The 56,389-nt window shown below is 56.3% G+C and carries 56 protein-coding genes (2 of these 56 cut by a window edge); 29 read left to right on the forward strand and 27 right to left on the reverse strand.

Annotated elements, in window-relative coordinates; translation table 11 throughout:
* Positions 1-521: the 5' portion of a Fe-S biogenesis protein NfuA gene (nfuA, locus tag ACN1CO_RS19885; protein ID WP_419140396.1), read on the reverse strand. The gene continues 55 nt to the left of window position 1, outside the view; 521 of the gene's 576 nt are visible here — the first part of the coding sequence; its start codon is at positions 519-521; the stop codon falls past the left edge of the window.
* A 58-nt stretch (positions 522-579) separates the two neighbouring features.
* Entirely contained in the window at positions 580-1,260 is a 681-nt protein-coding gene (gntX, locus tag ACN1CO_RS19890) for a DNA utilization protein GntX (RefSeq protein WP_419140397.1), read from the reverse strand.
* A gap of 34 nt (positions 1,261-1,294) precedes the next feature.
* On the opposite strand from gntX, the gene bioH reads away from it, so the two are divergent.
* On the forward strand, positions 1,295-2,071 hold the full coding sequence (bioH, locus tag ACN1CO_RS19895) for a pimeloyl-ACP methyl ester esterase BioH (RefSeq protein WP_419140398.1): 777 nt from the start codon (positions 1,295-1,297) through the stop codon (positions 2,069-2,071).
* Between the two features lie 170 nt (positions 2,072-2,241).
* Entirely contained in the window at positions 2,242-2,511 is a 270-nt protein-coding gene (locus ACN1CO_RS19900; RefSeq protein WP_419140399.1) for a YdgH/BhsA/McbA-like domain containing protein, read from the forward strand.
* On the opposite strand, the gene ACN1CO_RS19905 is transcribed toward ACN1CO_RS19900, so the two are convergent.
* The 4 genes from ACN1CO_RS19905 to yjbE form a co-directional block, all read right to left on the reverse strand.
* On the reverse strand, positions 2,512-4,197 hold the full coding sequence (locus ACN1CO_RS19905) for an alpha-amylase family glycosyl hydrolase (protein WP_419140400.1): 1,686 nt from the start codon (positions 4,195-4,197) through the stop codon (positions 2,512-2,514).
* A gap of 127 nt (positions 4,198-4,324) precedes the next feature.
* Positions 4,325-6,652, reverse strand: coding sequence for a Tex family protein (locus ACN1CO_RS19910; protein ID WP_419140401.1), 2,328 nt, complete (start codon positions 6,650-6,652; stop codon positions 4,325-4,327).
* Between the two features lie 103 nt (positions 6,653-6,755).
* Entirely contained in the window at positions 6,756-7,229 is a 474-nt protein-coding gene (greB, locus tag ACN1CO_RS19915) for a transcription elongation factor GreB (protein WP_090966786.1), read from the reverse strand.
* Between the two features lie 184 nt (positions 7,230-7,413).
* A complete protein-coding gene (gene yjbE, locus ACN1CO_RS19920) occupies positions 7,414-7,662 on the reverse strand; it encodes an exopolysaccharide production protein YjbE (protein ID WP_136198563.1) in 249 nt (82 codons plus the stop codon).
* 537 nt (positions 7,663-8,199) lie between these two features.
* Between yjbE and ompR the strand changes: the two genes are divergently transcribed.
* A complete protein-coding gene (gene ompR / locus ACN1CO_RS19925) occupies positions 8,200-8,919 on the forward strand; it encodes a two-component system response regulator OmpR (protein ID WP_003853014.1) in 720 nt (239 codons plus the stop codon).
* The gene (envZ, locus tag ACN1CO_RS19930; protein WP_419140402.1) at positions 8,916-10,283 is read left to right on the forward strand and encodes a two-component system sensor histidine kinase EnvZ; all 1,368 of its coding nucleotides are present in this window, start codon (positions 8,916-8,918) and stop codon (positions 10,281-10,283) included. Before ompR ends, envZ begins: the two co-directional genes overlap by 4 nt.
* Positions 10,284-10,324: 41 nt before the next feature.
* On the opposite strand, the gene pckA is transcribed toward envZ, so the two are convergent.
* From pckA to ACN1CO_RS19955, 5 genes are all read right to left on the reverse strand, one after another.
* Positions 10,325-11,944, reverse strand: a complete 1,620-nt coding sequence (pckA, locus tag ACN1CO_RS19935; RefSeq protein ID WP_419140403.1) for a phosphoenolpyruvate carboxykinase (ATP) — start codon at positions 11,942-11,944, stop codon at positions 10,325-10,327.
* Positions 11,945-12,313: 369 nt separating this feature from the next.
* Positions 12,314-13,180: an Hsp33 family molecular chaperone HslO gene (hslO, locus tag ACN1CO_RS19940; RefSeq protein ID WP_419140404.1), complete on the reverse strand. Its 867-nt coding sequence runs from the start codon at positions 13,178-13,180 to the stop codon at positions 12,314-12,316.
* Between the two features lie 50 nt (positions 13,181-13,230).
* Positions 13,231-13,632 (reverse strand): ribosome-associated heat shock protein Hsp15, encoded by a 402-nt coding sequence (gene hslR, locus ACN1CO_RS19945; protein ID WP_419140405.1) that lies wholly within the window; start codon positions 13,630-13,632, stop codon positions 13,231-13,233.
* A 13-nt stretch (positions 13,633-13,645) separates the two neighbouring features.
* Positions 13,646-14,293, reverse strand: a complete 648-nt coding sequence (yrfG, locus tag ACN1CO_RS19950; RefSeq protein WP_419140406.1) for a GMP/IMP nucleotidase — start codon at positions 14,291-14,293, stop codon at positions 13,646-13,648.
* A gap of 54 nt (positions 14,294-14,347) precedes the next feature.
* The gene (locus ACN1CO_RS19955; protein ID WP_419140407.1) at positions 14,348-16,483 is read right to left on the reverse strand and encodes an intracellular growth attenuator family protein; all 2,136 of its coding nucleotides are present in this window, start codon (positions 16,481-16,483) and stop codon (positions 14,348-14,350) included.
* Between the two features lie 391 nt (positions 16,484-16,874).
* Between ACN1CO_RS19955 and nudE the strand changes: the two genes are divergently transcribed.
* Positions 16,875-17,438 (forward strand): ADP compounds hydrolase NudE, encoded by a 564-nt coding sequence (gene nudE / locus ACN1CO_RS19960; protein WP_419140408.1) that lies wholly within the window; start codon positions 16,875-16,877, stop codon positions 17,436-17,438.
* Positions 17,439-17,490: 52 nt separating this feature from the next.
* On the opposite strand, the gene ACN1CO_RS19965 is transcribed toward nudE, so the two are convergent.
* The 4 genes from ACN1CO_RS19965 to mrcA form a co-directional block, all read right to left on the reverse strand.
* Positions 17,491-18,789 carry a cytosine permease gene (locus ACN1CO_RS19965; RefSeq protein WP_419140409.1) on the reverse strand — a complete coding sequence of 433 codons (1,299 nt, stop codon included), beginning with the start codon at positions 18,787-18,789 and terminating at the stop codon, positions 17,491-17,493.
* Between the two features lie 19 nt (positions 18,790-18,808).
* Positions 18,809-19,498 carry a helix-turn-helix transcriptional regulator gene (locus tag ACN1CO_RS19970; RefSeq protein WP_419140410.1) on the reverse strand — a complete coding sequence of 230 codons (690 nt, stop codon included), beginning with the start codon at positions 19,496-19,498 and terminating at the stop codon, positions 18,809-18,811.
* A 24-nt stretch (positions 19,499-19,522) separates the two neighbouring features.
* A complete protein-coding gene (locus ACN1CO_RS19975) occupies positions 19,523-19,933 on the reverse strand; it encodes a GNAT family N-acetyltransferase (protein ID WP_419140411.1) in 411 nt (136 codons plus the stop codon).
* A gap of 482 nt (positions 19,934-20,415) precedes the next feature.
* Positions 20,416-22,965 carry a peptidoglycan glycosyltransferase/peptidoglycan DD-transpeptidase MrcA gene (gene mrcA / locus ACN1CO_RS19980; RefSeq protein ID WP_419140412.1) on the reverse strand — a complete coding sequence of 850 codons (2,550 nt, stop codon included), beginning with the start codon at positions 22,963-22,965 and terminating at the stop codon, positions 20,416-20,418.
* A gap of 117 nt (positions 22,966-23,082) precedes the next feature.
* On the opposite strand from mrcA, the gene pilM reads away from it, so the two are divergent.
* From pilM to hofQ, 5 genes are read left to right on the forward strand one after another with little or no spacing between them, the layout of a single operon-like run.
* On the forward strand, positions 23,083-23,889 hold the full coding sequence (gene pilM, locus ACN1CO_RS19985; protein ID WP_419140413.1) for a type IV pilus biogenesis protein PilM: 807 nt from the start codon (positions 23,083-23,085) through the stop codon (positions 23,887-23,889).
* The gene (locus ACN1CO_RS19990) at positions 23,889-24,431 is read left to right on the forward strand and encodes a PilN domain-containing protein (protein WP_419140414.1); all 543 of its coding nucleotides are present in this window, start codon (positions 23,889-23,891) and stop codon (positions 24,429-24,431) included. The genes pilM and ACN1CO_RS19990 overlap by 1 nt, the downstream gene beginning before the upstream one ends.
* Positions 24,424-24,921, forward strand: coding sequence for a hypothetical protein (locus tag ACN1CO_RS19995; RefSeq protein ID WP_419140415.1), 498 nt, complete (start codon positions 24,424-24,426; stop codon positions 24,919-24,921). Before ACN1CO_RS19990 ends, ACN1CO_RS19995 begins: the two co-directional genes overlap by 8 nt.
* Positions 24,911-25,294, forward strand: coding sequence for a DUF2531 domain-containing protein (locus tag ACN1CO_RS20000; RefSeq protein WP_419140416.1), 384 nt, complete (start codon positions 24,911-24,913; stop codon positions 25,292-25,294). The genes ACN1CO_RS19995 and ACN1CO_RS20000 overlap by 11 nt, the downstream gene beginning before the upstream one ends.
* A complete protein-coding gene (gene hofQ / locus ACN1CO_RS20005) occupies positions 25,233-26,504 on the forward strand; it encodes a DNA uptake porin HofQ (protein ID WP_419140417.1) in 1,272 nt (423 codons plus the stop codon). The genes ACN1CO_RS20000 and hofQ overlap by 62 nt, the downstream gene beginning before the upstream one ends.
* 91 nt (positions 26,505-26,595) lie before the next feature.
* On the opposite strand, the gene ACN1CO_RS20010 is transcribed toward hofQ, so the two are convergent.
* On the reverse strand, positions 26,596-26,769 hold the full coding sequence (locus ACN1CO_RS20010; protein WP_255434305.1) for a hypothetical protein: 174 nt from the start codon (positions 26,767-26,769) through the stop codon (positions 26,596-26,598).
* 97 nt (positions 26,770-26,866) lie between these two features.
* Between ACN1CO_RS20010 and aroK the strand changes: the two genes are divergently transcribed.
* The 7 genes from aroK (at position 26,867) to trpS (ending at position 32,976) form a co-directional block, all read left to right on the forward strand.
* Positions 26,867-27,388, forward strand: a complete 522-nt coding sequence (gene aroK, locus ACN1CO_RS20015) for a shikimate kinase AroK (protein ID WP_003852989.1) — start codon at positions 26,867-26,869, stop codon at positions 27,386-27,388.
* Positions 27,389-27,426: 38 nt separating this feature from the next.
* Positions 27,427-28,515 carry a 3-dehydroquinate synthase gene (gene aroB / locus ACN1CO_RS20020; RefSeq protein ID WP_419140418.1) on the forward strand — a complete coding sequence of 363 codons (1,089 nt, stop codon included), beginning with the start codon at positions 27,427-27,429 and terminating at the stop codon, positions 28,513-28,515.
* A 72-nt stretch (positions 28,516-28,587) separates the two neighbouring features.
* On the forward strand, positions 28,588-29,637 hold the full coding sequence (locus tag ACN1CO_RS20025; protein WP_419140419.1) for an SPOR domain-containing protein: 1,050 nt from the start codon (positions 28,588-28,590) through the stop codon (positions 29,635-29,637).
* Positions 29,638-29,730: 93 nt separating this feature from the next.
* The gene (dam, locus tag ACN1CO_RS20030) at positions 29,731-30,546 is read left to right on the forward strand and encodes an adenine-specific DNA-methyltransferase (protein ID WP_419140420.1); all 816 of its coding nucleotides are present in this window, start codon (positions 29,731-29,733) and stop codon (positions 30,544-30,546) included.
* A gap of 67 nt (positions 30,547-30,613) precedes the next feature.
* Positions 30,614-31,297 (forward strand): ribulose-phosphate 3-epimerase, encoded by a 684-nt coding sequence (gene rpe / locus ACN1CO_RS20035; RefSeq protein WP_419140421.1) that lies wholly within the window; start codon positions 30,614-30,616, stop codon positions 31,295-31,297.
* Positions 31,281-31,958 carry a phosphoglycolate phosphatase gene (locus ACN1CO_RS20040; RefSeq protein WP_419140422.1) on the forward strand — a complete coding sequence of 226 codons (678 nt, stop codon included), beginning with the start codon at positions 31,281-31,283 and terminating at the stop codon, positions 31,956-31,958. Before rpe ends, ACN1CO_RS20040 begins: the two co-directional genes overlap by 17 nt.
* 16 nt (positions 31,959-31,974) lie before the next feature.
* Positions 31,975-32,976: a tryptophan--tRNA ligase gene (trpS, locus tag ACN1CO_RS20045; RefSeq protein ID WP_013359276.1), complete on the forward strand. Its 1,002-nt coding sequence runs from the start codon at positions 31,975-31,977 to the stop codon at positions 32,974-32,976.
* 58 nt (positions 32,977-33,034) lie between these two features.
* Here trpS and cysG read toward each other — a convergent pair whose 3' ends face one another.
* From cysG to nirB, 3 genes are read right to left on the reverse strand one after another with little or no spacing between them, the layout of a single operon-like run.
* Positions 33,035-34,399, reverse strand: a complete 1,365-nt coding sequence (gene cysG / locus ACN1CO_RS20050) for a siroheme synthase CysG (RefSeq protein WP_419140423.1) — start codon at positions 34,397-34,399, stop codon at positions 33,035-33,037.
* Between the two features lie 45 nt (positions 34,400-34,444).
* A complete protein-coding gene (nirD, locus tag ACN1CO_RS20055) occupies positions 34,445-34,771 on the reverse strand; it encodes a nitrite reductase small subunit NirD (protein ID WP_419140424.1) in 327 nt (108 codons plus the stop codon).
* Entirely contained in the window at positions 34,768-37,308 is a 2,541-nt protein-coding gene (nirB, locus tag ACN1CO_RS20060; RefSeq protein ID WP_419140425.1) for a nitrite reductase large subunit NirB, read from the reverse strand. Before nirB ends, nirD begins: the two co-directional genes overlap by 4 nt.
* Positions 37,309-37,529: 221 nt before the next feature.
* Here nirB and ACN1CO_RS20065 point away from each other — a divergent pair, with 221 nt between their 5' ends.
* Entirely contained in the window at positions 37,530-38,807 is a 1,278-nt protein-coding gene (locus ACN1CO_RS20065; RefSeq protein WP_283546918.1) for a cytosine deaminase, read from the forward strand.
* Positions 38,808-38,842: 35 nt separating this feature from the next.
* Here ACN1CO_RS20065 and tsgA read toward each other — a convergent pair whose 3' ends face one another.
* Positions 38,843-40,021 carry an MFS transporter TsgA gene (tsgA, locus tag ACN1CO_RS20070; protein WP_419140426.1) on the reverse strand — a complete coding sequence of 393 codons (1,179 nt, stop codon included), beginning with the start codon at positions 40,019-40,021 and terminating at the stop codon, positions 38,843-38,845.
* A gap of 261 nt (positions 40,022-40,282) precedes the next feature.
* On the opposite strand from tsgA, the gene ppiA reads away from it, so the two are divergent.
* From ppiA to argD, 5 genes are all read left to right on the forward strand, one after another.
* Entirely contained in the window at positions 40,283-40,855 is a 573-nt protein-coding gene (gene ppiA, locus ACN1CO_RS20075; RefSeq protein WP_003852970.1) for a peptidylprolyl isomerase A, read from the forward strand.
* Between the two features lie 99 nt (positions 40,856-40,954).
* Complete coding sequence (locus ACN1CO_RS20080; protein WP_419140427.1) at positions 40,955-41,125, forward strand: YhfG family protein; 171 nt, start codon at positions 40,955-40,957, stop codon at positions 41,123-41,125.
* Positions 41,115-41,708 carry a putative adenosine monophosphate-protein transferase Fic gene (locus ACN1CO_RS20085; protein ID WP_419140428.1) on the forward strand — a complete coding sequence of 198 codons (594 nt, stop codon included), beginning with the start codon at positions 41,115-41,117 and terminating at the stop codon, positions 41,706-41,708. The genes ACN1CO_RS20080 and ACN1CO_RS20085 overlap by 11 nt, the downstream gene beginning before the upstream one ends.
* Before the next feature lie 41 nt (positions 41,709-41,749).
* Positions 41,750-42,325: an aminodeoxychorismate/anthranilate synthase component II gene (locus tag ACN1CO_RS20090; protein WP_419140429.1), complete on the forward strand. Its 576-nt coding sequence runs from the start codon at positions 41,750-41,752 to the stop codon at positions 42,323-42,325.
* Positions 42,326-42,406: 81 nt separating this feature from the next.
* On the forward strand, positions 42,407-43,627 hold the full coding sequence (argD, locus tag ACN1CO_RS20095; RefSeq protein WP_419140430.1) for a bifunctional acetylornithine/succinyldiaminopimelate transaminase: 1,221 nt from the start codon (positions 42,407-42,409) through the stop codon (positions 43,625-43,627).
* 1 nt (position 43,628) lies between these two features.
* On the opposite strand, the gene ACN1CO_RS20100 is transcribed toward argD, so the two are convergent.
* The gene (locus ACN1CO_RS20100; protein WP_419140431.1) at positions 43,629-45,704 is read right to left on the reverse strand and encodes a YccS/YhfK family putative transporter; all 2,076 of its coding nucleotides are present in this window, start codon (positions 45,702-45,704) and stop codon (positions 43,629-43,631) included.
* A 57-nt stretch (positions 45,705-45,761) separates the two neighbouring features.
* A complete protein-coding gene (gene crp / locus ACN1CO_RS20105) occupies positions 45,762-46,394 on the reverse strand; it encodes a cAMP-activated global transcriptional regulator CRP (RefSeq protein WP_023489059.1) in 633 nt (210 codons plus the stop codon).
* Between the two features lie 303 nt (positions 46,395-46,697).
* Here crp and ACN1CO_RS20110 point away from each other — a divergent pair, with 303 nt between their 5' ends.
* Entirely contained in the window at positions 46,698-47,102 is a 405-nt protein-coding gene (locus ACN1CO_RS20110; protein WP_283546924.1) for an OsmC family protein, read from the forward strand.
* Positions 47,103-47,441: 339 nt separating this feature from the next.
* On the opposite strand, the gene ACN1CO_RS20115 is transcribed toward ACN1CO_RS20110, so the two are convergent.
* The 3 genes from ACN1CO_RS20115 to ACN1CO_RS20125 all read right to left on the reverse strand — a co-directional run bounded on the left by ACN1CO_RS20115 (position 47,442) and on the right by ACN1CO_RS20125 (position 49,612).
* Positions 47,442-48,311 carry a phosphoribulokinase gene (locus ACN1CO_RS20115; protein ID WP_179898862.1) on the reverse strand — a complete coding sequence of 290 codons (870 nt, stop codon included), beginning with the start codon at positions 48,309-48,311 and terminating at the stop codon, positions 47,442-47,444.
* A gap of 61 nt (positions 48,312-48,372) precedes the next feature.
* Positions 48,373-48,591: a YheU family protein gene (locus tag ACN1CO_RS20120; protein ID WP_003852945.1), complete on the reverse strand. Its 219-nt coding sequence runs from the start codon at positions 48,589-48,591 to the stop codon at positions 48,373-48,375.
* Between the two features lie 4 nt (positions 48,592-48,595).
* On the reverse strand, positions 48,596-49,612 hold the full coding sequence (locus ACN1CO_RS20125) for a hydrolase (RefSeq protein ID WP_419140432.1): 1,017 nt from the start codon (positions 49,610-49,612) through the stop codon (positions 48,596-48,598).
* A gap of 57 nt (positions 49,613-49,669) precedes the next feature.
* Between ACN1CO_RS20125 and ACN1CO_RS20130 the strand changes: the two genes are divergently transcribed.
* Positions 49,670-50,272, forward strand: a complete 603-nt coding sequence (locus ACN1CO_RS20130) for a LysE family translocator (protein WP_090966717.1) — start codon at positions 49,670-49,672, stop codon at positions 50,270-50,272.
* 1 nt (position 50,273) lies between these two features.
* On the opposite strand, the gene ACN1CO_RS20135 is transcribed toward ACN1CO_RS20130, so the two are convergent.
* Positions 50,274-51,254, reverse strand: a complete 981-nt coding sequence (locus ACN1CO_RS20135) for a LacI family DNA-binding transcriptional regulator (RefSeq protein ID WP_419140433.1) — start codon at positions 51,252-51,254, stop codon at positions 50,274-50,276.
* Between the two features lie 236 nt (positions 51,255-51,490).
* Here ACN1CO_RS20135 and tauA point away from each other — a divergent pair, with 236 nt between their 5' ends.
* Genes tauA through tauD form a run of 4 tightly spaced genes read left to right on the forward strand, consistent with a single transcriptional unit; the run spans position 51,491 to position 54,905 of the window.
* Positions 51,491-52,468, forward strand: coding sequence for a taurine ABC transporter substrate-binding protein (tauA, locus tag ACN1CO_RS20140; RefSeq protein WP_419140434.1), 978 nt, complete (start codon positions 51,491-51,493; stop codon positions 52,466-52,468).
* A gap of 9 nt (positions 52,469-52,477) precedes the next feature.
* Entirely contained in the window at positions 52,478-53,245 is a 768-nt protein-coding gene (gene tauB / locus ACN1CO_RS20145) for a taurine ABC transporter ATP-binding subunit (RefSeq protein ID WP_419140435.1), read from the forward strand.
* Complete coding sequence (gene tauC / locus ACN1CO_RS20150; RefSeq protein WP_419140436.1) at positions 53,242-54,069, forward strand: taurine ABC transporter permease TauC; 828 nt, start codon at positions 53,242-53,244, stop codon at positions 54,067-54,069. The genes tauB and tauC overlap by 4 nt, the downstream gene beginning before the upstream one ends.
* Positions 54,066-54,905 (forward strand): taurine dioxygenase, encoded by an 840-nt coding sequence (gene tauD / locus ACN1CO_RS20155; protein ID WP_419140437.1) that lies wholly within the window; start codon positions 54,066-54,068, stop codon positions 54,903-54,905. The genes tauC and tauD overlap by 4 nt, the downstream gene beginning before the upstream one ends.
* A 32-nt stretch (positions 54,906-54,937) precedes the next feature.
* Here the strand turns inward: tauD and ACN1CO_RS20160 are convergent, their stop codons facing one another.
* Positions 54,938-56,389 carry the 3' portion of an ABC transporter ATP-binding protein gene (locus ACN1CO_RS20160; protein WP_419140438.1) on the reverse strand. The gene runs 453 nt beyond the window's last position, so only the last 1,452 of its 1,905 coding nucleotides appear in the window; its start codon lies beyond the right edge, outside the window — the gene reads right to left on this strand; the stop codon is at positions 54,938-54,940.

The following is a 56,389-nucleotide window of genomic DNA, read 5'->3' on the forward strand; positions in this document are numbered from 1 at the left end:
AGTTCAGGGAAGGCAGCCAGCAGCTCTTTCTCAATACCATCTTTCAGGGTCACGTCGATCATCGAACAGCCGTTACAGCCGCCGCCAAACTGCAGAATGGCGTAGCCATCTTCAGTGATCTCCATCAGCGACACGCGACCGCCGTGGCCAGCCAGCTGTGGGTTGATCTGCGCCTGCAGCAGGTACTCAACGCGCTCAACCATTGGCGCATCATCAGAGACTTTACGCATCTTGGCATTCGGCGCTTTCAGCGTCAGCTGAGAACCCAGATTGTCGGTAACAAAGTCGATTTCCGCCTCTTCCAGATAAGGTTTGCTCAGTTCATCAACATACGCTGAGAGCTTCTCGAACTTCAGTTCAGTATCGGTGGCTTCAACGGCATCGGGCGGACAGTAAGAGACGCCACACTCAGCTGTTGGCGTACCCGGGTTAATCACGAATACGCGAATCTGGGTGCCATCTTCTTGTTTGGATAGCAGTTTAGAAAAATGTTCCTGGGCAGAGTCAGTAATTCGGATCATGTCGATTGCTCAATAGTTGACTAATTTAGTTGGTTATAATACGCCCATCAATGACGCTCTACAAGGTACGGCACAGGCACCAGACCTGCACGCTGGCGGCACCCTGCGCCAGTAACAGACGACTGATTTCATCTACGGTACTGCCGGTCGTAATCACGTCATCCAGCAGGGCGATATGGCGTCCTTTAACCGTCATTTCAAGGCGGAAGGCACCACGTAAATTGGTGCGACGCTGCCGGGCGCTGAGTTGATGCTGTAGTGCGCCCCTTCGCTGGCGCGCAAGCCCTTCACGCCACTCACATCCCAGCCAGTGCGCCAGCGGTGCGGCCAGCAATACCGTCTGATTGAAGCCGCGCTGCCAGCGTCGTCGTTGATGCAGCGGAACCGGCAGCAGCAGATCAGGGCGCGGCACCGTGCCACGCCGGTAAACATTCAGCCAGCTTAGCAAAAGCAGCCGCGCCAGCATCACCCTGAGTGCGGTTATGTGAGAAAACTTAAGCTGATTAACCCACTGGCTGAACGGCGCACAATAGTCATTCACGCAGACCAGCGCCTGCCAGGCGGGCGGTTTAAGCTGGCAGCGGCCACAGGCGACCTTTACTGAGCCTGCGGGTAATCCACAGCGCGGACAGAGCAGCGGCAACGGCGGTAATTCGCGCAGGCAGTGGCTGCAGATGCCGTGCCGGGCTATCTGTAACGGCATCCGGCATAGCCAACACAGGGTGGGCATTGCTAGCATAGCGACCTCCTTATCAATTTCGGGATAGTAACTGATGACCTCGCTCTACTGGCACACCTGCGGAGAAGGAAAACGCGATCTTGTGCTGCTGCACGGATGGGGACTGAATGCCGAAGTCTGGCAAAGCATTATTCCGCGACTCAGCCCGCACTATCGCCTGCACCTTGTCGATCTGCCCGGCTATGGCCGCAGTCAGAATTCTGGCGCGCTGACGCTGGAACAGATGGCTGAGCAGATACTGCCTTTGCTGCCACCGCAGGCGATTGTGGTGGGCTGGTCGCTGGGCGGGCTGGTGGCGACGCAGCTGGCGCTGACAGCGCCAGAAAAACTGGCTGCACTGATTACGGTTGCATCGTCACCCTGTTTCACCGCCTCAGAGCGCTGGCCCGGCATTAAACCGGAGACGCTGCAGAACTTTCAGCAGATGCTCAGCAACGATTTTCAGCGCACGGTTGAGCGCTTTCTGGCGCTGCAGACGCTCGGCACCGAAACGGCGCGTGCCGATGCGCGGCAGCTGAAAGAGGTGGTGTTGTCACAACCGATGCCGGAGGTGCCGGTACTGGATGGCGGGCTGGAGATTCTGCGTCAGGTCGATCTGCGCGATGCGTTACCGCAGATTACATTGCCGTTCCTGCGCCTTTACGGGGCATTAGATGGACTGGTGCCGCGCCGGATTGCCGCAGAAATAGATGAAATGTTGCCAGCCTCGCCTTCAGTGGTTATCGAAAAAGCAGCACATGCGCCTTTCATCTCCCATCCTGAGACCTTTTGTCAGCATATTGTTAATTTTATCAGTAATTTACCAGGATAATCATGCTTTGAGTTGGCAAAATCGCAGACAGCAGTAATACTTCTCTCTGTAAGCAAGGCCGCTGCAATTTTATGTGATTAGTCACGGAAATGACTATGCCGTTCCATACTGCCTTACGCGTTTAGCTGCTGCTTACATCTCACAATGGATCATGAATGAGGGTAAACATAATGAAGGTTTTCAAATGGGTTGTGGCTTCAATGATGATGGGCGCGATTTCATTTTCTGCGATGGCAGCGAAAGAAGTCACCAAAGAAGAAGTTAAGACAATGAACCTGCAGAAGATTGGCACCGTTAACACCACAGCGGAAACCACTTCGCCAATGGATGCCAAAAAAGCGCTGTCTAAGCTCGCTGACGAAAAAGGCGGTAAATACTACCTGATCATCGCAGGCCGCGAACACGGTAAATTCAGTGCCGTTGCTGAAGTCTACAAGTAATTAACGTAGCCACATGAACTGCCAGGCATCCAGCTTAACCGGCTGGGTGCCATCAATTTTCTCCCCGCTCACCACATCCTGCAACGTATGCGCCACCGGCAGTTGCGTCTCCACTGACCGTCCACTGAGATTAAACACGCATAGCAACCCCTCGCCGCTTTCCGCCTGATGACGGCTCAGCACCAGCACGGCATTTTCGCTGTCATACAGCGTCATCGGATTATCGGGATGGAATGCAGGCTGGCGACGACGCAGCTGGATCAGCTGGCCGAGCCGGGTATAAATCTGCTGCCGCAGCCAGTCACCGCCCGCCAGCGCCGCCTCAATCTGCTGTAAATCATACTTCTGACGGTTAATTGCCCGGTTGTGTCCGGCGGCCCGTACGCCATCATAATGGTTACGACCGCCCAGAATGCTCTGGATATAGATGGCAGGCACGCCAGGGAAGACCAGCAGAATCGCATGGGCCAGTAAAAAGCGTTTCAGCCGCGTGGCGTCATCGTCGGCTTCACGGTTCAGCGCATCCAGGAAAGTGACGTTGATTTCATAGGGGCTGGTGGTGCCGTCAGGATTGTTTTTATAGGAGACGAGCGCGCCTTCCAGCGCCAGATCGCGCACCAGCGCCACAATTTCCACTTCAGACAAAATGCCGCGTGCCGGATTTAGTCCGATGCCATCGTGTGACGCCAGGAAGTTGAAGAAGGTGGTGTCGTTACTGCTGAGATCCAGCGAACTGGCCCACTGCCGCAACGCGCGCGCCGATCCGGTGTGAATCGCATGCAACACCAGCGGCGGCAGCGAAAACTGATAGACCATCTGCGCCTCATCATGCCCGTTGCCCAGATAGCTGATGTTGTCCTGATGCGGCACGTTGGTCTCGGTGATAATCACCGTGCCGGGCGCGACATGGTCGGCAATGGCGCGAAACAGCTTCACCAGCTGGTGGGTTTTTTCCAGATGAATGCAGCGCGTGCCGGGCGTTTTCCACATATAGCCAACCGCATCGAGGCGCACGTAGTCGGCGCCGCGTATCAGGTAGTCGAGCAACACGTTGACCATGCGCAGCAACACCTCAGGGTTAGCAAAGTTAAGGTCAATCTGGTCGGCGCTGAAGGTGGTCCAGATAAAACGGGTATCGCCATTCGCCATCTTAAACGGCGTCAGCAGCGGCGAGGTGCGTGGGCGCGTCACGGCGCTGAGATCGGTCGCGGGCGGCATGCTGATAAAGAAATCGTCCCAGCCGGGGTCCTGCGCCAGGAAGTGGCTGAACCAGGCGCTCTTTGCCGACATATGGTTGCAGACGAAGTCGAACATCAGGCGGGTTTCCTGATGCAGGCGCGCAATATCCTGCCAGTCCCCGCATACCGGATCGACCTGATGGTAATCAATCACCGAAAAGCCGTCGTCGGACGACCAGGGGAAAAAGGGCAGCAGGTGAACCAGCGGAAAGGTGGATTGCAGGTGCTGCTGGTAGAAGCGGGAGAAGGTGCTGAGCGTCGGTTTACCGGCTTCCCGAAACTGGTCAGCATAGGTGATCAGCACCACATCCTGTTCATCCCAGTGTGCCTTGCGCGGCAGCTTGATCGCCTCGCGGGCTGAAGCGATGTCAGCCTGCAGGCGCGCAAACGTCGCCTCCGGGAATGTGCCAGCATAAATCTTCTCAATCAGATCGGTGATCGTATCCATCGTGAATTGGGTGCCACAGCAGGTGTTGTTTTTATGACAGGCGTCTTTTTAGCGTAGCGCGATGATGGGGATTTTCAACCGGGGAGGAGGACGTGAAGAGGGGGCCAGATGTGGCCCCCTGAAAAGCTTAGCGTTTTTTGCCCAGAGCGGCGGCCAGTGCATCGCTCATCGCACTGTTACCCGCGGATGAGCTGACCGGACGCGGACGGCCTTTACCGGCAGCCGGACGTTTCTCTTCGCGCGGTGCGGCGTTCTTCGCGCCACCCCGGGCATTGCCTTCGCCTGGCTGCTCATCAAGACGCATGGTCAGGGCAATACGTTTGCGCTGGAGATCGACTTCCATCACTTTCACTTTGACGATATCGCCTGCTTTCACCACCTGATGCGGATCTTCCACAAAGCGATCAGAGAGCGAGGAGATATGCACCAGACCATCCTGATGGACGCCGATATCCACAAACGCACCGAAGTTCGTGACGTTGGTGACGGCACCTTCGAGGATCATGCCCGGCGTCAGATCGTTCAGTGTCTCGACGCCTTCCGCGAACTGCGCAGTCTTAAACTCAGGACGCGGATCGCGGCCCGGCTTCTCCAGCTCTTTCATGATGTCGGTGACGGTCGGCAGACCAAAACGTTCATCAATGAAATCACGGGGGCTGAGGTTACGCAGGCTGCCAGCATTACCCATCAGATCGCTCAGGGCCTGCTCGGTGGCAGCCAGAATACGTTCTACTACCGGATAGGCTTCCGGGTGAACGGTCGAGGCATCCAGCGGGTTATCTCCGTGGTTGATGCGCAGGAAGCCCGCACACTGCTCAAAGGCTTTTGGCCCAAGACGGCTGACTTTCAGCAGCTGCTGGCGGTTCTGGAAGCGGCCATTCTCATCACGCCAGCCGACAATGTTCTGCGCCATCATGCGCGTCAGGCCCGCGACGCGGGTCAGCAGCGGCACCGAGGCGGTGTTAAGGTCAACGCCGACGGCGTTCACGCAATCCTCTACTACAGCGTCGAGTTTCTTCGCCAGCTGGCTCTGACTGACGTCATGCTGATACTGACCGACACCGATCGATTTCGGGTCGATTTTCACCAGCTCAGCCAGCGGATCCTGCAGACGGCGGGCAATTGACACCGCGCCACGTATCGAAACATCAAGGTCCGGGAACTCCAGCGCCGCCAGTTCAGAGGCGGAGTAGACGGAGGCGCCGGCTTCACTGACAATCACTTTCTGCGCTGTGACCTGTGGGAACTGCTGCTGCAGATCCAGGAAGAAGCGCTCGGTTTCACGAGAAGCGGTTCCGTTGCCAATCGCCACTAGTTCAACCTGATGCTTAATGCAGAGAGCGGCAACGGCGGCGGCGGCTTTGGCGGTCTGGCCGGTATGCGGATAGACGGTATCGGTCGCCACGACTTTGCCGGTGGCATCGACCACCGCCACTTTGACACCGGTGCGCAGGCCAGGATCCAGACCCATGGTGGCGCGCATTCCCGCAGGAGCCGCCATCAGCAGATCGTTCAGGTTGCGGGCAAAGACGTTGATGGCTTCATCTTCTGCGCGTTCGCGCACCGTGCCCATCAGCTCTGTTTCCAGATGCAGCATCACCTTGATGCGCCACGTCCAGCTGACTACGGCTTTACGCCAGCTGTCGGCCGGTGCGTTGTTCAGGCGCAGGTTCAGGTGCTCCGCAATCAGCGTTTCGCCGTGGCTTTCACGCGGCGCTTCATCAAACTGCGGATCGGCATTCAGCGAGAGTTGCAGCACGCCTTCGTTGCGGCCACGCAGCATCGCCAGCGCACGGTGCGACGGCACGCCGCTCAGGGCTTCGTGGTGATCGAAGTAGTCACGGAACTTCGCGCCCGCTTCCTCTTTGCCTTCCACCACGCGTGACACCAGATGGGCATTTTTCCACAGGTAGTTACGCACTTTCGCCAGCAGCGCGGCATCTTCGGCGAAACGCTCCATCAGAATGTAGCGGGCGCCATCCAGTGCGGCACGGACGTCGGCGACGCCTTTGTCGGCATCGACATACTGTTCAGCAAGCTGCTCGGGGAGGTGGGACGGCTCCTGCCAGAGCGTGTCCGCCAGCGGTTCCAGACCGGCTTCAATCGCGATCTGTCCACGCGTACGGCGTTTCTGTTTGTAGGGCAGGTAGAGGTCTTCAAGCTCGGTTTTGCTGAGGGTGGTGTTGATGGCGCGCGCGAGGTCGTCGGTGAGTTTTCCCTGATCGTCAATCGACTTCAGAATCGACTGGCGTCGCTCTTCAAGTTCACGCAGATAGCTGAGACGGGTTTCCAGCTGGCGCAGTTGGGTATCATCCAGCCCGCCGGTTACCTCTTTACGATAGCGTGCGATAAACGGCACGGTATTCCCTTCATCTAACAGGCGAACGGCGGCGTCAACCTGCTCTGGTCGCGCCTGTAGCTCACTGGCAATTATCTGGCTCAGAACTTTCATCATCAGGACTGTCTTGCTTTCCGGGTTGAGAAATAGCCGACAGTTATACGGATTGATGGTTAAAATTGCCAGAGACGCGGGCGGCTTTCAGCGATAATCTGAATCGTTATTGCGGGTAGTCAATCGCGTTGACATACCACAGCGCCGGACCCAATGGCGTCTCGACGGTGGCGGCATCGCCGACCTCTTTTTTCAGCAGCGCCCGCGCCATTGGCGAGTCGATAGAGATGTAATCTTTGCGGCCAAAAATCTCATCGTAGCCCACGATGCGGAAGCGTTTGAGGTCGCCCTCATCATTTTCAATTTCCACCCAGGCACCAAAGAAGACTTTGCCATCCTGCTGGGGGGAGTAGTCCACGATACGCAATTGTTCGATGCTTTTCGTCAGATAGCGTACGCGGCGGTCGATTTCACGCAGCCGTTTTTTATTGTACTGATAGTCGGCATTTTCACTGCGATCGCCAAGGCTGGCAGCCCAGGTGACTTTTTTTGTCACTTCCGGTCGCTCTTCACGCCACAGATAGTCGAGTTCCGCTTTCAGCTTATCGAAGCCTTCGCGGGTAATGAGTCGGGTTTTCATGCTATACCGGCCAGAGAGATCTAAAGAGCGACAGTGTAAGGCAAAGAGGGCGCGGCAAAAAAGAGTCGGGGAAAGGGTTTTTAAAGACTAAAAACCCCTGTTGTTTTCCCCGGCGGCGAAAGGGTTGGTGCTGTGGTTCAAAATAAAGCCAGTAATCTGAAGCCGGTACAGAGGGTACTAAAACTTATTTTCCGGCGTGGGTCGCCGTGGTGGTCGATGTACCGGTGCTGTGACCGTCACCGCCGCCGCCGCCCATCGTGGCCAGCGCTACGCCCAGCAGGGCTGCGACTGCACCCACACCGATGGCGTTTGAATTACCTTGTGCTGTAGTCGTCGCTGCTGCGCCGGCCGCTTCACCCGTGGCTGTGGCAGCATAACCTGGGCTGACGCTGCTTAATGCCAGCGCGCTCAGCAGTAAAATTGTTTTTTTCATTGTGTGTATTCCCCGTTGAGACATCGAATATTGCCTGTGCAGTCTGGTTTAAAACGGAGAAGGCGAAAAGTTGGCTTTACTGATTGATTTAAAGGACTTTAATTACAACTGGCCTTGCTGATGGCATCGCTGAAACTAATCCGAGAGGAGCGTGGGGTGTTAGGCGGGTTTGCTGGAATATTATGCTGTCTGGCTGCTGTTGAGGTAGATTATCTGGAGCTTATCCACAGTGATGGCTGATCATTAAGTCAAATTGCCTGCTAACTCACTGAATTAATTCACTGATTAAAAACTGGCACACTTCCGACGCCAGCGATTGAGAGAAACCAGGCCGTTTTTTCAGATTTGCCGTATCAGGGGCCGGGCAGGGGTAAAAGCGTTAAAACTGACCCGAAATCGCCTTAATTCAAATATAAGCTCCTGTTTAATATGCTTTGTAACAATTTTGGCTAGAATATAAACCAATAATGACTGTCACTATAAGGCATCTTTTTTTAACAATGTTGGCTCAGGCAATAGCGCCTTTGGGAGTTGAAAATGCAAGAGAACTACAAAATTCTGGTCGTCGATGATGATATGCGTCTGCGTGCACTGCTTGAACGCTATCTCACCGAGCAGGGCTTTCAGGTGCGCAGTGTCGCTAATGCCGAGCAGATGGATCGTCTGTTAACCCGTGAATCCTTTCATCTGATGGTGCTCGACCTGATGTTGCCAGGCGAAGATGGTCTCTCTATCTGCCGTCGTCTGCGCAGTCAGAGCAACCCGATGCCGATTATTATGGTGACCGCCAAGGGCGAAGAAGTGGATCGTATCGTGGGGCTGGAGATCGGCGCTGACGACTATATTCCCAAACCGTTTAACCCGCGTGAGCTGCTGGCGCGTATCCGCGCGGTGCTGCGTCGTCAGGCTAATGAACTGCCAGGCGCACCTTCGCAGGAAGAGGCGATTATCGCCTTCGGTAAATTCAAACTTAACCTCGGCACCCGCGAGATGTTCCGTGAAGATGAGCCAATGCCGCTGACCAGCGGTGAGTTTGCGGTGCTGAAAGCACTGGTGAGCCACCCGCGTGAGCCGCTGTCGCGTGACAAGCTGATGAACCTGGCGCGTGGCCGTGAATACAGCGCCATGGAACGTTCGATTGACGTTCAGATCTCCCGCCTGCGTCGCATGGTGGAAGAGGATCCTGCGCACCCACGTTATATTCAGACCGTCTGGGGTCTGGGCTACGTCTTTGTGCCGGACGGCAGTAAAGCATGAAGCGACTGCGCTTCTCGCCACGGAGTTCGTTTGCCCGCACCCTGCTGCTGATCGTTACCCTGCTGTTTGTCAGCCTGGTCACGACCTATCTGGTGGTGCTGAACTTCGCCATTCTTCCCAGCCTGCAACAGTTCAATAAGGTGCTCGCTTACGAAGTTCGTATGCTGATGACCGACCGGTTGCAGCTGGAGGATGGCACGCAGCTGGAAGTGCCTCCGGCGTTTCGCCGGGAAATCTATCGCGAACTGGGGATCTCGCTCTACACCAATGCAGCAGCAGAGGAGAGCGGATTGCGCTGGGCGCAGCACTATGAATTCCTGAGCGAGCAGATGGGGCAGCAGCTTGGCGGTCCGACCGATGTCCGGGTTGAGGTTAACAAAAACTCGCCGGTGGTCTGGCTGAAAACCTGGCTGTCACCCGATATCTGGGTGCGGGTGCCGCTGACTGAGATTCATCAGGGCGACTTCTCGCCGCTGTTCCGCTACACGCTGGCGATTATGCTGCTGGCGATAGGCGGAGCCTGGCTGTTTATCCGTATCCAGAACCGACCCCTTGTCGATCTGGAGCACGCCGCCCTGCAGGTCGGGCGCGGGATTATTCCGCCGCCGCTGCGCGAGTATGGTGCGTCAGAAGTGCGATCGGTGACCCGCGCCTTTAACCAGATGGCAGCCGGGGTGAAGCAGCTGGCGGATGACCGCACACTGTTAATGGCGGGCGTCAGCCACGATTTGCGAACCCCGCTGACCCGCATTCGTCTCGCCACCGAGATGATGAGCGAGCAGGATGGCTATCTGGCCGAATCGATTAATAAAGATATCGAAGAGTGCAACGCCATCATTGAACAGTTCATCGACTATCTGCGAACCGGTCAGGAGATGCAGACCGAGCGCGCGGATCTCAACAGCGTGCTGGGCGAAGTCGTGGCGGCTGAAAGTGGCTATGAACGTGAAATCGAAAATGCGGTGATGCCGGAAGAGTTAATGCTGGATATCAACCCGCTGTCGATTAAACGGGCACTGGCTAACCTGGTGGTTAACGCTGCGCGATACGGCAATGGCTGGATCAAAGTCAGCAGCGGGCGGGAACTGCATCGCGCCTGGTTCCAGGTGGAAGATGATGGTCCTGGTATCAAGCCGGATCAGCTGGCGCATCTGTTCCAGCCGTTTGTGCGGGGCGACAGCGCCCGCAGCACCAGCGGGACTGGTCTCGGTCTGGCGATTGTGCAGCGTATTATCGATGCCCATCAGGGCTCGCTGGAGATTGGCGAGAGCGAACACGGGGGGTTACGTATTCGTGCCTGGTTGCCGTTAGTAGAAACGATGGCGCTGAGCCACAACACCGGCAGCAACAGCGTGTCTGGCTGATAAAAAAGCGGCGCGGCAGTGTTATTGCCGCGCCGGTTCTTTTAGCGTTGCGGGCCCGCTTTCACCAGCGCAGCACCTGCGGCGTTATCCGTATACTTGTCGAAGTTATCAATAAAGCGCTGTGCCAGACCTTCGGCGGCAGCGGTCCACTTCTCTTCACTTTCCCAGCTACGACGCGGATCAAGCGTGTCACTGTCCAGCTCGCCCAGCGCAACCGGCATCTGCAGATTAAAGATTGGCAGCGTTTCCGTCGGTGCATCATCCAGTTCACCCGCCAGGATCGCATTGATGATGGCGCGGGTATTCTTCAGGGAGATGCGTTTGCCACTGCCGTTCCAGCCGGTATTCACCAGGTATGCCTGCGCACCGGATGCCTCCATCCGCTTCACCAGCACTTCAGCGTATTGCGTCGGGTGCAGCGTCAGGAATGCTGCGCCGAAACAGGCGGAGAAGGTTGGAGTCGGTGCAGTGACGCCACGCTCGGTACCGGCCAGTTTGGCAGTAAAACCTGACAGGAAATGATACTGCGTCTGCTCCGGCGTCAGACGTGAAACCGGTGGCAGCACGCCAAACGCATCGGCGGTCAGGAAAATCACTTTCTTCGCGTGGCCCGCTTTTGAGACCGGCTGCACGATATTGTCGATGTGATTAATCGGATAGGAGACGCGGGTGTTCTCCGTTTTGCTGCCGTCGGCGTAATCAACACTGCCATCTTCACGCACCACCACATTTTCCAGCAGCGCATTGCGGCGAATGGCGCGGTAGATCTCCGGCTCAGCCTGCTCAGAAAGGTTGATGGTTTTAGCGTAACAGCCGCCTTCGAAGTTAAACACGCCATCATCGTCCCAGCCGTGCTCATCATCGCCGATCAGCTGGCGGTCAGGATCGGTGGAAAGGGTGGTTTTGCCGGTGCCAGAGAGGCCAAAGAAGACCGCCACATCACCCGCTTTACCGACGTTAGCTGAACAGTGCATTGAAGCAATGCCTTTCAGCGGCAGCAGGTAGTTCATGATGGCGAACAGACCTTTCTTCATCTCGCCGCCGTACCAGGTTCCGCCAATCAGCTGCATGCGTTCGGTCAGATTGAAGGCGACAAAGTTCTCTGAGTGCAGACCCTGCGCCTGCCAGTCAGGATTGGTGCATTTAGCCCCGTTCATCACCACAAAGTCAGGTTTGAATTCGGCCAGCTCAGCGTCGGTGGGCTGGATGAACATGTTCTTCACGAAGTGAGCCTGCCAGGCAACTTCAGTGACGAAGCGTACGCTCAGACGTGAATCGGCATTGGCACCGCAGAACGCATCGACAACAAACAGACGCTTGCCGGAAAGCTGGCGGGTGACGCAGCTTTTCAGCGCGCTCCAGGTTTCCTGCGACAGAGGCTGATTGTCGTTTTTGCCGGTGCCCTGGTCGTTCCACCACAGGGTATCGCGCGTGGTGTCATCACGCACAATGTACTTATCCTTAGGCGATCGCCCGGTGAAAATCCCGGTGTCTACTGCAATCGCGCCGCTCTGCGTCAGGGTGCCACGAGCAAAACCTTCGAGGTCCGGGCGCGTCTCTTCCTGAAATAGCGTGTCGTAATCAGGGTTGTAAACCACTTCCGTGGTATCCACGATGCCCAAAGCGGCAAGGTCTTGCGAGGTCAGGCCGTTAACGCGCATTTTACTGCTCCTTAAATCGGTGTCTGTTCTGCAAAGCAGAGATAGGTTGGGATCGTGCCAACCGGCTGTTGCATCAGGTGCGGCGAATCACTGACAGTTCACTGCGCTTCGTCACGACAGCCTGCAAAGAGAACCGGACTTTTCAGGGCATTTGCCTCTGGCTTCCGGGCGTTTGCACGATCGCGCGCAGTTTACTCTTCTGCGTTAGGGGAAAAAGGGCAGTGATCTAAAAATGCGACTCAGGGCGCGTTAAGGCTATGTTTCGAACGTTTAAAAGATGTTATGAAAGTAAAAAAAGATAATTTGTCTGGAAAATTATGGGGATAGGACGGGGGAGAGTAGGAGGGGCGGCAGAAGCCGCCCGATCAATTAGTGCAGACGGTCGTTATTCTCAAGGGAGTGGCTGCGGATACCGGCGATATCGACGGCATCAAAGACGTAGTTTGAACCGCAATAGTCACAGTGCATGTCGATTTTGCCATCTTCCGCGATGATCTCATCCACTTCTTCCTGCGGCAGCGTCGTCAGCACTTCGCCACAGCGTTCACGCGAGCAGGTGCATTTGTAGATCACCGGCTGCGGATCGTAAAGGGTGACCTCTTCCTGATGATAGAGACGCCACAGCGCTTCATTCGCAGGCAGATCGATCAGCTCTTCCGTTTTAATGGTTTCGGTCAGCGTCGCCAGATGTTCGAAGACCTCTTTCTCCGTATCCTGCGCGGGCATGACCTGCAGTAGAATACCGGCGGCCCCTTTGTCGCTGGTGCGGATAAACAGACGGGTTGGCAGCTGCTCTGAGCGCATGAAGTAATCTTCCAGGCACTCTGCCAGGGTTTCACCTTCCAGTCCGACCACACCCTGATAACGCTCACCTTTCTCCGGGGAGATGGTGATCACCAGATAGCCATTACCGACCATGCTTTTCAGGGTGCTGTCATCCGGGATGTCGCCTTTGATACGCGCCACGCCACGCAGTTCCTGGTTATTGTTACCGTTGATCACGGCCAGCGACAGCGGACCGTCACCCTGCAGCTGCACGGTAATTTCGCCATCAAACTTCAGCGTGGCGGTCAGCAGGCTGGTCGCGACCAGCATTTCACCCAGCAGCGTTTTAACCGGTGCCGGATAGTCGTGGTTCTTCACGGTTTCACGCCAGGTTTCAGAGACGTTCACCAGCTCGCCGCGCACGGCGGCATTTTCAAACAGATAACGGTGCAGTTGATCCTGGACTGACATATTTTTTTCTCTCACTGGAACGGGGCGATGGTGCGTCAGTAAAGACGGCGTTATTCATCGCCCGATAATTTAAACTTCATCAAATCGCGACGCTCTTTTTTGTCAGGTCGCCGATCGGGATGGGGCATAGTCAGCGCATTCAGTTTGCGCGCCTGCGCCATTTTTTCGCGTTTTTCAATGCTGGCATCGGTTTCGCGATAGAGCTGCTGCGCCTCACTGGCGGGACGGCGCTGCGCGCTGATGTCCGCCACGACCACGGTGCGTTCATCGTTGCCCTGACGCAGTGTCAGTTCCGCATTCAGCTCCACCACTTTACCAGGCTTGCTGCGCTGGCCGTTGTAATGGACTTTGCCGCCTTCAATCATCTCCCGTGCAATCGCCCGGGTTTTGTAGAAGCGCGCGGCCCACAGCCACTTGTCGAGGCGCACCTCTTCGCTGCTTTTTTCTTTCATTGCTGCTCCTGACTCAGATCAGCGTCCGGAAATCGCCGGTGGCGCGGTGACGCTGAAAGATTTGCTCAGGACGACCCGAATCGGGATTTTTTACGCCTAAGCACCAGCCGATGCCCCATAGCTTTGCAGCATCCAGAATCACTTCGCTATCATCGATAAACAGCGTGCGCGGCGCAGAAATGCCGGTGTGCTGTTGTACCGCCTGCCATAAACGTGGGTCTTCTTTCGGATACCCAAAGGTATGGGTGGAAAGTAATAAATCAAGGTGCGGCGCTAAACCTGTCTGCGCCAGTTTGACGTCCAGATTGTAAGGATGCGCGTTGGTCAGCAGGATAGTGGACTTGCCCGCGCGGCGAAGCGCCTGCAAAAAAGGCAGCGTATCGTCACGCAGCGCGATACGGCTGCGCATCGCCAGCGTCATGGCACGGATGTCCAGCGCCAGCGCGTCAGCCCAGTAATCCAGACAATACCAGTTTAGCGTATGGGCGACGGCCTGATACTTTTCTGCGATGAACGCGTCGGCTTCCGCCCGGCTGATGCCGCGTTGCTGGCTGAGCTGTTCAGGCACGTGTTCGAGCCAGAAGTGACGATCAAATGCCAAATCCAGCAGTGTGCCATCCATGTCGAGCAGCACGGTATCAATCTCAGACCAGTTGAGCATCCAGGTTCACCCTGTAAAAAAACCGGGCGACAGGGTAGCACAGAAGGGCAGAGGTCAGAATATCGAGCGCACACCCTGCAAAGTGCCGAGGTTATGGTTGAAGCACTTTTCGTAGTATTGCTGGATATCGATCATGCGCTGGCGATTACGATGCATACGACGCAGCGCCAGTAACCCGTTAATGACAGCGCAGGTGAGCAGTACCAGCAGCAGCAAAACGGTGCCGAGATAGCGCCACTGCGCCATGGCATCCGGTTCATTGTGCAGCATGATATGACGTGTGCCGTTGGCATCCGTTGAAATGCCGGTGATGATGCCGCTGGCGCTGAAGGGCGTATGCAGCAACATGGCGGAGATACGTTGCAGCTCGCGCCACTGAGAAGGCGGGTCGAGATCAAACAGTGACACACCTGGCTGCGGCTGATTCACCAGCTGGCGGCCTTCGTCGCTGACAATCAGGAATCCCCCTGGCGGCGGGCTGTTAAGATTCTCTGCCGCACGACGGGTTTCACGGAAGAAGAAGGTCGAGGTGGCAGTATTGACCAGGTTTTCCAGCGCTTCGGCACTTACCGGGCGCAGCAGCACATTCATGCCGTTTAACTGACCAGAATCTGCGCGGCGCATCAGCGCTTCCCAGTCTTTGGCATTGCCCAGGTTTACCAGCGCATTTTTCAGGCGCATACAGTCCTGTGGCTGATTACAGAGATCCTGCGTTTTCATTACCAGGTCTGAGAAGTCATCCAGCAGAATCATCCCGGATTTCTGAATTGCGGAGGCCAGCTGCGGGTTCAGTTTAGGGTCAGTGTTGGTTTCCGGATGCAGCTGCTTTGTGGTGGTTTCCAGCAGAGCCGCGGCTTTATCAATAATATCCGATTGCGGCTGCGGCAACGGCGTCGCGTTATTCCAGTAGACTGCCGAGCAGTCGAACGGCATATAGGCGTAGCTGCGGTTGCTCTGATAGTTGTCAGGCACGGAACACATGCCGGTCCCGCTCACCTTGAGGTTGTCGCCAATGTTCAGCGCTACGCTGCTGAGTTTATCGACACTGCTGACTTCCAGGCTGTCGGTGCCCCTGGCCCATGCCAGACTGAGTTTGATCGGCATGCTGAGCGGGATCCAGGTGACCAGCATAATCAGCACCATCAGCGAACCACAGGCCAGCACCACGTTTTTTCGCCAGCGCTGAATGGGGAAGTTTTTGACTTCATCCTGCAGCGACAGGAAGCGACCCTGACGCACCACCTGACGGTTGAGGTAGATCTCGACATCGGTTACCTGACCGAGATCGTGCGCGACATAGGGCTGCCAGTGCGGCGGATAGGCGAGGTCGATAATCCCGAGCGTGATGTTGCTCTGCTCCTGGTTCGATTCGCTGAACAGGCCCCAGCGCTTTGGCGCGCCGCGCAGGCAGTGTATGTCACGCAGGCCACGTTCACCGGGAATGCGATAGAGCAGCCACAGGCTGGCACCAATCATGACGGTACCGGTCAGCACCAGCCAGATCATCAGCGAGGTGGGCACTAACAGGCTGAAGAAGAACAGTAAGAAGGCCAGGGAGATCATCACCGCTTCACGCGTGCCGTCAGGCCGTGACAGGCGATACTCTTCCGCGGTCTCTTTGCGCACCTGCAGCAGTTCGACGTTTTCGGTTTCCGCTTTGCGGATAGAGGCGTTAGTCGACACCGGACGCATCAGCGTCGGCAGCGATTGCTGATCCACGGCGTAATCTACCAGCGAGTGGCCATTCAGCGAGATCACCAGAGGAATAGATTGGGTGCGGATTAACTCGACGTAGTTTTCGTCGGTGATGTACTGCTCCCACAGCGGCGGTAGATGAACTTCAACTTCATCAAGATAGTAGCGCCATTTATGGGGATCGTCCGTGGAGAGGCCGTAGCGGGTAATCGCGCGGGTAACCGGATAGACATTGTTGCTCTGCGCCGTCAGCGTCAGACGTTCAGACGCGCTTCGCTTATCAGCAGTCACCGGGGTGCGCAGCTGTTTTTCCAGCGCGGCGACATACTTATCGACAGCCTCTCGCTCCTGCGCAGAAAGTTTACGGCAGGGCGGACTGATGAATGGCAGCGGTTTCGCCAACGGCGGACGATGCCGCATAGCGTACCAGAACCCAATACCTGCCAGGATTGAACAGGTCAGCACTATGGCCAGGATCATCAAGATTGTGCTCATGCTCTGCTCAATTCAGCCAAAATGCTGCCTTCACTTTAAACTTTCGCTTCCGGTTATGCTCACTATAAAAGAGGCATTTCGGAAGATTATATAACCCTGAGGAGTCAGACACCCGATGAAATAGTGCCAGCGTATATCTGATTGGCATTTGTTAAACCCTGCCTTGTCCGAATGGTAACCGGCACAGACTGGATTAAATATCGGTATTATCTGAAACTTATCGCAGCATATTGACTAATGCAAATTTAGTCTTAACTGATAACCAAAGGCTGTTATTCAATCGCTTTAATCTGTGCAACGATAACGTCACTGTCTGACTGTCGCACAATTGCCTGTGGTTAGGTATGCTAATTCGCTACTGATAGCCGGCGCAGAATAATTTGAGGCTGATATGAAAATTCCAAAAAAACCTGACATCCTCAATATCACCGCCGTGGCACGCTCACGGTTATTCACCATTGAATCGGTCGATCTGGCTTTCAGCAATGGTGCGCATCGCGTTTATGAGCGGATGAAGCCCTCAGAGCGTGAAGCGGTGATGATTGTGCCGATTATTGATGACCATCTGATCCTGATTCAGGAATATGCTGTCGGACTGGAAACCTATGAACTCGGTTTCCCGAAAGGGCTGATTGACTCAGGTGAGACCGTGAATGAAGCGGCGGTGCGCGAATTAAAAGAAGAGGTCGGCTTTGGTGCCGACCAGCTGACCACGCTGGGCAAGCTCACCATGGCTCCCTCTTACTTTTCCAGCAAAATGAATATTGTAATAGCGGAAGGTCTTTACGCTGAAAAGCTGGAAGGCGATGAGCCGGAGCCGCTGATTATCCACCGCTGGCCGCTGAGCGATATGCTGTCGCTGCTGGATGAACCCGATTTCCGCGAGGCGCGTAATGTCAGTGCGCTGTTTATGGCGCGGGAATGGCTGGTGAAACAGGGGCGACTGAGTTACTGAACAGGCGATAAAGTAGCAAAGGAACGCGCCTGACTGCAGGCGCGTTTTTGTTTTATCCAGCTATCACTTTTTTCTGTACGGCAGATGTCCGCTTCAACAGTGGTGCTGCCAACAGATACACCACGCATGCGACGAGAATAGAATTAAGCACCGGTACGCCGCGCTCAACCAGCAGACCTGTGGCTGCACCCGCTACGCTGGCGATCAGCGCAGGCCAGCCGATACGCTGAGAGGTCGCCGGCAAGGCATTGCTGCTACGGCTCAGCGCCAGAGCCTGGCGGTCAGTTTGCAGTATGTAGTAGTCAATGATCATCACACCCAGTACCGGCGGGAAGATGACGCCCAGCAGTTCCAGAAAATCGACAAAACGATCCAGAATCCCAAGAATTGAACAGAGTGTGCCAAGCATGCCGAGCAGCAGCGTAATCAAAGGATAACGCGGTTTATAGCCAGTCACGCCCTCAATGGCGTTAGCAATGCCAAGCGTTGACGAATAGAGATTCAGGTCGTTGATGCGCAGGGTAGAAAAGACGACAACCAGCAGACCTAACGAACTGGTGGTTTGGGTAATAATTGCAATGATGTCTGAAGTCTGTAGTTCTCTGGCGATCAGAATTGCCAGACCATTAATCCCATATTCTCCCGCCAGAATGGTCAGCAGCGTAATGGCGAAAACATCTTTGCCGTTGCGTGAGAAACGTGTCAGGTCGGGCGTCATCAGGCTGGCGAGGATCGCCCCGCCAATCACCATGGTAATGGCGGCGCTTACGGTAATGGTTTGGCTGGTGATAACGGGCGGGATGTTCTGGCCAGACTGCCCGTGGAACGCGTGCCAGAAAATCCAGCCGACCAGCGCGATAAAGAGCGGAACCGCGATACGTGCGGTAAAGCGCAGAGCCTTAAAACCAAAGGTGACGAGTAATGTCAGAACGGCTCCCGAGAGCGCAGCTGACTCTGCAAAGCTGAGTTTACCGTTCAGTGCATAGCTTAGCGAGCGGGCGAAAACTGCGTTTTGAATGCCGAACCAGCCCAGCAGGCTGACTGCAACCAGCAGGCCTATCAATACCGAACCGTGGCGACCAAAGCCACACCAGCGAGCCAGCAGACTGCCCGGCAGTCCCTCGCGCATTCCCGCATAGCCGAGTGCAAAAGTCAGCACACCAAACAGCAGGCTGGCCAGGGTGATCGCAGTAAACGCCTCGCCGGGCGTCATACTGTTGCCCAGCACGGCCCCGAGCATAAACTGATCCAGCGCTGTCAGCATGCCCATATGCACAATAGCAACGCTCAGCAGTGAGAGTCTTTTATTTGCAGGGACAGGGCTCAGGGGATAATCGTCAAATTTACTCACAACAGGGTTTCCTTACCGTTTATATATAAATAACGCCTGTGCTGAGAAACCGCTCTGGCAAATAATTCTCCAGTGACTCCGCACGGCAGTAGCTTTCAAATTGTTGTAGCGAATGCACTCCCGCTTTTTGATACAGCGTGGTGATGCGGTTACCGACAGTTTTTACGCTGAGGTTATAGATGCGGGCGATCTCTTTTGCGCTGAAGCGCCGTAGCAGCAGGAAAATGACATCCAGCTCGGCGGGGGTAAACACGGCGTGTTCCAGGTGCGTCGTCAGTACAGAGGATTTTCTGGGATCGATAAAGCTCATTGCCGTCAGGTTATCAACCGGGCGTGCATTCCATATGCAGCCCAGCCACTGATTTCGATTGTCGAAAACAGGGTATTTTTCACTGATAAAAGGGGTGAGATAATTGTTGCCATACCAGTAATGGGTTTCAATCACGGCCACGCAACGGTTATTCATTTTTACCTGTCGATCGTGCTCGCAGAATTCATCGGCGCAGTCACTCCAGCGCGTGGGAAACTCACTGTCTCTTTTACCCTCTAATAAATAGCTTTTTGGCGTAGCAGTATACAATTTTGCAGCTTCATTCATATAAAGATGCTGCGATGCGGCATTCTTAAAACCCCAGGGCGTCGGTAATAAATCCATGGTGGTGGCGTATGCAGAAATGAATTCATCGATACTACGGTATGGGCTGTCCATGGCGCCTCGCTGAAAGCGTTCAGATTATAATCTTTTTGCCAGATAATAACGTGCGTAGCGCTGCGCATAGCCAGCCTGTTCGCCATATACGCGATAACCCAGCTTTTCGTAAAAACCCCGTGCCTGGAAACTTAACGTGTCAACGACGGACATATGGCAGCCTCGATTGCGCGCTTCTTCTTCTGCTGTCTGCATCAGCTGACGTCCGGTGCCATTCAGGCGCCAGGCATCCTCTATCCATAAATAATGAATATCAAGCGTGCCACACCAGGTATGGGCTAACAGGCCGCCCTGAATATTTTTCTGGTCGTCATACAGGATAACATTCAGCGTTTTCATATTGATGTCAGCAAAACGTCCATTATGCTGCCAGAGTCGCTGAATAATATATTCTTCAGTTTTGGGGTCTTGCGTATGGCCCACTTTAATTTCCATATATAAAAATATCCATAGGTGATTAAATCAAAATAGAGGGTTTCGGGCTTTCTATTCTTATCATGGTGATAAGCGATGCGCAAGAGTCAATATCCCTCCTGTTATTGAACGCAATTAATATTAAGCTAGTCATCGTTGTTCATTAGATATACCAGTAATTATGTTTTCTGGCACCAGGGAAGACTACGCTAATCATAGCGATATAATAACAATATTTTTTTCGGTTCAGTTTCTGAATCGCTTCATACACATTGCTTTATATTGTCAGACTGAATTAATGCCGATCGCTCAGGGTGATCGGCATTTTTCTTAGCAACCGATGATGCTCTCTCTTCAGCTTTTACCTTTCTTTTTCCCGCCCCGACTGACTGAGCCGCCCATGTACGAAAAGTATCGCCTGTTTCATCAGGACAAGCGGGCCGAAAAAAAGGCTGATCACTTCAGGTGACCAGCCTCAGATATTTCACATTGTAGTTATTACATCAGAACAGCTCGTGACTCTCGCCGTTATCCATAATGGTGGTGCCCACATCATGCACCGAATATTCGGTTGGCTGGGTGCCATTAATGAAGTATTCCTGACGGGTATTTCCGCCGCCATTTGCCAGCTTGCCGGTGCTGCGATCGATCGTGACCGTCACCACGCCATCCGGCGGTGTTAACGGCTGCACCGGAACACCGTCCAGCGCGCTCTTCATGTACTCATCCCATGCCGGTTGCGCACTCTTCGCACCGCCTTCATAGCCCGAAATCTGATCGGGAATTGCACCGGAAAGCGTGCTGCGGCCCAGATTACGGCGCGCATCATCAAAGCCGATCCAGACTGAGGTCACTACGCCAGGACCGTAACCTGAGAACCAGGCATCTTTCGAGCTGTTGGTGGTACCGGTTTTGCCGCCGATATCATTACGCTTGAGGTCACGCCCGGCACGCCAGCCGGTTCCCATCCAGCCCGGTTCGCCGAAGATGTTACTGTTCAACGCGCTCCTGATGAGGAAGCTGAGCGGGGTGTTGATCACGTGGGGCGCATATTGCTGATCGCCCTGTTGTGCCTGCGCCGGAACCTGCTCCAGTTCAGGCTGAGGAACCGCCTGATTCTGATTGGTATTTGAGGCGGCAACGTTCTCGACGCTCTCTTCATTCAGGGCCAGCGCTTTTTTGGTCTCGCCGTAGATGACCGGCAGATTGCACTGCGGACAGGCGATCTTCGGTTTCTCTTCAAAGATAGTGCCGCCCTGTTCATTCGCAATCTTCGTAATGAAGTAAGGATCGACCAGGAAGCCACCATTCGCCATCACGGAGTAGCCACGCACCACCTGTAATGGGGTGAATGAGGCCGCACCCAGTGCCAGCGACTCAGTGTGAACAATGTTCTGCGCCGGGAAACCAAAGCGCTGCAGATACTCTGCGGCGTAATCCACGCCCATCGCACGCATCGCACGCACCATCACCACGTTTTTCGACTGACCTAATCCCTGACGCAGACGAATCGGACCATCGTAAGTCGGCGGTGAGTTCTTTGGACGCCAGTCTGCACCGGCACCCGCATCCCAGCGTGAAATCGGCACATCGTTCAGGATGGAGGCAAGCGTCAGCCCGCGATCCATGGCGGCGGTATAGAGGAAAGGCTTGATGTTAGAACCGACCTGGCGCAGCGCCTGGGTCGCACGGTTAAACATGCTCTGGTTAAAGGCGAAACCGCCCACCAGCGCACGCACCGCTCCATCATTCGGATCCAGTGAAACCAGCGCCGAGTTCACATCCGGAACCTGACCCAGCCACCAGTCGTCACCAACTTTGCGCACCCAGATCTGCTGACCCGCCTGCAGGACCTGCGTCACGCTTTTCGGTGTCGGGCCCTGTACGGTGTCAGACTTATAAGGACGTGCCCAGCGTACACCGGCTAAAGCCAGCGACACATTGCTGCCATCCTGCATCATCACGGTCGCTTCATCGCTGCGGGCTTCCGTAACGACGGCCGGGTGAAGCGGACCATAGACCGGCAGCACCTTCAGCGCTTTCTCAATCTTCGTCTGATCCCAGGCCGGTTCACCCACTTTCCACAGCACGCTGGTCGGGCCGCGATAGCCATGACGCATATCGTAGGCCATAACGTTATTGCGTACGGAGGTCTGCGCGGCTTCCTGCAGGCGGCGGGTCACCGTGGTGTAGACCTTGTAACCGTCGGTATAGGCATTTTCACCGTAGCGCTTCACCATCTCCTGACGCACCATCTCGCTGAGATAAGGGGCAGAGAAGGCGATTTCCGGACCGTGATACTTCGCCACCAGCGGCGTATTACGCGCCTCGTCATACTGCTGCTGCGTGATGTAATGCTGATCCAGCATACGCGCCAGTACCACGTTGCGGCGCGACAGGGCGCGGCTCGGCGAGTACAGCGGGTTGAAGGTGGATGGTGCTTTTGGCAGACCAGCAATCATCGCCATCTCACTCAGCGACAACTGGTCAACCGGCTTACCAAAATAGACCTGTGAGGCTGCGCCGACGCCATAAGCGCGGTAGCCCAGGTAGATCTTATTCAGGTAGAGCTCAAGGATTTCGTCTTTATTCAGCAACTGCTCAATGCGGATCGCCAGGAACGCTTCCTTTATTTTACGCATCAGGGTGCGTTCCGGGCTCAGGAAGAAGTTTCGGGCCAGCTGCTGAGTGATGGTACTGGCACCCTGCGAGGCATGACCGGAGACCAGCGCAATGCTGGCCGCACGGAAAATACCCACTGGATCCACACCATGGTGCTCATAAAAACGGCTGTCTTCGGTCGCAATAAACGCTTTCACCATCACAGGTGGCACTTGCTGCAGAGTCAAAGGGATACGGCGCATTTCGCCATACTGGGCGATTAAATCGCCATCGGCGCTGTAAACCTGCATAGGGGTTTGCAGACGCACATCTTTCAGCGTGTTCACGTCAGGCAGCTGTGGCTCTATGTATTTGTATAAACCATAAATCGAGCCAGCTCCCAACAGGATGCAACACACTGTAAGGATCAATAGATACTTTACGAACTTCACCTGGAATTTCCCATCTGTTGTCGTTTGAGCAGTTTATAAACAACCGCGCGGTAGTATAAAGGCAAGCCAGACGCTTTGATATGTCCATCTTTCCCGGACGATAAGGAGATCGCGCGCATGGCTTTTCATACCTGGCAAATTGGGCTGGATATTCAGAATAGGCAGATTTGTGCCCTGGCCCTCCAGCCTCGTCGTGATGGCTGGCAGCTACGCCACTGGTGGCAGCAGCGGCTGCCGCAAGATACGTTAAGAAACGGCGTGCTGCAATCTTCGCCTGAATTACTGGCGGCCTTGACGGCCTGGCGTCAGCGGTTGCCACGTCGTTACTCGCTGCGGGTCGCACTGCCCGCCCGGCTGGTGCTGCAGCGCCAGCTTCCCCTGCCAGCGCAGTCGCTGAATGAGCCCGCATTGGGGCACTACGTGCAGGCGGCCGCGCGTCGTCTCTTTCCACTGGAGCCGACGGCGCTTGCGCTGGACTACCGGCCGGATGCACAGAGTGGCCAGCTCTGCGTCACGGCCGCGCGGCTGGAGATTATCGACCAGTGGGCGGCACCGCTTTTGCAGGCCGGATTAAAGCCGCAGGTGTTTGAACTGACCACCGAAGCGCTGAAGCGCTTAGCCCGGCAGGCTGCGTTGCAGGATGGCGCGGTGCTGGTCCTGCAGCAGGATAACCGCTGGCTCTGGAGCGATGCGCGCACCGCAGCTGACAGCGGCGAAGCCGCCACGCTGGAGACCCTGCAACAGCAGGCCTTCCCCGATGCCCGTTCTGTTGCCTGGTGTACAACGGAGGAGGGTGCGCTGCCCACTGACGCCATCCCATTTTCCCCATTTGATCTGTTTCGTTATAAGCAGCCGCCCTTGCCGGAAAATCCAGGTGCCTTTGCGCTGGCGGCCGGTCTGGCGCTGCGCGACGGAGATGCGTAATGGTAGCGGTCAATCTGCTGCCCTGGCGTCAGCGCCGTCGGCAACAGCAGCGGCGGCAGAGCCTGGTGGTGTTGTCACTGATGCTGGCTGCTCTGCTCCTGGTGGTGGCGCAGCAAACCTGGCAGATCCATCAGGCGCGTCAGCAGGTGGCGCAGGCGGGCAGGGTGCAGCAGCAGGCGCTGGAAACTTTGGTAGAGCAGCTAGCTCAGCAGAAGCAGCTACTGGCGCAGCTGGCGGTCGTACAAAAGCAACAAGCGAAGCAGCGGCAGCGGGCGGCACAACTGGCAGCCTGGCAACAGTTCTGGCTCGATTTACCCGCGCTGCTGCCCGACACCGTCTGGCTGACCCGGCTGGAGAAGCGCGACAACCATCTGAACCTGGAGGGCCAGGCGCAGGATATGGCATCGGTGCGGCAGTTTCGCCAGCAGCTAACTACCGTCGCCCTGTTTGGTCAGGTGAAGCAGGGCGGAGTTAAACGTCAGGCGGGTGGCAGCTATCGCTTTTCACTGCGGGCAGAAGTGCAGGAGGTGGCTGATGAATGAGTGGTGTGATCGCTGGTGGCAGATGGACGCACTTCCGCGCTACGGCTTGCTCGTCGCTCTCTCATCCGGTCTGCTGCTGCTCTCCTGGCTTCTGTGGTTACGGCCACAGCAGCAGGTGCTGACCGCTGAAAAACAGGAACTGCACAGGCTGAGCCTCACTCTGCAGCAGCGCCAGCAGCAGTGGCGTCAGAACCCGGATAATGCGCAGTTGCAGGCGCAACTGCAGTCGATGAAGATCGCCAGATCAGCATCGGGCGCATCGGGCCGGGCAGTGGAAGAGATTCTGGCGGCACGGCGTAACCAGCTTGAGGAGTGGCAGCCGGATGCGCCTTCCCGCACGCTGACGCTGCATCTGCAATGGCCGGCGTTCCAGTCGCTTTTTGCCGAGCTTGCCGATGCCTCCGCGCCGTTTCCGGTGCATTTCCAGCTGCTGGCGCAGCCGCAGTTCCTGGTCGCTCAACTCTGGCTGGAACCTGACGATGCGCCATAGCCTGCTGATTTTACTGCTGTGCTGTGGCGGTGTACTGGCGCGTGACCCGTTCCGGCCGGTTGCCGGTTCAGTTTGTGAGGCGTCAGTAGAACCGCTCACCGGCTGGCGTCTGCAGGGGATCATTGGCAGGGAGGCGCATTTCCATGCCTGGCTGCTGGGTCCGCAGGGGGAGAGCGTCATAGCCCGCACCGGCAAGCCATTTCCCGTAAGGCCCTGGCAACTCGCTGAGATGACCCGTCGCAGCATCACCCTGGCGGTGCCGGATAGCTGCACCACACAACAGACTGCATTTTATTTAAAAGGACGTTCGCATGAAAAGGATAGTCACCCTGCTGCTGGTCATCAGTTGCCTGCTGCCGGTTTACGCCGCTGATGAAGAGCCTCTCAGCCTGACATTTGATAACGCGCCGATTGAACGTATTTTGCAGGCGCTGGCAGACTATCAGCAGATCAATCTGATGATTGCGCCAGAGGTTGAAGGTTCGTTATCGCTGCGGCTGGATAATCTGCCGTGGCATCAGGCGCTGGATCTGGTGGCGCGCATGGCAAAGCTGACGCTGATAGAACAGGATAATGTGCTGCTGGTCTATCCTGAGAGCTGGCAACAGGCTCAGCAGCAGGCACGGGAAGCGGAACAGCAGGAGAAGTTGCAGCAGACGCCTTTGCAGCAGCGCGCCGTGATATTGCGCTATGCCAGTGCCAGCGAGGTGCATGCCAGCCTGCTGACTGAACGGCAGTCGCTGATGACTGAGCGCGGCAGCGTGACGGTCGACAAACGCACTAACGCCCTGTTACTGCGCGATACCGCGGCGGCTTTGAAAGAGACAGAACGCTGGATACGGGCGCTGGATCTGCCACTGGAGCAGATTGAGCTGTCGGCACACATCGTCACCATCAGCGAAGAGCATCTGCAGGAGCTGGGCGTGAAATGGGGGTTGCAGGCGGGGGATGCCGCAGTGACGGATATCCTGCATCATCCCCGGCTGGATGTTCCGCTGGCGGTCAGTTCACCCGGCGTCAGCGTGGGTATGGCACTCGCGCGTATCGGCGGTCAGCTTCTGGATCTGGAGTTAAGTGCGCTGGAGCAGGAGAACCAGATCGAAATCATCGCCAGTCCGCGCCTCTTTACCTCACATCAGCAGACTGCGTCGATTAAGCAGGGCACTGAAATCCCCTATGAAGTGTCGGCGGGAAACAGCGGTGCCACCAGCATTGAGTTTAAAGAAGCGGTGCTGGGCATGGAGGTGACACCGACGATTTCGGGCAATGGCCGCATCCAGCTGAAGATCCATATCAGTCAGAATATGCCGGGTCGCAGCATCAGAACCGGCGATAGCGACATATTATCTATTGATAAACAGGAAATTGAGACTCAGGTCACGGTCAGTGACGGGCAAACTCTGGCATTAGGCGGTATCTTTCAGCAGCAGCGAAGTCGTGGCGAAAATAAGGTGCCGCTGCTGGGAAATGTGCCGCTGATTGGCGGGTTGTTTCGGCAGCAATCTGAGCAGCGCAAAAAAAGAGAGCTGGTAATCTTCATTACGCCGCGATTGGTCAGGGAAGCAGCGCTTACGGCTGGATAAAACGGAAAATGCGGCCCATAAGGCCATCTGCGTTGACGCAGGAGACGAATTAGCTTACAAGGTTTAGCGATTTTCAATACGGTGTAACCGTCTATGTTGGGTAAATCCCGGCAAACAGATCAGAAAACTCCTCTGTAAGCAGCGTTGTAAAGACGCAGCGCTGGCGCGTTACAGTTTCGCGAACACAGGCCAATTCAGAAATGGATGTGCTGAAGGCAATATAATCGGTTGCCAAACAGCCTTGAGTGTTGAGATAATTTTTCATCTGACTCTTGCTAACGCTCATGAGGTCTCAGTTCCTGTCCCGCCAGCAAATGCTGAACGCGGGGTATCATTAACGAATTCTTAGTAATACCGACAAAATGGCAGAGAAACGCAATATCTTTCTGGTTGGGCCGATGGGTGCCGGCAAAAGCACTATTGGCCGTCAGTTGGCTCAGCAACTCAACATGGAGTTCTTCGATTCCGATCAGGAAATTGAGCGACGCACCGGAGCGGATGTGGGCTGGGTTTTTGATGTCGAAGGCGAAGCTGGCTTTCGCGATCGCGAAGAAAAAATCATTAACGAACTGACCGAGAAGCAAGGCATCGTCCTGGCGACAGGCGGTGGTTCCGTCAAATCCCGGGAAACGCGTAATCGTCTCTCCGCCCGCGGTGTTGTGGTTTATCTTGAAACCACCATCGAGAAGCAACTGGCGCGCACTCAACGTGACAAAAAACGTCCGTTGCTGCAGGTGGATTCACCGCCGCGCGAAGTGCTCGAAGCGCTGGCTGGCGAACGTAACCCGCTCTACGAAGAGATCGCCGATGTAACCATTCGCACAGATGATCAGAGTGCGAAAGTGGTGGCGAATCAGATTATCCACATGTTGGAAAAAAGTTGATCCAACGTTCGAAGGCTCTTTAACAGGTATCGAGCATCATGGAGAAGATCACCGTCTCACTGGGGGAACGCAGTTACCCCATCACTATCGCCGCCGGACTGTTTAACGATCCGGCTTCTTTTTGGCCGCTAACTGCGGGCGAAAACGCCATGGTGGTGACAAACCAGACGCTGGCTCCGCTCTATCTTGACCCGCTGACAGCGCTGCTGACGGCGGCAGGTGTAAAAGTGGATCAGGTGATCTTACCCGACGGCGAGCAATATAAGACGCTGGCCGTGATGGATCAGGTTTTTACCGCACTCCTGCAAAAGCCGCACGGTCGTGATACGACGCTTATCGCCTTAGGCGGCGGCGTCATTGGCGATCTTACCGGCTTTGCTGCGGCCAGTTATCAGCGTGGCGTACGCTTTATTCAGGTACCAACCACCTTACTGTCGCAGGTTGATTCTTCGGTTGGCGGTAAAACGGCCGTTAACCATCCGCTGGGCAAAAACATGATCGGCGCGTTTTATCAACCTGCGTCGGTGGTGATTGATACAGCCTGTCTGAAGACGCTGCCCGCGCGCGAACTGGCGTCTGGTCTGGCGGAAGTGATTAAGTACGGCATCATCCTCGACGGTGCGTTCTTCGGGTGGCTGGAGCAGAATCTTGATGCTCTGCTGGCACTGGATGAACAGGCGCTGTCGTACTGCATTCGTCGCTGCTGTGAACTGAAAGCTGAGGTTGTAGCGGCCGATGAACGTGAAAACGGTCAGCGGGCCTTGCTTAATCTGGGCCATACTTTTGGTCATGCGATTGAAGCGCACATGGGCTACGGCAACTGGCTGCACGGTGAAGCCATTGCTGCAGGCATGGTGATGGCAGCACGCACGGCTGAACGTCTGGGGCAGTTCCGGGCGGAAGAGACCGACCGCATTATTGCCCTGTTCCGTCGTGCCGGTTTACCGGTGCATGGGCCGCAGGCGATGAGTGCGGAGATGTATCTGCCGCACATGATGCGCGATAAGAAAGTTCTGGCGGGCGAACTGCGGCTGATACTCCCGTTGTCGATTGGCCGCTCTGAAGTGCGTGGTGGCGTGGCACATGATATGGTGCTGGCTGCAATTAACGATTGTCAGCAACCCTGAGATTAAGCAGTTGAGTGGTGACGCGGCGCGCAGGGTGCGCAGTGCGGAATGCCGCTTTACGGAGGAGCCAAAATGGATGAGTTTAAACCGGAAGACGAGTTAAAACCTGACGCCAGCGACCGCCGTCCCTCGCGCCCTCGTAAGTCGTCTACCGCGGCCAAAACACCGGTTTCGCGCCAGCGCATCATTATGGGCGTCGGGATCCTGGTTCTGCTGTTACTGGTACTGGGGATTGGTTCGGCGCTGAATGGCCCGGATGAGAAAAAACCTGCGACTGCGGGCACGACCCCTGCCGCCAATGGCGGTTCCAGTAGCGAGAAGAATATCGACCTGGGCGGCTCCTCTTCCATGTCCGGTGGACAGACTCCTCCTTCAGCCGGGCAGACCACGCCAGCCACCAGCGAAAATAACGCGACGACCAGCGGTGATGCTGCATCTAATCCGCAGCGCGATGTTTCTATGCCGCCTGTGGCATCCACGCCTACGCAGGCCGCGCCGGTTGACGCGCCAGCGAATCAGCAGCGTGTCACGCTGCCGGGCGATCTGAACAGCGCGCTGACGAATCAGCAGCAGCAGGTCGATAATGCCGCGATGGGAACGCAGGGTGGCAGTTCACTGCCGACGGCGCCAGCAACGGTCAGCGGTAATGCCGGAACGGCTGCCAATCCTGTAGCGGCACCTTCACGTCAGACGCCGAACAAATCCAGTGCGTCTGCCCGTCCGGCGCATGATTCATCGCACAAAACGGCCTCTAAGCCTGCAACCCGTGACAGCAAAACGCATACTACGCCAGCGCATACGCCAGCCAGTTCTGCTCCGGCCACGGCGGCCTCAGGCAGCAGTTCAGCCAGCAAATCCGTGCCAGGTGGCAGCTATACGCTGCAGCTGAGCGGTGCATCGAAGGCGGAAAGCCTGAATGCCTGGGCTAAACAACAGAATCTGAGTGGGTATCACGTCTATAAAACCACCCGTAACGGTGAGCCGTGGTACGTGCTGGTAAGCGGCTCCTATGCCACGCCAGCGGATGCCAAACGCGCTGTCGCGTCGCTTCCTGCGGAAGTCCGTGCGAAGAACCCATGGGTTAAACCCGTTAGCCAGGTGAAGAAAGAAGCCAGCCAATAGCGGATGTGGGGCCAGTCTCTGGCCCCGTTTTAAGCGCAGATCTGCTGTCGGTACAGCCACAGCCTCACAATAAGATGTAATAACCACGACAGCATGAAAAAAAATCGCGCTTTCCTGAAATGGGCAGGGGGAAAATTTCCCTTAGTAGAAGAGATCCATCGTCATCTGCCGCAAGGCGACTGTCTGGTCGAGCCCTTTGTTGGCGCAGGCTCGGTGTTTCTGAACACTGAGTTTGATCGCTACCATCTTGCTGATATCAACAGTGACTTAATTAATCTCTACAACATTGTCAAAACGCGCACGGCGGATTTCATCCGTGACGCGCAACTGCTGTTTACACCGGAAGGTAACAACGAACTCTGTTATTACCAGCGTCGCACCGAATTCAACACCAGCACCGACGCCTATCAGCGCGCGCTGCTGTTCCTCTATCTGAACCGTCACTGTTACAACGGCCTCTGCCGCTATAACCTGCGTGGTGAGTTCAACGTGCCGTTTGGCCGCTATCGCAAACCCTACTTTCCGGAAGCAGAACTGTTATGGTTTGCCGAGCGCGCGCAAAAAGCGACGTTTGTCTGTGAATCGTACGATGTTACCCTGACTAATGCCGCCAAAGGCTCAGTGGTCTATTGCGATCCGCCTTATGCGCCGCTGTCGGCAACGGCCAACTTCACGGCTTATCACACCAACAGCTTCAGCATGCGTGAGCAGGAGCATCTGGCGGCGCTGGCAGCACAGCTGGCCTCGTCAGAGAACCGGATTCCGGTACTGATTTCTAACCACGACACTGCACTGACGCGTTTGTGGTATCAGGATGCAGTGTTACATGTGGTCAAAGCCCGGCGTTCTATCAGCCGGAGCATAGCCGGTCGCACCAAGGTCGACGAACTGCTGGCACTTTATTGCTAGTCTGTTTCGTCCGCGACCAACGCATTACGCCAGCCTAAGTGCTGGCGCACAACAGTGGGAGAATCGGATGAAACAATATTTGCTGGCCCCTTCAATCCTTTCGGCGGACTTTGCTCGCCTGGGCGAAGACACAGCCAAAGCGCTGGCGGCCGGAGGTGACGTGGTTCACTTCGACGTGATGGACAACCACTACGTCCCTAATCTGACCATGGGGCCGATGGTGCTGAAAGCACTGCGCGACTATGGCATCACCGCCCCCATCGATGTGCATCTGATGGTAAAACCGGTCGATGCGCTGATCCCGGAGTTCGCCAAAGCCGGTGCCACCTACATCACCTTTCATCCCGAAGCCAGCTTACACGTTGACCGCACCCTGCAACTGATTAAAGAGCACGGCTGTAAAGCGGGTCTGGTGTTTAACCCGGCGACCCCGCTGAGCTATCTCGATTACGTCATGGATAAGCTGGATATCATTCTGCTGATGTCAGTGAACCCAGGTTTCGGCGGTCAGTCATTTATTCCTGGCACCCTGGATAAACTGCGTGAAGCGCGTAAACGTATCGATCAGAGCGGTTACAATATTCGTCTTGAAGTCGATGGCGGCGTGAAGATTGATAACATTGGCCAGATTGCCGCCGCAGGTGCCGACATGTTTGTCGCCGGTTCCGCTATCTTCGGTCACCCTGACTATAAAAAAGTGATCGACGATATGCGCAATGAACTGGAGAAAGCCAATGGCTCGTTTCACTGATATTCGGGCGCTGGCGTTTGATCTGGATGGCACGCTGGTTGATAGCGCGCCAGGTCTGGCTGAGGCAATTGATCGCACGCTGAAAGATCTCGGTCTGCCACAGGCGGGCCTTGAGCGTGTCTCAACCTGGATTGGCAACGGTGCGGATATCATGATGGCTCGTGCGCTGACCTTCGCGCTGGGCCGCGAGCCGCAGCCGGAAGAGCAGCGTGATGCGCGGGCACTGTTTGACCGGCATTACGCCGATACCGTGGATGCGGGCAGTACGCTGTTCCCCCAGGTTAAGCAGACGCTGGACGCATTAAAGGCTTCCGGGCTGCCGATGGCGATTGTGACCAACAAGCCGACGCCGTTTGTGGCACCGCTGCTTCAGTCGCTTGGCATTGCCGATGCGTTTTCGCTGATCATTGGTGGCGATGATGTGCCGGTTAAAAAACCGCACCCTGCGGCGATCTTTATGGTGCTGGGCACCTTCGGCGTATTGCCGAAAGAGTTGCTGTTTGTGGGTGACTCACGCAATGATATCCAGGCGGCGCAGGCGGCGGGTGTTCCCAATGTCGGTATGACCTTTGGCTATAACTATGGCGAGCCGATTGCGACCAGCCAGCCCGATTTAACCCTCGACTCTTTCGACGAACTTTTGCCCACACTGGGGCTGTAAATATCAGGACTTAAGTATGAAACCCATCGTTTTCAGCGGCGCACAGCCGTCCGGCGAACTGACCATTGGCAACTATATGGGAGCGCTGCGTCAGTGGGTGCAGATGCAGGATGATTTCCACTGCATTTACTGCATCGTTGATCTGCACGCGATCACTGTGCGTCAGGATCCTGCTGCACTGCGTAAAGCGACGCTGGACACGCTGGCGCTCTATCTGGCCTGTGGTATCGACCCGCAAAAAAGCACCATCTTCGTTCAGTCGCATGTGCCAGAGCACACGCAGCTGAGCTGGATTCTAAACTGCTACGCCTATTTCGGCGAACTGAGCCGTATGACGCAGTTCAAGGATAAATCAGCCCGTTACGAAGAGAACATTAACGCCGGTCTGTTCGACTACCCGGTGCTGATGGCGGCAGACATTCTGCTTTATCAGACCAATCAGGTGCCGGTGGGTGAAGATCAGAAGCAGCATCTGGAACTGAGCCGCGATATCGCGCATCGCTTCAATGCGATCTATGGCGATATCTTCCGGGTGCCAGAGCCGTTCATTCCGAAGTCTGGCGCGCGCGTGATGTCGCTGCTGGAACCGACCAAAAAGATGTCCAAGTCTGACGATAACCGCAACAACGTCATCGGCCTGCTGGAAGATCCAAAAGCGGTCGTGAAGAAGATCAAACGCGCCGTGACCGATTCTGAAGAGCCGCCAGTGGTGCGCTACGACATCAAAGAGAAAGCGGGCGTCTCTAACCTGCTGGATATTCTGTCGGGCGTGACCGGTAAAACCATCGCCGAGCTGGAGCAGGAGTTCGAAGGCAAGATGTATGGCCACCTGAAAGGCGCAGTAGCCGATGCTGTGTCGGGCATGCTCTCTGAGCTGCAGGAGCGTTATCACAGCTTCCGTAACGACGAAGCCCTGCTGGAGCAGGTCATGCGTGATGGCGCGGCGAAAGCACGCGCACAGGCGCAGGAAACGCTGAAGAAGGTTTATGAGGCGGTAGGCTTTGTCGCGATGCCGTAATGGCTGAGCAGACAAACAGGACGGCGGGCATTGTGCCCGCCGTTTTTATTTGCAGGATTTAAAACCAGCGCAGGCTGTCGCGCAGACTCACCACGCTGCCGATGATCATCAGGCTGGGACTGATCACCTGTCCGGCTAGCGCTTCCAGCTCGTCCAAAGTCCCGGTCACTACCCGCTGACGCGTACTGGTGCCGTTTTCCACCAGCGCCACCGGCATATCGCGGCGCATCCCATGTTTTATCAACTGCTGCTGTATCTCTCCGGCCTGCGCCAGCCCCATATAAAACACCAGCGTCTGCTGTTCCGCCGCCAGCGTCTGCCAGGCGAGCGTCCCCGTTTTCTGCAGATGTCCGGTAACCAGCCTGATGCTCTGCGCATGATCGCGGTGGGTCAGGGGAATACCGCTGTAAGCCGCACAGCCCGAGGCCGCCGTGATTCCCGGCACCACGCTGAACGGAATCTTCAGCTGCGCCAGCGCCTCCAGTTCCTCACCGCCGCGACCAAAGATAAAGGGATCGCCGCCTTTCAGCCGCACCACGCGTTTTCCGCGCTGCGCCTGTTCGCAGAGCAGCTGGTTGATCTCATCCTGTGGCACGCAGTGATGTCCGGCGCGTTTCCCGACAAAGATGCGTTCGGCATCGCGGCGCACCAGATTCAGGATCTCATCGGAGACCAGCCGGTCATAAACGATGACGTCTGCCTGCTGGATCAGCTGCAGGCCTTTGAGGGTCAGTAATCCGGCATCGCCCGGACCGGCACCGACCAGTGCCACGTCACCCTGACTGGAGATATCTGCGCTAAAAAGTGCATCGGTAATCTGTTCCGCGCGTTCTCCGTCGCCGTTAGCCAGCGTCTGGGCCAGTCGTTCGCTGTTAAAGAAGCGCTCCCAGAAGTGGCGGCGGGCATTGATGGAGCCGAATTGCTTTTTCACCCGATCGCGCAGGGTTCCCGCTAGCTGCGCCAGCTGACCCAGATGTTGCGGCAGCATCGCTTCCAGCTTCTCACGCAACAGACGCGCCAGCACCGGCGCGCGTCCGCCAGAAGAGACGGCAACCATCAGCGGCGAGCGGTCGATGATCGAAGGCATAATGGCGCTGGCCTGCTGCGGTGCGTCCACCAGATTGCAGAAGATCTGCTGTTTTTCGGCTGCTTCCGCCACCTGCTGATTCACCGCGTCATCATTGGTTGCGGCGACCACCAGCCAGCAGCCGGTCAGCCACCCGGGATCGAAATGCCCGGGCAGCAACGTGATAGCTTTTTGCTGCGCCCATTCCCGGAAGGCGGGGGAGAAATCAGGGGCACCGACCCGCAACTCGGCGCCGGCCTCCAGCAGCAGGCGCGCTTTCCGCTCAGCCACATCACCCGCGCCGACCAGCAGGCAGCGTCGGCCCTGAAGGCGACAGAACAAGGGGAAGTAGTCCATCAGAGATCCTTAAAAAAGCCCGCGGAGGCGGGCTGTTGAGGGGCGTTACAGGCAGACTTCAACCTGTCCGGCATTGACCCGCACCGGCCAGGACGCTACGGAGCGCGTTTCATCCTCCATGCAGTAGCCATCGCTGAGGCGAAAATGCTGCTTTTTCAGCGGGCTGGCCACCCAGAGCGCATCCTGATGTTCGGCGATAATGCCGCGTGACAGTACGCTGGCATCGGCAAACGGATCGATATTGCTGATCGCATAGAGTTGCTCATCGTCGCGTGGACGGAAGATCGCCACCTGCTGGCCTTTGACCAGCGCGCAGACGCCCGTGGCGGGCAGGATCTGCGTCAGCGGGCACACCGGATTCCACTGGCTCATGATTCGGTCTCCTCAATCAGTGTCACGGCAATGCGTTCTTCGGGGCGTGCCGGGCGATGCTGGTCGCGCTCTGCCACCCGTTGTACAGCGGGATCGCGCTGCGGCGAGTTGATAAAGTGGGCGAAGCGCGTCAGGTGCTCTTTATCTTCCAGCGTGGCTTGCCATTCACAGCTGACGCTGGCGCGCAGCGCGGCCAGCTGCTGCTCCATCTGGCTGTTGATGCCCAGTTTGTCATCCACGATCACTTTGCGCAGATAGTCGATGCCACCTTCCAGGCTCTCCAGCCACAGCGAAGTGCGCTGCAGGCGATCGGCGGTGCGGATATAGAACATCATGAAGCGGTCGAGATAGGTGACCAGCGTCTGCTGATCGAGATCCGCCGCCAGCAGATCGCCATGACGCGGTTTCATGCCACCGTTGCCGCAGACGTAGAGGTTCCAGCCTTTTTCGGTGGCGATAATGCCGACATCTTTGCCCTGAGCCTCTGCGCATTCGCGGGTGCAGCCAGAGACGCCAAACTTCATCTTGTGCGGCGTGCGGATGCCTTTGTAGCGGTTTTCAAGCGTCACGCCGAAGCCGAGGCTGTCACCCACACCGTAGCGGCACCAGGCGCTGCCGACGCAGGTTTTCGCCATACGCAGCGCCTTGGCGTAGGCCTGGCCGGTTTCAAATCCGGCAGCGATCAGCTGTGACCAGATAGCGGGCAGATCGTCTTTCTGCGCGCCAAACAAGCCAATGCGCTGAGAGCCTGTGATTTTGGTGTAGAGCTGGTAGCGTTCGGCGATGTCGCCAATCACTTTCAGTCCCTGTGGCGTAATTTCACCGCCGGGCGAGCGCGGGATTACCGAATAGGTGCCATCTTTCTGAATATTGCCCAGATAGAGGTCGTTGCTGTCCTGCAACGGCGCGTGCTGCGGCTTGAGCACATACTCATTCCAGCAGGAGGCGAGCAGGGAGCCCACCGTCGGCTTGCACACTTCACAGCCGTAACCCTGACCATAGCGGGCCAGCAGTTCGTCAAAGGTTTTGATCTCTTCCACCTGAATCAGGTGATACAGCTCCTGACGTGACCAGGCGAAGTGCGCGCAAAGGTGGTTATTAACTTCAATGCCCTGACGGCTGAGTTCACTGTTAAGCACCTGAGTGATCAGGGGAATACAGCCGCCGCAGCCGGTACCTGCACGGGTGCTGCTTTTCAGCGCGGCCACAGTATGACAGCCACCCTGAACCGCCTTAACGATGTCGCCTTTGCTGACGTCGAAGCAGGAGCAGATTTGCGCCGTATCGGGCAGGGAGTCGACGCCGATGGCCGGTTTATCTCCGCTGCCCGCCGGCAGAATCAGCGCTTCCGGATTAGCGGGCAGCGGAATGGCATTCAGCACCAGTTGCAGCAGGTTGCCATAGTCGCTGGTGTCGCCCACCAGCACCGCACCCAGCAGGGTTTTCTGATCTTCGCTGATAATCAGACGCTTGTAGACCGATTTGCTTTCATCCAGCCAGACTACACTGCGTGCGCCTGGCGTGGTGCCGCGCGCATCGCCAATGCCACCGACATCGACCCCCAGCAGCTTGAGTTTGGCGCTCATGTCCGCGCCAGTAAACGCATTGTCGCGGCCCAGCAGATGGTCGCTGGCGACCTGCGCCATCTTGTAACCCGGCGCCACCAGGCCATAGACGCGATTCTGCCAGGCGGCGCACTCACCGATGGCGTAAATGGCGGGATCGCTGGTGCGGCACTGATCATCAATGGCAATGCCGCCGCGCGGACCCAGGTTTAATCCACACTGCTTCGCCAGTTTGTCCTGCGGGCGAATGCCGGTGGAGAAGACGATGAAATCGACCTCCAGCGCACTGCCATCGGCGAATTGCAGCGTTTTACCGCCGTGCTCATGATGCACAATCTGCTGGGTGTTTTTTCCGGTGTGGACCCGTACGCCCATCTGCTCAATCTTGCGACGCAGCTGTTCCCCGCCTTGCTGATCGAGCTGTTCTGCCATCAGCACCGGCGCAAATTCAATGACGTGGGTTTCAATACCCAGATTTTTCAGTGCGCCCGCCGCTTCCAGTCCCAGCAGACCGCCGCCAATCACCGCACCGCGTTTGCTGCGGCGCGAGCAGGCTTCAATGGCGTTGAGATCTTCAATGGTGCGGTAGACAAAGCAGTCGCTGCCTTCGGCACCTTTAATCGGCGGGATCCACGGATAAGAGCCGGTGGCAAAAATCAGCGTGTCGTAGTGAACGGCGCGACCGGTGCTGGAGTGGATGAGCTTCTCATCACGGTTAATGGTGATGGCGCGCTCGCCCAGCAGCAGATTGACCTGATGCTTGTCGTAATAGCCTTCACGAACCAGCGACAGCTCTTCTGCCGTGTGATGAGAAAAGTAGGCGGACAGGTGGACACGATCGTAGGCGACGCGGGGTTCTTCACAAAAGACGGTCAGCGAAAACAGGTTGGTTTCCGCTTTCTCAAGTAACTCTTCTATGAAGCGGTGGCCGACCATGCCGTTACCGATAACGACGACATTGTGCTTGCTCATTTTTGCCTCAAATTTGCGATATCTGCGGCTACAATAGCGCGCCCTTTCTGGCGCTTATTGATATACATCAACCACGACCCTATATACCCATTAAGAGGTATATGGTTGATTTTAATTAAGTTTCATCGCCAGTGCTAACCTGCTGAATATCCTGCATTGCCGTGGGTGGTATGAATCGTGCTAGTTTTAACCACACAGGTTAATCGGATAAGGAATCAGCCATGCTGTCACCCAAGTGGATCAATAATGTGCGTTTGCCCTGGCGGGAAGGGTTGTGGCAAATCGAAATCGCCGACGGAAAAATTGCCCGAATTTCAGCTCAGCCGCAGCAGCCTTCACCGCCGGAGCAATCGCTGGACGGCGAGGGCGGCTTAGCCTGCGCGCCCTTTATTGAGCCACATATTCATCTGGATACTACCCAGACGGCGGGCGAACCGGCATGGAACCAGTCCGGGACGCTGTTTGAAGGGATTGAGCGCTGGGCCGAGCGCAAGGCGCTGCTCAGCCACGAAGATGTTAAACAGCGGGCGTTGCAGACGCTGAAGTGGCAGATCGCCAACGGCATTCAGTTTGTCCGCACTCACGTTGACGTGTCAGACCCGTCACTGACCGCGCTGAAAGCGATGCTGGAAGTAAAAGCGGAGATGGCGCCGTGGATCACCATCCAGATTGTCGCGTTTCCCCAGGAGGGCATTCTCTCTTATCCCAACGGCGAAGCGTTACTGGAAGAGGCGTTGCGGCTGGGTGCGGATGTGGTCGGTGCGATTCCGCACTACGAATTCACCCGCGAATATGGCGTCGAGTCGCTGCATAAAACCTTTGCGCTGGCTGACCGCTACGACCGGCTGATCGATGTTCACTGCGATGAGATTGATGATGAACAGTCGCGCTTTGTGGAAACCGTGGCGGCGCTGGCGCATCGCGATGGCAACGGCGCACGCGTAACGGCCAGTCATACCACCGCAATGCACTCTTACAATGGTGCGTACGCCTCACGGCTGTTCCGGCTGCTTAAGCTGTCTGGCATTAACTTTGTCGCCAATCCGCTGGTCAATATTCACCTGCAGGGCCGCTTCGACACCTATCCTAAGCGGCGCGGCATTACGCGGGTGAAAGAGATGCTGGAGGCGGAGATTAACGTCTGCTTCGGCCACGACGATGTGTTTGATCCCTGGTATCCGCTGGGCACCGCCAACATGCTGCAGGTGCTGCATATGGGCTTACATGTCTGTCAGTTGATGGGCTATGAGCAGATTGATGCGGGTCTGGATCTGATTACGCATAACAGCGCGAAGACGATGCAACTGTCAGGCTATGGCATTCAGAGCGGCAACGAGGCCAGTCTGATCATTCTGCCGGCGGAAAGCGGTTTTGATGCAGTCAGAAGGCAGGTTCCGGTGCGCTATTCAGTACGTCGTGGCGTGGTGGTGGCAGAGACGAAGCCCGCAGAAAGCGAGATTTACTGGCGGGAGCGGGAGCGCATCGACTTCCGGCGATAAACAGCAGGGCGGCGAACACTCGCCGCCCTGAATGATTAATGCGTGACGTGACCGTGAGTACGATGACGGCTGACAAAGCCGAGCAGGGCACACATCACAAACACTACGGCGTAAAGCGCGTTAGCCGTCGCCAGTGCGGTATGCACACCACTTTTCTCAACGATAGGCGCCGTGACCACAAAGGTCAGCATGGTGCCGACGGTGCCGCAGGTCAGAATGAAGTTCACCAGCTTCGGTGAAGCCACTTTGGTCTGCAGTGAACCCAGGGTGATGATGGTGGTGTAGATAGCACTTGAGCTGAAGCCAAGAATCATGATGATCCATTTCAGCATGCTGGCATCGCTGCTGCTGACGAACCAGTACATCAGCACGGTCGCCAGACCCGCCAGCACCATCAGAATGCGTTGCAGATCGAAGAAGCGCAGCAGGAAGCTGAAGGCCCACATACCGACCATATAAGCGGTCCAGAAGCTGCCTACCAGTTGTCCGGCGTCATTGATGTTCATGCCCATGACTTTGGTGGCATATTCCGGCACCCAGGAGATAAAGCCGAGCTGGCCCAGAATGTAGCAGAGTGCCGCGACAGCCAGCAGCAGCACGCCCAGACCCCATTTCTCTTTCTCAACTGTCGGGCTGTTTTCAGGCTTACGCAGCACCGGGAACTCAACAAACAACGTCATGATGAAGATGGCGACGTAGATAAAGCCAATGCAGACGTAGACCCAGTACCACGGCAGCTGACGCGCCAGCAGAATGCCCGCCAGCACCGGAAACAGCGTACCCGCCATGCTGAAGAAGGAGTCGGTGAACAGCAGGCGTGAACCACGCTGACGGCCTTCATACATGTGGGTGATCAGGAAGGTGCCGATCGACATGGTAATGCCGCTGACCACGCCCAGCACAAACATGCAGAGCGAGAAGACGGTCAGATCGCGGCTGGTCATCAGGCCGATTATCGCCAGCACCATCAGGACGAAGCCAAAAATCAGCTGACGCTTCAGTGGCACAATCACCATCAGCCAGGCGTTCAGGAAAACCGCAGCCAGGATGCCGCTGTTAAGGAAGGTGAAGGTATTACTCATGCTGGAGATGGGGATCTGGAAATCTTTCGCGATATCGCCCATTACCATGCCGGTAACGATCACCAGCGCGCCGGTCAGCGCGTAGGAGAAGAAGCTTATCCAGGTGAGGCCAATACGATTACGGTTTGTCATGTTCTGAACCTGTTGAGAACCGGGTGCCAAAAAGTGTCAGAAAGTGTAAACGGAACTGTGATCTTAATAAACAAGGAGTGAAACTACAGATCCATATTTCATGTGATGTGTGATTTTAGTCACGCAATTGCGGGGGTTTAACGTTTGCTCTCCCCATTTGCCGCAACAGCGTAAATATAGGTAAAACGCTGGCTCCTGGAATAGAGTCTCTCTACAATCAATCACGTTTTTGTGCCCGCTCTCCCAGGTAAGGAATCTTTCATGTTTAAACGTACTTTAACAGCGGCCATCACCCTGTTAGCCCTCTCTTCCGTTTCCGCCCAGGCGCTGGCCGCAAAAGGTGACACCCACGTTCTGCTCACCACCTCCGCCGGCAATATCGAACTCGAACTGAATAACCAAAAAGCGCCGGTTTCTGTGAAAAACTTCGTTGATTACGTCAACAACGGTTTTTACAACAACACCATTTTTCACCGCGTGATCCCGGGCTTTATGGTTCAGGGTGGTGGCTTCACCACAGACATGCAGCAGAAGCAGACCAACGCGCCGATTAAGAATGAAGCGGACAATGGCCTGCGTAACCTGCGCGGCACCATCTCTATGGCACGTACCGCCGATAAAGACAGTGCGACCAGCCAGTTCTTCCTCAACGTCGCGGATAATGCCTTCCTCGACCACGGACAGCGCGATTTTGGCTATGCCGTATTTGGTAAGATTGTGAAAGGTCAGGATGTGGTTGAAAAAATTTCTCAGGTACCGACCAAAGATGTGGGTCCTTACCAGAATGTTCCGTCCAAACCGGTAGTTATCCTCTCCGCCAAAGTCCTGCCTTAATGCTTTTCGTCGCCATCTGCGGATGGCGACCGCCTGCCGCCTCCGGCAAAGCCAGAAATTGCTCTTATACTTAGGGCAAAAACCTGAGCAGGAGGCGGCATGGCGAACAAACTCACCGAAAAACAGAAGGTCATCCTGTGGCAACAGCGGCGTAGCGCCAGCTATCAGGCCAGCTGTCGGCTGGAAGGCTTCTCATCGAATGAAACCAGCGTCAACAGCGACGATGCAGCCGCACGTCTGGCGTCACTGAGGAGGCAATATGGACTCTAATACCGCCGTCAGCCAGGATCCTTACCTGTGGCAGCACGACAACGTGCTGAAAAATCTCCCTGATATTCATGATGCCGCGCAGCTGCGCAAGGCGGAGCTAAGCTTCAGCGCCGCGCGCGCAGCCACGCTGGAGCTGGGGCCGCGTAATCCCGGCTTGCCTTATCTGCGCCAGATCCATCGCACGCTGTTCCAGGATGTCTACAGCTGGGCTGGTGAACTGCGCACCATCGATATCTGGCGTGATGAGACGCCGTTCTGTCATTTCGAATATATCGAAAAGGAAGGCAATGCCCTGATGGCCGCGCTGGAAGAGGAGAAAGGCCTGGCTGAGTTGCCGCGTGACGAATTCATTCAGCGCCTCGCTCACTACTATTGTGAAATCAATATGCTGCATCCTTTCCGCCACGGAAACGGTCGGGCACAGCGGATTTTCTTTGAACAGCTGGCGCTCCATGCCGGATATCTGCTGAACTGGGAAGAGACGGATGCTGAAAGCTGGAAAGCTGCTAATCAGGCCGGTGTGGCCGGAGACCTGGCCCCACTGGAGCAGGTCTTTGCGAAAGTGGTGAGTGAGGCGGCCTGACCGCGTAGAATAGCGGCGCGGTTTATCATTCTGGATACGTCATGCTGCTGCTTATCGACAATTACGACTCCTTTACCTGGAATCTTTATCAATATTTCTGCGAGCTGGGCGCGCAGGTTCAGGTGGTGCGCAATGATGCCATCACCCTGGAGCAGATGGCGGCGCTGCCGCTGACCCATCTGGTGATCTCCCCTGGCCCCTGCACGCCGACGGAGTCCGGCATCTCGCTGGCGGCGATCCGGCATTTCGCCGGGCAGATGCCTGTGCTGGGCGTCTGCCTGGGCCATCAGGCGATTGCGCAGGCGTATGGCGCGCAGGTGGTGCGTGCGCGTCAGGTGATGCATGGCAAAACCTCCGCGATTCAGCACACCGGCCAGGGCGTGTTCCGCAATCTCAATAATCCCCTTACCGTGACCCGCTATCACTCGCTGATTGTGCAGCGCGATTCTCTGCCCGATGTATTCGAGGTGACTGCCTGGACGGTGCGTGACGGCGAGCCTGACGAAATTATGGGATTCCGCCACAAAACCCTGGCGCTGGAAGGCGTACAGTTCCATCCCGAAAGCATTCTCAGCGAGCAGGGACATCAGCTGCTGCGCAATTTCCTTGAGCAATAAGTTGCCTTTGAGTGATTTTTTATGCATATTTTGTGATTATTATTTCAGGTCAGCACAACAATCATCCAGATGGGGTTACTAATGGCAGCGGAAAAAATTGCGGTCACGCGGGAGACGTTCGATAACGTTATTTTGCCTGTTTATGCACCTGCGCAGTTCGTGCCGGTAAAAGGTAAAGGCAGTCGCGTATGGGATCAGCAGGGCAAAGAGTATATCGATTTCTCAGGTGGTATCGCCGTCACCGCACTTGGACACTGCCATCCTGCGCTGGTGGAAACGCTGAAAAGCCAGGGCGAGACGCTGTGGCACACCAGCAACGTCTTCACCAACGAACCGGCACTGCGCCTCGCCAGTAAATTAATCCAGGCGACCTTTGCTGACCGCGTATTTTTCGCCAACTCCGGTGCCGAAGCCAACGAAGCCGCCTTTAAGCTGGCGCGCTACTATGCCTGCAAACGTCACAGCCCGTTCAAAAGTAAGATCATCGCCTTCCATAATGCTTTTCATGGCCGGACGCTGTTCACCGTTACGGTCGGCGGACAGCCAAAATATTCTGACGGATTCGGCCCTAAACCGGCCGATATCGTTCACGTGCCGTTCAATGACCTGGACGCGGTGAAAGCCGTTATTGACGATCATACCTGCGCCATCGTGGTTGAACCGATTCAGGGTGAAGGCGGCGTGGTGCCCGCGACGCAGGAATTTATGCAGGGACTGCGTGCGCTTTGCGATCAGCATCAGGCGCTGCTGGTGCTGGATGAAGTACAGAGCGGCATGGGACGCAGCGGCAAGCTGTTCGCCTATGAGCATTATGGCATTCAGCCCGATATTCTGACCTCAGCCAAAGCGCTGGGCGGCGGCTTCCCGGTCAGCGCCATGCTGACCACTAACGAGATCGCCTCGACCATGGCGCCGGGCGTGCATGGCACCACCTATGGCGGCAATCCGCTGGCCTGCGCCATCGCCGAAACGGCGCTGGATATAATCAATACGCCAGACGTGCTGGCGGGCGTTGAGATGCGTCGTCAGCATTTTGTCACGGCGCTGAAAGCTATCGACGCGAAGTATGATCTGTTCAGCGACATTCGCGGCAAAGGGCTGCTGATTGGTGCTGCGCTGAAACCTCAGCATGCCGGCAGGTCGCGCGACATTCTGAATGCCGCCGCCGCTGAAGGTGTGATGGTGCTGGTGGCCGGAACCGACGTGATGCGTTTTGCCCCGTCACTGATTATCGAACCGGCCGACATTGAAGAGGGCATGAGCCGCTTCGCCACCGCCGTCGGCAAAGTGCTCAACAGCTAACTTAGTTTTTACGTAAGCGTCTGATCAGCCAGCGGCCATGTTGTGGTCGCTGGTTCCACGCCAGCGATGAAATGGTGTACATCACGCTCAGATGATCGAGAATGCGCCGCACATGCTGCTCCACCACCGTAATCGGTCCCTCACTGATATTCTCCAGATCATCCAGCAGATTGACCTGTGAGCTTTCACCATCATATTCCAGCCGCTGCTGACAGCGCTGCAGCGCGATTTCACAGGATTGCAGATAGCGTTCAGCCAGTGAGGCCGTCAGCATGGTGTGCTCGCGCGCCAGAATCGTTATCGCATTGATATGCTCAACAATAAACTGGCTGTGCGTGACCCAGAGCCGCATATCACTCAGGTAGCGGGAGTTGAATGCCGGTTCCTGCATCGCCTGATTCAGGGAGTTAAACAGCGCATTGTGCGCCTGATTAACCTTCACGCGCTGATAAGCCAGTTTCTCTGGCGACTGTTCATCGCCCAGCAACAGCCGCAGCGCATCCTGATAGGTTTCCAGCGCGTCATGGGCGTTTTGCCGCAGTAAGCCGCTCTGCCACTGCGGCCATAGCCACAGCATCCCGCCAAAGGCGATCAGACAGCCCATCAGCGTATCCATCAGTCGCGGCAGCAGGAACTGCGCGCCATTCAGCGACAGCAGTTGCAGCGAGTAAACCGCCGTGACCGTAAAGCCAATCATCGACCAGCCATAGAACTGGCGGGTAAAGCGATAGCTGATAAAGGTTATCGCCAGCATGATCATCAGCACCAGCGACTCCGGCACCGCCAGGCGCAGCGTCGCGGCCGCGATGACCAGACCGGCAAAGGTGCCCAGCGCCCTATGCTGGATGCGGACACGGGTAGCGCTGTAACCGTTCTGGCTGACGAACATGATGGTCATCAGGATCCAGTAGGGTTTGGGGATGTTGAAGAACAGCGCCAGCGCGCTTCCCAGCATCAGCATGACTGCAAAGCGGCCGGCAGTGCGCAGTGCCGACGAGCGGAATGAGAGATAACTGCGCAGCGCCGGTAACAGCGGCAGACGGCGCTGGCGGTCCGCCATCAGATCGCGTTGATACAACGGTTTCTGGGTGCGCAGGACCCGCGCAATGCGATTGAAGTGGTAAAGGCAGAAGTTACCTACCGGATTGTCGGGATGCTGATGGGCGATCTTTTCCAGCGCACCGAGCTGTTTATCCATTGCAAAGCGATCGGGTAGCTGGTGATAAAGGATGTTATCCGCCAGCACACGCAGCCGGGCCGAGATGGTTTTGGCATTCCAGCGAATGACCGCTTCGGCATGGCTCTGCTCGACCAGTTTTTGCACCTCTTCCGGCCGATGCAGGCTGACTGAGATATGCTCCTGCAGATCCAGTGCCACCTGAAAGGCGCGCGTCAGCCGTTTATGGCTGTGATCGCGGCTTGCCGACAGCATGTGCATCTGCTGATAACAGGTGTTGATCAAATCGACCACTTTCTGCTGACGTGCCAGCAGCGGCGGCAGCGCCTTTTCCGGATCGGTGAGCTGCGTGAGCAGGGTATATTTGGCGTCGCAGTAGTTAGCCAGCTCGCGGTAGATCAGGCTGAGGCTTTCGCGCATCGGCTGCTCTTTCCACAGCCAGAACCAGAACCAGTTGAAGACCCCATACCAGAGCGTGCCGCCGATATAGAGCAGCGGGGTGACGTAGATGGGCATGCGGCCAATCAGGCTGAGGGTGAAGATGGCGGCGATAAGGGTGCCGGGCAGCAGGCGGCCATGCAGCGGGCTGATTTCACCGGTGACGCCGAGCAGCAGGGGCATAGCGAAGAGGATCAGCGGCAGTGGAATCGCATGCAGGGTGAGCCACTGAATCAGAAAGCTGCCGAGGGCAAACAGGCTGCCGCCAACAATCAGACGTTTGAAGAAGCGTTTGTGCGGGGTATCCAGACCGGAAATGTTGCAGCAGGCGGGCACTAACGAGAACAGCAGACCTTTTTGCAGGTCGCCAGCCAGCCAGCCCAGCGCCACTGGCAGACAGAGGACCAGCGTTTGCCTCAAGGCATAGTTAACTTCAGGATGGTAAATGATTCGACGCCACATCGGCCCAACACAAACAATAACGGCGTGATGTTGCCATCACGCCGTGGGTGACAGGAATTAGCGGGTGCCGTAAACGACGATGGTTTTGCCGTGTGCGGAGATCAGGTTCTGATCTTCCAGCATCTTCAAAATACGGCCCACGGTTTCGCGTGAACAACCAACAATCTGGCCAATTTCCTGACGAGTGATTTTAATTTGCATGCCGTCGGGATGCGTCATGGCATCTGGCTGCTTCGCCAGGTTGAGCAGGGTCTGTGCAATGCGTCCGGTGACGTCGAGGAAAGCGAGGTTACCCACTTTTTCAGACGTGACCTGCAGGCGACTCGCCATCTGTGCTGAGAGTCGCATCAGGATGTCGGGGTTAACCTGGATCAGCTGACGGAATTTCTTGTAAGAAATTTCCGCCACTTCGCACGCGCTTTTCGCACGTACCCAGGCGCTGCGCTCCTGGCCTTCTTCGAAGAGGCCAAGCTCACCAATGAAATCGCCCTGATTCAGGTAGGAAAGAATCATCTCTTTGCCTTCTTCATCTTTAATCAGAACCGCGACGGAACCTTTAACGATGTAGTAAAGCGTTTCTGCTTTTTCACCTTGGTGAATAAGCGTACTTTTGGATGGATACTTGTGAATATGGCAATGGGACAGGAACCATTCGAGTGTAGGGTCTGTTTGCGGTTTGCCGAGAACCATTCGCTATTATCCTCTGTTGTAATCGTGCCCAAAATACAGGGGGCAGTTTTCCCTGTCAGGCGGTGAAAGCTTCAAGCGTTTCCCTTTCAGGAAATTATTCGGGCCGCATCAGGCGCAGTGCGCATCATTCTTCCCGGCTTCGCCATCGGGTGACGAAAAATATTTTCAGCACTGTTTGTAGCACAGCTTTTGCCGACTGTCTTCTGTTGTCTCGCTTCAGCTACAGGCGGATTTCTCTGGATTGCTGTTTACCAGGTGAAAGCGTAGTCTGGCGGCAAAACAGCGTATTCCGGAGCAAAAATCATGCAGGCAAGAGTGAAGTGGGTAGAAGGGCTGACATTCCTCGGAGAATCCTCATCCGGCCATCAGATACTGATGGATGGCAATTCAGGTGATAAAGCGCCCAGCCCAATGGAGATGGTGCTGATGGCGGCTGGCGGATGCAGCGCGATTGATGTGGTTTCAATTCTGCAAAAAGGCCGCAACGATGTGGCTGATTGTGAAGTAAAACTGACCTCAGAACGTCGTGAAGAGGCGCCGAGAATCTTTACGCACATCAACCTGCATTTTATCGTGAGTGGTAAAGCGCTCCAGGATAAAGCGGTCTCACGCGCGGTGGATCTTTCTGCAGAAAAATATTGCTCGGTGGCCATCATGCTGGGTAAAGGTGTGACGATGACGCATAGCTATGAAGTGGTTGAGCTGTAACAGTCGCAGTTTTTTTCAAAGTTGCTGGTAGTCCGGTGTGAGGCCGTGCCTGGATGGGGAATTCGCTTTGAGACTTTGCTGGCGCAGGGGAACCGGGTCAGATCGGAAAGTCGCTTGAGCCAATCCCTGGCCGCTCGGCCCGCGCGATTACGCACCTCATCCCTGAGGTGCGCCCGTTGCCGGGCCAACGCGTTGCGTTGTTCAAAAACGCTCCCGGCGTTTTTGTCCCTGGCGCGGGACGCTTTCCTCTTGTGACCCGGTTCCCTGCGTGTTAAGTTTTTTCGCTGCTGTTAGACTTATCCAGCATTGGCATTAGTCTGGAAAGGCCCTTTTGAACTCTTACTCTATCCGTTTACCTTCCATCAGCCGTTTCACCAGCGGGCCCATGATCAACTCCATCGCCAGACCCATTTTGCCGCCGGGCACGACCAGCGTATTGATGTGCGAGATAAATGATCCCTGCAGCATCGCCAGCAGGTAGGGGAAGTCGATATCTTCCAGCGCCTGAAAGTGAATCACCACAAAGCTCTCATCCAGTGACGGAATGGCGCGGGCCGCGAACGGGTTTGAGGTATCGACGGTCGGGACGCGCTGAAAGTTGAGGTGGGTGCGTGAGAACTGCGGCGTGATGAAGTTGATGTAATCCTCCATTGAGCGCACCACGGAATCCATCACCGCTTCACGTGAATGACCGCGCTCGCCAGTGTCGCGCACCAGCTTCTGAATCCACTCCAGGTTAACAATCGGCACCACGCCCACCAGCAGATCGACCTGTTCCGCCACGTTGTGTTGTGCTGTTACCACGCCACCGTGCAGTCCTTCATAGAAAAGAATGTCGGTGTTCTGCGGCAGCGGCTGCCATGGCGTAAAGGTGCCGGGCACCTGATTCCACGGTACTGCTTCATCGTAGGTGTGCAGATATTTACGCGATTGCCCCTGTCCGCTTTGACCATACTCTTTAAAGCTCTGTTCCAGCAGGCCAAAGTCATTAGCTTCCGGACCGAAGTAGCTGACATGACGCCCTAAATCGCGCGCTTTACGAATCGCCATATCCATTTCAGGGCGGGTAAAGCGGTGAAAGCTGTCACCTTCCAGCTCGGCCGCATGAAGATCGAGCTGCTGAAAGATTTTGCGAAACGCGAGGCTGGTAGTGGTGGTCCCTGCGCCGCTGGAACCGGTCACCGCGATAATGGGATGACGTGCAGACATAGAAAAGCTCCCTGTGAGGTCGGGCGATGAGCATTGTTATCATGAAATGATGCCGGGTGCATCAGCCGCGAAATTCTTTGCGTGGCATGATATTGACCGATTCATGCAGTTCCGACCACACCAGCACCACTTCACCGGTTTCCAGCTGGCGTCGCACATCAGCCACCTTGTCCAGCAGGCTGCGTTCCTGCTCGCCATAGTCCGTACCTTCGCGCAGCACAAAGGTTTCAATCAGATTTTCAAGGGTCTCTGGTGAGACCTGTTGCCAGGGAATAATCACGAGATCAGTTATCCAGAATAGGGGCGATCCACTGCGGGATGCGCTGTTCCAGCCACATTTCAGGCTGGCGTAACGTCCCGCCGACAAAACCTACGTGGCCGCCATGGGGTGTCAGTTGATAAGTAATAGTGGCAGATAATTGGCTGCTGTGCGGGATGACCTCATCACTCATGAAGGGATCGTCTTTGGCGTGGATGATCAGCAGCGGTTTCTCTACGTGCTTCAGCCAGGGCATGGCGCTGGCACGATGGTAGTAATCTGCTGCATCAACAAAACCGTGGGCGCGGGCAGTAATCGCATCATCAAAATCGCGCAGTCGCCGCAGCGCTTTCAGCTGCGCCAGATTGACAGGCAGCGTGTCCGGCCAGGCGTGCAGTTTGCGGCGGGCATTTTTCTTGAGCTGCGCCAGCAAATAGTATTGATAGAAGCGTGAGAAGCCGCGTTCCAGTTTCACGCTGCACGGTTCCAGCAGCAGCGGGGCGGAGACAATCACGGCCGCATCCACCTCAGCGGCTGAACCCTGCTGGCCCAGCAGGCAGCCCAGCATGTTGCCGCCCAGCGAGAAACCGACGGCAGCGGTGGGCACATTGCCCCAGCGCGTGCGCAGCCAGTGCAGGAAGAAGCGGGCATCTTCGGTTTCGCCGGAGTGATAGATGCGATTGAGCCGGTTAGGTTCGCCGCTGCAGCCGCGAAAATGCATCACCACAGCCAGCCAGCCGCGCGCGCGGCAGATGTCCATCAGGCCATGAATATAGGGGCTGTGAAAGCTGCCTTCCAGTCCATGAAACAGCACCACGCGCGGTTTATGCTGCGCCAGTTGGGGATCTTCGCTCCAGGCGAGATCGACGAAGTCGCCATCCGGCAGATCGAGTCGCTGCCAGTGAGGATCGAAGGTGCTACGGCGACGTAACAGGCGCGGCAGCATCGTCTGCAGGTGCGCATTGCGCAGACTGTCAGGGGGTGTGAAGTGCTCGTTTTCCGGTCCGGTAAATTTCATGTGGTAAAAGCTTGTCTGTTCCATATCACACTGTTAGCTTCGATAAGTTTTTTCTTGCAGGGTAAGGAGTACCCGATTGCCATGGAACTGAGTCTTTTCTTATCAATGTTAGGATTTCTTTGGGTCGCGGCCATTACGCCGGGTCCCAATAATATGTTACTCACCGCCTCGGGCGCTAATTTTGGCTTTCTGCGCACCATTCCGTTGATGATTGGCATCATGATCGGCATGCAGGTGATGCTGCTGATGGTGGCCTTTGGCGTAGGCGGTCTGATCCTGCTCTATCCTTCGCTGCACCTGGTGCTGAAAATCGCCGGTAGCCTCTATCTGCTCTGGCTGGCGTGGAAGATAGCGACGGCCAGTTATGAAAAACTGGAAACTGACCAGGCGCCAGATGCGCCGATGCCGTTCTGGCAGGGGGGATTGTTGCAGCTGATCAATCCCAAGGCCTGGCTGATGGCGCTGGGCGCGGTCGCCAGCTTCAGTCTGGCCGGTGATGCGTATCGCCATTCGGTGATGGCGATAAGCGTCGGCATGTTTCTGGTTAATCTCGTCTCGGGCGTGATCTGGATGGGATTCGGCGCGATGATCGGCCGCATTCTGCGCAGCCGCCGCGCCTGGAAAATCTTTAACCTCGCCATGGGGCTGCTGACCGCCGCCTGCGTGCTGTTAATCTGGCACTGAGTTAGCTGGATGCGCGTTCAACGCGCGTCCAGGGCAGCACCTCACGGATCACTGGCGCGTTCGGGTTGCGGATTTTTTGCAGCAACAGCTGCACGCTGCGCGCGCCCAGCTGGTTCATCGGCTGCTCGATGGTGGTCAGCGGCGGATTCAGGCTGCGGGTAAACGGCACGCCATCAAATCCGACCACCGCCAGATCTTCCGGTACGCGCAGACCCGCCTCCAGCGCCGCATGTACCACGCCCACCGCCAGCACATCTGAAACCGCAAATACCGCATCCGGCGGTTCCGGCAGCGTCATTAATTCCCGCATCGCCTGGCTGCCCGCTTCAGGAGAGATTTCATAGGTATAGGAGACGCCGGACCACGCATATCCCAGCTCTTCAATCGCCTGCCGGTAGCCTTTTTCACGATGATGTGAGTAGAGGTAACGCATGTCGCCATTGACCAGTCCGATACGCTTACGTCCTTTACCCGCGAGGTAATGGATGGTGTCGCGTGCGGCTTCCAGATGATCAATGCTGACTGAGGAGGCGGGGATATCCGGATCAAACTCACAGCACTGCACCCACGGCGCACCGGCGATCAGCGCCTGCAAATCCTGTAAACCGGATGCGGCATCCATCGTAATCACGCCATCCACCACTTTTCCGGTCAGCAGGGAGAGATAGGCGGCTTCACGCTGGAGCTGCGAGGCGGAGTTGCAGAGCAGGATGTGATAGCCATGCAGTTCCGCTTCGGCTTCAATGCCCTGAACCACGCGTGAACAGAAGGGATTAGTGATATCCGAGATCAGCACCAGCAGCATGTTGCTTTGCGCCGTGCGCAGCTGACGCGCCAGTAAGTTGGGCTGATAGTCGCAGGCAGAGATTGCCGCCAGAACTTTCTCACGCGTATCGGGCTTTACGCCGGGATGCGCGTTGAGAACCCGCGATACTGTGGCTTTGGAAACGCCAGCCAGCTGAGCGACTTTCTCGATCGACATCGGATTCACAGACCTTAACAGGCAATAATGGGGAACGCATATCAATAGCACAGGGACAATGTGAGCGCCTGACATTTTTGCTTACTTTAGCTATTTTCAGCATTTGCGATTTTCAGCTTTGTTTTGCAGATAGTGATCTAAGAACTTATTTCTATTAGGGATAATTTTTAATTCCTTTATGAAACTATTGTGCGCAGAGACACTGACTTCACGATAAAAACGGTGGGGTAGTGATCATGGCAGCAACACGTTTAACTTTCTTAGCCGCAGCGCTGGCGCTGCTGGCATTTCAGGCTGATGCGGTCAATGTCACCGTCGCGTACCAGACCTCCGCCGAACCGGCGAAAGTGGCGCAGGCTGACAATAGCTTTGCGAAAGAGAGCGGGGCCAGCGTCGACTGGCGTAAGTTTGACAGCGGCGCAGGGGTATTACGCGCGCTGGCGTCGGGCGACGTCCAGATCGGTAACATCGGCTCCAGCCCCTTAGCGGTCGCGGCGGCGCAGAAGCTGCCGATCGAAGCCTTTTTACTCGCCTCTCAGCTGGGCAACTCTGAAGCGCTGGTGGTGAAGAAGACCATCTCCACACCCAAAGATCTTATTGGCAAGCGCATCGCGGTGCCGTTCATCTCCACCACTCACTACAGCCTGCTGGCTGCCCTGAAACACTGGGGCATCAAGCCGTCGCAGGTACAGCTGATTAATCTGCAGCCGCCTGCGATTATCGCGGCCTGGCAGCGTGGCGATATTGATGGCGCTTACGTCTGGGCGCCTGCGGTGAATGAACTGGAGAAAGAGGGCAAGGTGCTGACCGACTCGGCGGAAGTAGGAAGCTGGGGATCGCCGACGCTGGATGTCTGGGTTGTCCGCAAAGATTTCGCCGAACAGCATCCGGAGATCGTGACCGCCTTTGCCCGCAGCGCGCTTGATGCACAGCAGGCTTATCTTAACAGCCCTGACAGCTGGCTGAAGCAGCCGGATAACCTCAGCAAACTGTCACGCCTTAGCGGCGTGCCGGAAGCGCAGGTGCCGGATCTGGTGAAGGGCAATACCTACCTCACGGCGCAGCAGCAGGTTGAGCAACTGGGCAAGCCGGTCAATAAAGCGATCGTCGATACCGCCCAGTTTCTGAAGGCGCAGGGCCGGGTGCCGCAGGCAGATAACGACTACAGCAGCTATGTGACCTCCCGTTTCGTCGCGCCATTAGTTAAACCGTAAGGAGGCACTATGCTGCGCATCGCTCACTTGAATGCCCGTTATGCCGGACAGCCGGTGTTGCAGGATATCAATCTGCAACTGGACAGCCATGAACTGCTGGTGGTGCTCGGTCCCTCTGGATGCGGCAAAACCACGCTGCTGAATCTGGTTGCCGGATTTCTGCCGGTGGAGTCGGGCAGCATCACGCTGGATAACCAGCCGGTGACCGGGCCTGGTGCGGAGCGCGGCGTGGTGTTTCAGAATGAAGGTTTATTACCGTGGCGCAACGTGCTGGATAACGTCGCTTTTGGCCTGCAGCTGGCGGGGATGTCGCGCCCGGCGCGCGAGGTTATCGCGCGGAAGCTCATCAGGCAGGTCGGGCTGGAAGGTGCAGAAAAGCGCGCTATCTGGCAGTTGTCCGGCGGTCAGCGTCAGCGCGTCGGCATTGCGCGCGCGCTGGCCACCGATCCGCAACTCCTGCTGCTTGATGAGCCGTTCGGCGCACTGGATGCCTTTACCCGCGAGCAGATGCAGACCCTGCTGCTGACACTATGGCGCGACAGCGGTAAACAGATCCTGCTGATTACGCACGATATAGAAGAGGCGATTTTCCTGGCCAGCGAACTGATTCTGCTGTCGCCAGGGCCGGGCCGCATCGTGGAGCGACTGCGTCCGGGTTTTGGTCAGCGTTTTGCCGCAGGCGAGTCGTGCCGCAGCATCAAATCCGATCCGCAGTTTATCGCCCAGCGCGAATATGTGCTGAGCCGCGTATTTGATCAGCGGGAGGCGTTTGCATGAGCGCATTAATCCACGACAAGTCTCTGCCGGTGCGTCGTCGTCTGCGCTGGCCGTTTTCAACGGCTTTTACACTGAGCATGCTGAGTCTCTCTCTGCTGTTGCTGCTCTGGTGGGGCGTGACCGCGCTGGGCCTGATTGCTCCGCTGTTCCTGCCGTCGCCACAGCAGGTCTTCAGCAAGCTACTGCTGATTGCCAGCGCGCAGGGCTTTATGGATGCCACGCTGTGGCAGCATCTGGCCGCCAGCCTGACGCGGATGCTGATTGCGCTGATTGCTGCTGCTGCCATCGGCATTCCGGTAGGGATTCTGATGGGCCTCAGTCCGGTAGCACGCGGGCTGCTCGATCCGCTGATTGAAATTTATCGTCCGATTCCGCCACTCGCCTATCTTCCGCTGATGGTGATCTGGTTTGGCATTGGTGAGACGTCGAAAATCCTGCTGATCTATCTGGCGATCTTCGCGCCGGTGACACTCTCTACCCTGGCCGGGGTGCGTAACACACAACAGGTACGGATTCGCGCGGCACGCTCGCTGGGGGCTAACCGCTGGCAGCTGCTGCGCTGGGTGATTCTGCCGGGCGCGTTGCCGGAGATTCTGACCGGTCTGCGCATCGGGCTGGGCGTTGGCTGGTCAACGCTGGTGGCAGCAGAGCTGATTGCCGCCACGCGAGGGCTCGGTTTTATGGTGCAGTCAGCGGGAGAATTCCTCGCCACCGATGTGGTGCTGGCGGGTATCGCGGTGATCGCCTTTATCGCTTTTAGCTTAGAACTCGGGCTTCGCGCGTTGCAGCGCCGTCTCACGCCCTGGAGTGGAGAACAATCATGAATGAACGTCTGAGTTTTACCCCGCTTGGCCCGTATATCGGTGCGCAGGTCTCAAACCTGGATGTCTCCCGGCCATTAAGTGATGCGCAGTTTGAACAGCTTTATCATGGTCTGCTGCGTCATCAGGTGCTGTTTCTGCGTGACCAGAAAATTACGCCGGGACAGCATCGTGCACTGGCGATCCGCTTTGGCGATCTGCATATCCATCCGGTCTATCCGCATGCGGAAGGGGTCGAAGAGATTATCGTGCTCGATACCCATCAGGATAATCCGCCGGATAATGACAACTGGCACACCGATGTCACCTTTATCGAGACACCACCGGCTGTGGCGCTGCTGGCGTCAAAGGTGTTGCCGGAGGCGGGCGGTGACACGCTCTGGACCAGCGGCATTGCGGCTTACGAGGCTCTTTCGGAGCCCTTTAAGCAACTGCTGGAAGGGTTGAATGCCGAGCATGATTTTAAAAAGTCGTTTCAGGAGTATAAGTACCGCAAAACGGAAGAGGAGCACCAGCGCTGGCAGCAGGCGGTGGCAAAACATCCGCCAGTGCAGCATCCGGTGATCCGCACGCATCCGGTCAGCGGTAAAAAAGCGCTATTTGTGAACGAGGGCTTTACCACGCGGATTGTGGATTTAAGCGAGAAGGAGAGTGATGCGGTGCTGAGCTTCCTGTTTGTGCATGCCACCAAACCGGAGTTTCAGGTGCGCTGGCGCTGGAAGCCAGATGATCTGGCTATCTGGGATAATCGGGTCACGCAGCATTATGCCAATGCTGACTACTATCCGGCCCGGCGGATCATGCAGCGGGCAACCGTGCTGGGGGATAAACCCCGTTAAAAGAGACTCTCCCCGCAAGCGGGGAGATTTTTTTATGAGGCCATAATCTGTTCGAGCTGTTCCTGCGCTTCCAGCCAGGCCATCTCAACCTCTTCCAGCGCAGATTTACTCTCCGCCTGACGCTGCAGCGCAGTGGTCAGGTCCGCTTTACGGCTCTGATCATAAATCGCACTGTCGGAGAGCTGCGCTTCGGCATCGGCCAGCTGGCTCTGCCATTTGCTCATCTGCTTTTCCAGCTTCTCTATCTCTTTGCGTAGCGGCTGCGTCTGGGTACGCAGTTCGGCATCACGGCGCTTCTGGTCTTTACGCGCCTGGGCGCTGTTGCCGTTATCCTGCTTCGGCGCGGCATCCTGTTGTGCCTGCTGTTTCTGCAGATCGCTCAGCCACTGCTGATAATCATCGAGGTCGCCCTCAAACACATCCACTTTGCCATCGTGAACCAGATAGAGATCGTCGGTGGTCGCGCGCAGCAGGTGACGATCGTGCGAGACCACGACCAGCGCACCTTCGAAGTCGATCAGTGCTTCGGTCAGCGCCTGGCGCATATCGAGATCCAGGTGGTTGGTCGGTTCATCCAGCAGCAGCAGGTTAGGGCGCTGCCAGACAATCAGCGCCAGCACCAGTCGCGCTTTCTCACCGCCGGAGAAGCGTTCGGTGTTCTCAGTCACTTTGTCGCCACGGAAATCGAAGCCGCCCAGATAGTCACGCAGCTGCTGTTCCAGCACTTTAGGTGCTATGCGCGACAGATGCTGCAGCGGCGACTCATCGGCCCGCAGGTACTCCAGCTGATGCTGGGCGAAGTAACCGAGCTTGATCCCTTTTGCCAGCCCCATCTTGCCGTCCATCGCCTCCAGCTCACCCGCCAGCAGCTTAATCAGCGTCGATTTACCGGCGCCGTTACGTCCCAGCAGGCCGATGCGCGAGCCAGGCACCAGGTTGAGCTTGATGGCGTCGAGAATAATACGATCGCCATAACCCGCGGTGACCTTCTCCATTTTCATCAGTGGATTAGGCAGGTTCTCCGGCTTGCGGAAGGTAAAGCTGAACGGATTGTCGACGTGGGCCGGCGCGATCATCTCCATGCGTTCCAGCATTTTGATACGGCTCTGTGCCTGCTTCGCCTTGGTGGCCTGCGCACGGAAGCGATCAATGTAGCTGTGTAAGTGCGCCACTTTCTCCTGCTGACTCTCATACAGCGCCTGCTGCTGAGCCAGCTTGGCGACGCGCTGCCGCTCAAAGGAGCTGTAGTTACCGGTGTATTCGAACATCGACTCCTGTTCGATATGAATAATTTTGTCGATGACCGGATCGAGGAAGTCACGATCGTGCGAGATCAGGATCAGCGTGCCTTCATAACTCTTCAGCCAGCGCTCCAGCCAGATCACCGCATCGAGATCGAGGTGGTTGGTCGGTTCATCCAGCAGCAGCAGATCGGAACGGCAAATCAGCGCCTGAGCCAGGTTGAGGCGCATGCGCCAGCCACC

It is taken from the genome of Pantoea sp. R13S299 (assembly GCF_048515925.1).
Lineage (GTDB): Bacteria > Pseudomonadota > Gammaproteobacteria > Enterobacterales > Enterobacteriaceae > Pantoea.

Bases quoted from the DNA above. Each gene is read 5' to 3' on its own strand.
- ACN1CO_RS19970 (WP_419140410.1), bottom strand. From the start codon at position 19,498: ATGGACAGCCCATACCGTAGTATCGATGAATTCATTTCTGCATACGCC.
- hslR (WP_419140405.1), bottom strand. From the start codon at position 13,632: ATGAAAGAAAAAAGCAGCGAAGAGGTGCGCCTCGACAAGTGGCTGTGG.
- yrfG (WP_419140406.1), bottom strand. From the start codon at position 14,293: ATGCTCAACTGGTCTGAGATTGATACCGTGCTGCTCGACATGGATGGC.
- crp (WP_023489059.1), bottom strand. From the start codon at position 46,394: ATGGTTCTCGGCAAACCGCAAACAGACCCTACACTCGAATGGTTCCTG.
- ACN1CO_RS20110 (WP_283546924.1), top strand. From the start codon at position 46,698: ATGCAGGCAAGAGTGAAGTGGGTAGAAGGGCTGACATTCCTCGGAGAA.
- ACN1CO_RS20135 (WP_419140433.1), bottom strand. From the start codon at position 51,254: ATGTCGATCGAGAAAGTCGCTCAGCTGGCTGGCGTTTCCAAAGCCACA.
- ACN1CO_RS20025 (WP_419140419.1), top strand. From the start codon at position 28,588: ATGGATGAGTTTAAACCGGAAGACGAGTTAAAACCTGACGCCAGCGAC.
- pilM (WP_419140413.1), top strand. From the start codon at position 23,083: ATGGCTTTTCATACCTGGCAAATTGGGCTGGATATTCAGAATAGGCAG.
- tauD (WP_419140437.1), top strand. From the start codon at position 54,066: ATGAATGAACGTCTGAGTTTTACCCCGCTTGGCCCGTATATCGGTGCG.
- ACN1CO_RS20080 (WP_419140427.1), top strand. From the start codon at position 40,955: ATGGCGAACAAACTCACCGAAAAACAGAAGGTCATCCTGTGGCAACAG.
- hofQ (WP_419140417.1), top strand. From the start codon at position 25,233: ATGAAAAGGATAGTCACCCTGCTGCTGGTCATCAGTTGCCTGCTGCCG.
- trpS (WP_013359276.1), top strand. From the start codon at position 31,975: ATGAAACCCATCGTTTTCAGCGGCGCACAGCCGTCCGGCGAACTGACC.
- bioH (WP_419140398.1), top strand. From the start codon at position 1,295: ATGACCTCGCTCTACTGGCACACCTGCGGAGAAGGAAAACGCGATCTT.
- ACN1CO_RS19975 (WP_419140411.1), bottom strand. From the start codon at position 19,933: ATGGAAATTAAAGTGGGCCATACGCAAGACCCCAAAACTGAAGAATAT.
- ACN1CO_RS19995 (WP_419140415.1), top strand. From the start codon at position 24,424: ATGAATGAGTGGTGTGATCGCTGGTGGCAGATGGACGCACTTCCGCGC.
- ACN1CO_RS20115 (WP_179898862.1), bottom strand. From the start codon at position 48,311: ATGTCTGCACGTCATCCCATTATCGCGGTGACCGGTTCCAGCGGCGCA.
- ACN1CO_RS20065 (WP_283546918.1), top strand. From the start codon at position 37,530: ATGCTGTCACCCAAGTGGATCAATAATGTGCGTTTGCCCTGGCGGGAA.
- envZ (WP_419140402.1), top strand. From the start codon at position 8,916: ATGAAGCGACTGCGCTTCTCGCCACGGAGTTCGTTTGCCCGCACCCTG.
- greB (WP_090966786.1), bottom strand. From the start codon at position 7,229: ATGAAAACCCGACTCATTACCCGCGAAGGCTTCGATAAGCTGAAAGCG.
- ompR (WP_003853014.1), top strand. From the start codon at position 8,200: ATGCAAGAGAACTACAAAATTCTGGTCGTCGATGATGATATGCGTCTG.
- tauC (WP_419140436.1), top strand. From the start codon at position 53,242: ATGAGCGCATTAATCCACGACAAGTCTCTGCCGGTGCGTCGTCGTCTG.
- nudE (WP_419140408.1), top strand. From the start codon at position 16,875: ATGAAAATTCCAAAAAAACCTGACATCCTCAATATCACCGCCGTGGCA.
- ppiA (WP_003852970.1), top strand. From the start codon at position 40,283: ATGTTTAAACGTACTTTAACAGCGGCCATCACCCTGTTAGCCCTCTCT.
- ACN1CO_RS19900 (WP_419140399.1), top strand. From the start codon at position 2,242: ATGAAGGTTTTCAAATGGGTTGTGGCTTCAATGATGATGGGCGCGATT.
- ACN1CO_RS20100 (WP_419140431.1), bottom strand. From the start codon at position 45,704: ATGTGGCGTCGAATCATTTACCATCCTGAAGTTAACTATGCCTTGAGG.
- hslO (WP_419140404.1), bottom strand. From the start codon at position 13,180: ATGTCAGTCCAGGATCAACTGCACCGTTATCTGTTTGAAAATGCCGCC.
- pckA (WP_419140403.1), bottom strand. From the start codon at position 11,944: ATGCGCGTTAACGGCCTGACCTCGCAAGACCTTGCCGCTTTGGGCATC.
- tauA (WP_419140434.1), top strand. From the start codon at position 51,491: ATGGCAGCAACACGTTTAACTTTCTTAGCCGCAGCGCTGGCGCTGCTG.
- argD (WP_419140430.1), top strand. From the start codon at position 42,407: ATGGCAGCGGAAAAAATTGCGGTCACGCGGGAGACGTTCGATAACGTT.
- tauB (WP_419140435.1), top strand. From the start codon at position 52,478: ATGCTGCGCATCGCTCACTTGAATGCCCGTTATGCCGGACAGCCGGTG.
- ACN1CO_RS19910 (WP_419140401.1), bottom strand. From the start codon at position 6,652: ATGATGAAAGTTCTGAGCCAGATAATTGCCAGTGAGCTACAGGCGCGA.
- yjbE (WP_136198563.1), bottom strand. From the start codon at position 7,662: ATGAAAAAAACAATTTTACTGCTGAGCGCGCTGGCATTAAGCAGCGTC.
- ACN1CO_RS19905 (WP_419140400.1), bottom strand. From the start codon at position 4,197: ATGGATACGATCACCGATCTGATTGAGAAGATTTATGCTGGCACATTC.
- aroB (WP_419140418.1), top strand. From the start codon at position 27,427: ATGGAGAAGATCACCGTCTCACTGGGGGAACGCAGTTACCCCATCACT.
- ACN1CO_RS20130 (WP_090966717.1), top strand. From the start codon at position 49,670: ATGGAACTGAGTCTTTTCTTATCAATGTTAGGATTTCTTTGGGTCGCG.
- cysG (WP_419140423.1), bottom strand. From the start codon at position 34,399: ATGGACTACTTCCCCTTGTTCTGTCGCCTTCAGGGCCGACGCTGCCTG.
- rpe (WP_419140421.1), top strand. From the start codon at position 30,614: ATGAAACAATATTTGCTGGCCCCTTCAATCCTTTCGGCGGACTTTGCT.
- ACN1CO_RS20010 (WP_255434305.1), bottom strand. From the start codon at position 26,769: ATGAAAAATTATCTCAACACTCAAGGCTGTTTGGCAACCGATTATATT.
- ACN1CO_RS20090 (WP_419140429.1), top strand. From the start codon at position 41,750: ATGCTGCTGCTTATCGACAATTACGACTCCTTTACCTGGAATCTTTAT.
- ACN1CO_RS19955 (WP_419140407.1), bottom strand. From the start codon at position 16,483: ATGAGCACAATCTTGATGATCCTGGCCATAGTGCTGACCTGTTCAATC.
- tsgA (WP_419140426.1), bottom strand. From the start codon at position 40,021: ATGACAAACCGTAATCGTATTGGCCTCACCTGGATAAGCTTCTTCTCC.
- ACN1CO_RS20125 (WP_419140432.1), bottom strand. From the start codon at position 49,612: ATGGAACAGACAAGCTTTTACCACATGAAATTTACCGGACCGGAAAAC.
- aroK (WP_003852989.1), top strand. From the start codon at position 26,867: ATGGCAGAGAAACGCAATATCTTTCTGGTTGGGCCGATGGGTGCCGGC.
- ACN1CO_RS19990 (WP_419140414.1), top strand. From the start codon at position 23,889: ATGGTAGCGGTCAATCTGCTGCCCTGGCGTCAGCGCCGTCGGCAACAG.
- ACN1CO_RS20040 (WP_419140422.1), top strand. From the start codon at position 31,281: ATGGCTCGTTTCACTGATATTCGGGCGCTGGCGTTTGATCTGGATGGC.
- nirB (WP_419140425.1), bottom strand. From the start codon at position 37,308: ATGAGCAAGCACAATGTCGTCGTTATCGGTAACGGCATGGTCGGCCAC.
- nirD (WP_419140424.1), bottom strand. From the start codon at position 34,771: ATGAGCCAGTGGAATCCGGTGTGCCCGCTGACGCAGATCCTGCCCGCC.
- gntX (WP_419140397.1), bottom strand. From the start codon at position 1,260: ATGCTAGCAATGCCCACCCTGTGTTGGCTATGCCGGATGCCGTTACAG.
- ACN1CO_RS20085 (WP_419140428.1), top strand. From the start codon at position 41,115: ATGGACTCTAATACCGCCGTCAGCCAGGATCCTTACCTGTGGCAGCAC.
- ACN1CO_RS20000 (WP_419140416.1), top strand. From the start codon at position 24,911: ATGCGCCATAGCCTGCTGATTTTACTGCTGTGCTGTGGCGGTGTACTG.
- dam (WP_419140420.1), top strand. From the start codon at position 29,731: ATGAAAAAAAATCGCGCTTTCCTGAAATGGGCAGGGGGAAAATTTCCC.